The organism is Cupriavidus sp. GA3-3, assembly GCF_000389805.1.
Lineage (GTDB): Bacteria > Pseudomonadota > Gammaproteobacteria > Burkholderiales > Burkholderiaceae > Cupriavidus > Cupriavidus necator_D.
Genome location: NZ_KB944482.1, coordinates 432,867 through 488,699, shown reverse-complemented (window position 1 = coordinate 488,699; position 55,833 = coordinate 432,867). Strand labels below are relative to the sequence as shown.

54 protein-coding genes and 1 pseudogene (2 of these 55 running past the window's edge) are annotated in these 55,833 nt (G+C 67.7%); 26 read left to right on the top strand and 29 right to left on the bottom strand.

Annotated elements, in window-relative coordinates; translation table 11 throughout:
- The 11 genes in view from C265_RS20160 to C265_RS20110 are tightly spaced (at most 46 nt apart) and all read right to left on the bottom strand, a layout consistent with a single transcriptional unit that may run on beyond the window.
- On the bottom strand, positions 1–542 hold the 5' end (the start) of the coding sequence (locus tag C265_RS20160; RefSeq protein ID WP_010810795.1) for an MMPL family transporter. 1,858 nt of this gene lie to the left of the window's left edge; 542 of the gene's 2,400 nt are visible here — the first part of the coding sequence; the start codon lies at positions 540–542; its stop codon lies beyond the left edge, outside the window.
- Positions 535–1,155: an outer membrane lipoprotein carrier protein LolA gene (locus tag C265_RS20155; RefSeq protein WP_010810794.1), complete on the bottom strand. Its 621-nt coding sequence runs from the start codon at positions 1,153–1,155 to the stop codon at positions 535–537. Before C265_RS20155 ends, C265_RS20160 begins: the two co-directional genes overlap by 8 nt.
- Complete coding sequence (locus tag C265_RS20150; protein WP_010810793.1) at positions 1,152–1,568, bottom strand: thioesterase family protein; 417 nt, start codon at positions 1,566–1,568, stop codon at positions 1,152–1,154. The genes C265_RS20155 and C265_RS20150 overlap by 4 nt, the downstream gene beginning before the upstream one ends.
- Before the next feature lie 26 nt (positions 1,569–1,594).
- Complete coding sequence (locus C265_RS20145) at positions 1,595–2,578, bottom strand: lipid A biosynthesis acyltransferase (RefSeq protein WP_010810792.1); 984 nt, start codon at positions 2,576–2,578, stop codon at positions 1,595–1,597.
- The gene (locus C265_RS20140) at positions 2,575–3,333 is read right to left on the bottom strand and encodes a glycosyltransferase family 2 protein (RefSeq protein ID WP_010810791.1); all 759 of its coding nucleotides are present in this window, start codon (positions 3,331–3,333) and stop codon (positions 2,575–2,577) included. Before C265_RS20140 ends, C265_RS20145 begins: the two co-directional genes overlap by 4 nt.
- Entirely contained in the window at positions 3,326–5,017 is a 1,692-nt protein-coding gene (locus tag C265_RS20135; RefSeq protein ID WP_037024755.1) for an AMP-binding protein, read from the bottom strand. The genes C265_RS20140 and C265_RS20135 overlap by 8 nt, the downstream gene beginning before the upstream one ends.
- Entirely contained in the window at positions 5,010–5,558 is a 549-nt protein-coding gene (locus tag C265_RS20130) for a hypothetical protein (RefSeq protein ID WP_010810789.1), read from the bottom strand. Before C265_RS20130 ends, C265_RS20135 begins: the two co-directional genes overlap by 8 nt.
- A complete protein-coding gene (locus tag C265_RS20125; RefSeq protein WP_037024754.1) occupies positions 5,558–5,821 on the bottom strand; it encodes an acyl carrier protein in 264 nt (87 codons plus the stop codon). The genes C265_RS20130 and C265_RS20125 overlap by 1 nt, the downstream gene beginning before the upstream one ends.
- Before the next feature lie 46 nt (positions 5,822–5,867).
- Complete coding sequence (locus C265_RS20120; protein WP_010810787.1) at positions 5,868–6,137, bottom strand: phosphopantetheine-binding protein; 270 nt, start codon at positions 6,135–6,137, stop codon at positions 5,868–5,870.
- Positions 6,124–6,909: a 1-acyl-sn-glycerol-3-phosphate acyltransferase gene (locus C265_RS20115; protein ID WP_010810786.1), complete on the bottom strand. Its 786-nt coding sequence runs from the start codon at positions 6,907–6,909 to the stop codon at positions 6,124–6,126. Before C265_RS20115 ends, C265_RS20120 begins: the two co-directional genes overlap by 14 nt.
- On the bottom strand, positions 6,902–7,678 hold the full coding sequence (locus C265_RS20110) for a beta-ketoacyl synthase chain length factor (protein WP_010810785.1): 777 nt from the start codon (positions 7,676–7,678) through the stop codon (positions 6,902–6,904). Before C265_RS20110 ends, C265_RS20115 begins: the two co-directional genes overlap by 8 nt.
- A gap of 584 nt (positions 7,679–8,262) precedes the next feature.
- Here C265_RS20110 and C265_RS20105 point away from each other — a divergent pair.
- Together C265_RS20105 and C265_RS20100 are read left to right on the top strand one after the other, a co-directional pair.
- Complete coding sequence (locus C265_RS20105; protein ID WP_010810784.1) at positions 8,263–9,297, top strand: aldo/keto reductase; 1,035 nt, start codon at positions 8,263–8,265, stop codon at positions 9,295–9,297.
- Positions 9,298–9,520: 223 nt separating this feature from the next.
- The gene (locus C265_RS20100; RefSeq protein WP_037024749.1) at positions 9,521–12,805 is read left to right on the top strand and encodes a transglycosylase domain-containing protein; all 3,285 of its coding nucleotides are present in this window, start codon (positions 9,521–9,523) and stop codon (positions 12,803–12,805) included.
- On the opposite strand, the gene C265_RS20095 is transcribed toward C265_RS20100, so the two are convergent.
- Both C265_RS20095 and C265_RS20090 read right to left on the bottom strand, forming a co-directional pair.
- Positions 12,778–13,029, bottom strand: coding sequence for a GlsB/YeaQ/YmgE family stress response membrane protein (locus tag C265_RS20095; protein WP_011617924.1), 252 nt, complete (start codon positions 13,027–13,029; stop codon positions 12,778–12,780). The two genes, C265_RS20100 and C265_RS20095, sit on opposite strands and share 28 nt — an antisense overlap.
- Before the next feature lie 122 nt (positions 13,030–13,151).
- The gene (locus C265_RS20090) at positions 13,152–14,708 is read right to left on the bottom strand and encodes a methyl-accepting chemotaxis protein (RefSeq protein WP_010810781.1); all 1,557 of its coding nucleotides are present in this window, start codon (positions 14,706–14,708) and stop codon (positions 13,152–13,154) included.
- A gap of 460 nt (positions 14,709–15,168) precedes the next feature.
- Between C265_RS20090 and C265_RS20085 the strand changes: the two genes are divergently transcribed.
- The 6 genes from C265_RS20085 (at position 15,169) to C265_RS20060 (ending at position 22,438) form a co-directional block, all read left to right on the top strand.
- Positions 15,169–15,825, top strand: a complete 657-nt coding sequence (locus tag C265_RS20085) for a PepSY-associated TM helix domain-containing protein (RefSeq protein ID WP_010810780.1) — start codon at positions 15,169–15,171, stop codon at positions 15,823–15,825.
- A gap of 55 nt (positions 15,826–15,880) precedes the next feature.
- Positions 15,881–16,405: a DUF2271 domain-containing protein gene (locus C265_RS20080; RefSeq protein ID WP_010810779.1), complete on the top strand. Its 525-nt coding sequence runs from the start codon at positions 15,881–15,883 to the stop codon at positions 16,403–16,405.
- 18 nt (positions 16,406–16,423) lie between these two features.
- The gene (locus C265_RS20075; protein ID WP_037024746.1) at positions 16,424–17,263 is read left to right on the top strand and encodes a DUF4198 domain-containing protein; all 840 of its coding nucleotides are present in this window, start codon (positions 16,424–16,426) and stop codon (positions 17,261–17,263) included.
- 14 nt (positions 17,264–17,277) lie between these two features.
- Positions 17,278–18,285, top strand: coding sequence for an FAD:protein FMN transferase (locus C265_RS20070; RefSeq protein WP_210401225.1), 1,008 nt, complete (start codon positions 17,278–17,280; stop codon positions 18,283–18,285).
- Between the two features lie 11 nt (positions 18,286–18,296).
- A complete protein-coding gene (locus C265_RS20065; RefSeq protein ID WP_010810776.1) occupies positions 18,297–19,880 on the top strand; it encodes a sulfite reductase flavoprotein subunit alpha in 1,584 nt (527 codons plus the stop codon).
- Between the two features lie 125 nt (positions 19,881–20,005).
- Positions 20,006–22,438, top strand: coding sequence for a penicillin acylase family protein (locus C265_RS20060; RefSeq protein WP_010810775.1), 2,433 nt, complete (start codon positions 20,006–20,008; stop codon positions 22,436–22,438).
- A gap of 108 nt (positions 22,439–22,546) precedes the next feature.
- Here C265_RS20060 and C265_RS20055 read toward each other — a convergent pair whose 3' ends face one another.
- Positions 22,547–23,224 (bottom strand): type 1 glutamine amidotransferase domain-containing protein, encoded by a 678-nt coding sequence (locus C265_RS20055; protein WP_010810774.1) that lies wholly within the window; start codon positions 23,222–23,224, stop codon positions 22,547–22,549.
- A 119-nt stretch (positions 23,225–23,343) separates the two neighbouring features.
- Here C265_RS20055 and C265_RS20050 point away from each other — a divergent pair, with 119 nt between their 5' ends.
- A complete protein-coding gene (locus tag C265_RS20050; protein ID WP_010810773.1) occupies positions 23,344–24,300 on the top strand; it encodes a LysR family transcriptional regulator in 957 nt (318 codons plus the stop codon).
- On the opposite strand, the gene C265_RS20045 is transcribed toward C265_RS20050, so the two are convergent.
- Together C265_RS20045 and C265_RS20040 are read right to left on the bottom strand one after the other, a co-directional pair.
- Entirely contained in the window at positions 24,287–24,979 is a 693-nt protein-coding gene (locus tag C265_RS20045; protein WP_010810772.1) for an SDR family NAD(P)-dependent oxidoreductase, read from the bottom strand. The two genes, C265_RS20050 and C265_RS20045, sit on opposite strands and share 14 nt — an antisense overlap.
- 184 nt (positions 24,980–25,163) lie before the next feature.
- Positions 25,164–26,126 (bottom strand): LysR family transcriptional regulator, encoded by a 963-nt coding sequence (locus tag C265_RS20040; RefSeq protein ID WP_010810771.1) that lies wholly within the window; start codon positions 26,124–26,126, stop codon positions 25,164–25,166.
- 217 nt (positions 26,127–26,343) lie between these two features.
- On the opposite strand from C265_RS20040, the gene C265_RS20035 reads away from it, so the two are divergent.
- From C265_RS20035 to C265_RS20000, 8 genes are all read left to right on the top strand, one after another.
- Positions 26,344–27,291 carry a hydroxymethylglutaryl-CoA lyase gene (locus C265_RS20035; RefSeq protein ID WP_011617915.1) on the top strand — a complete coding sequence of 316 codons (948 nt, stop codon included), beginning with the start codon at positions 26,344–26,346 and terminating at the stop codon, positions 27,289–27,291.
- Positions 27,292–27,299: 8 nt separating this feature from the next.
- A complete protein-coding gene (locus tag C265_RS20030; RefSeq protein WP_010810769.1) occupies positions 27,300–28,457 on the top strand; it encodes a CaiB/BaiF CoA-transferase family protein in 1,158 nt (385 codons plus the stop codon).
- Positions 28,458–28,533: 76 nt separating this feature from the next.
- Positions 28,534–29,526, top strand: a complete 993-nt coding sequence (locus C265_RS20025; protein ID WP_010810768.1) for a tripartite tricarboxylate transporter substrate binding protein — start codon at positions 28,534–28,536, stop codon at positions 29,524–29,526.
- A gap of 101 nt (positions 29,527–29,627) precedes the next feature.
- On the top strand, positions 29,628–30,008 hold the full coding sequence (locus C265_RS20020; RefSeq protein WP_010810767.1) for a DUF427 domain-containing protein: 381 nt from the start codon (positions 29,628–29,630) through the stop codon (positions 30,006–30,008).
- Positions 30,009–30,115: 107 nt separating this feature from the next.
- The gene (locus C265_RS20015) at positions 30,116–30,940 is read left to right on the top strand and encodes an ABC transporter substrate-binding protein (RefSeq protein WP_010810766.1); all 825 of its coding nucleotides are present in this window, start codon (positions 30,116–30,118) and stop codon (positions 30,938–30,940) included.
- A gap of 29 nt (positions 30,941–30,969) precedes the next feature.
- On the top strand, positions 30,970–31,710 hold the full coding sequence (locus C265_RS20010) for an ABC transporter permease subunit (RefSeq protein ID WP_010810765.1): 741 nt from the start codon (positions 30,970–30,972) through the stop codon (positions 31,708–31,710).
- Positions 31,703–32,488 (top strand): amino acid ABC transporter permease, encoded by a 786-nt coding sequence (locus tag C265_RS20005; protein ID WP_246840230.1) that lies wholly within the window; start codon positions 31,703–31,705, stop codon positions 32,486–32,488. The genes C265_RS20010 and C265_RS20005 overlap by 8 nt, the downstream gene beginning before the upstream one ends.
- 171 nt (positions 32,489–32,659) lie before the next feature.
- Positions 32,660–33,175, top strand: coding sequence for a hypothetical protein (locus C265_RS20000; RefSeq protein ID WP_010810763.1), 516 nt, complete (start codon positions 32,660–32,662; stop codon positions 33,173–33,175).
- Between the two features lie 12 nt (positions 33,176–33,187).
- On the opposite strand, the gene C265_RS19995 is transcribed toward C265_RS20000, so the two are convergent.
- The 6 genes from C265_RS19995 to C265_RS19970 form a co-directional block, all read right to left on the bottom strand.
- Complete coding sequence (locus C265_RS19995; RefSeq protein ID WP_037024831.1) at positions 33,188–33,538, bottom strand: hypothetical protein; 351 nt, start codon at positions 33,536–33,538, stop codon at positions 33,188–33,190.
- 55 nt (positions 33,539–33,593) lie between these two features.
- Positions 33,594–34,013, bottom strand: coding sequence for a cupin (locus C265_RS19990; protein ID WP_010810761.1), 420 nt, complete (start codon positions 34,011–34,013; stop codon positions 33,594–33,596).
- 115 nt (positions 34,014–34,128) lie between these two features.
- Positions 34,129–34,947 carry a GntR family transcriptional regulator gene (locus C265_RS19985; protein ID WP_010810760.1) on the bottom strand — a complete coding sequence of 273 codons (819 nt, stop codon included), beginning with the start codon at positions 34,945–34,947 and terminating at the stop codon, positions 34,129–34,131.
- 90 nt (positions 34,948–35,037) lie between these two features.
- Positions 35,038–36,027 carry an allantoinase PuuE gene (puuE, locus tag C265_RS19980; RefSeq protein WP_052181658.1) on the bottom strand — a complete coding sequence of 330 codons (990 nt, stop codon included), beginning with the start codon at positions 36,025–36,027 and terminating at the stop codon, positions 35,038–35,040.
- A gap of 38 nt (positions 36,028–36,065) precedes the next feature.
- On the bottom strand, positions 36,066–36,800 hold the full coding sequence (locus C265_RS19975; RefSeq protein ID WP_010810757.1) for an aspartate/glutamate racemase family protein: 735 nt from the start codon (positions 36,798–36,800) through the stop codon (positions 36,066–36,068).
- A 58-nt stretch (positions 36,801–36,858) separates the two neighbouring features.
- A complete protein-coding gene (locus C265_RS19970; RefSeq protein WP_010810756.1) occupies positions 36,859–38,382 on the bottom strand; it encodes an NCS1 family nucleobase:cation symporter-1 in 1,524 nt (507 codons plus the stop codon).
- Positions 38,383–38,690: 308 nt separating this feature from the next.
- On the opposite strand from C265_RS19970, the gene C265_RS19965 reads away from it, so the two are divergent.
- The 4 genes from C265_RS19965 (at position 38,691) to C265_RS19950 (ending at position 42,554) form a co-directional block, all read left to right on the top strand.
- Positions 38,691–39,872, top strand: a complete 1,182-nt coding sequence (locus C265_RS19965) for a CaiB/BaiF CoA-transferase family protein (RefSeq protein WP_010810755.1) — start codon at positions 38,691–38,693, stop codon at positions 39,870–39,872.
- Positions 39,873–39,937: 65 nt separating this feature from the next.
- Complete coding sequence (locus C265_RS19960; protein ID WP_010810754.1) at positions 39,938–40,681, top strand: FadR/GntR family transcriptional regulator; 744 nt, start codon at positions 39,938–39,940, stop codon at positions 40,679–40,681.
- Positions 40,678–41,493: an enoyl-CoA hydratase gene (locus C265_RS19955; protein WP_010810753.1), complete on the top strand. Its 816-nt coding sequence runs from the start codon at positions 40,678–40,680 to the stop codon at positions 41,491–41,493. Before C265_RS19960 ends, C265_RS19955 begins: the two co-directional genes overlap by 4 nt.
- An 83-nt stretch (positions 41,494–41,576) precedes the next feature.
- Positions 41,577–42,554, top strand: a complete 978-nt coding sequence (locus C265_RS19950; RefSeq protein WP_010810752.1) for a tripartite tricarboxylate transporter substrate binding protein — start codon at positions 41,577–41,579, stop codon at positions 42,552–42,554.
- Positions 42,555–42,610: 56 nt separating this feature from the next.
- On the opposite strand, the gene C265_RS19945 is transcribed toward C265_RS19950, so the two are convergent.
- Positions 42,611–44,773 (bottom strand): TonB-dependent siderophore receptor, encoded by a 2,163-nt coding sequence (locus tag C265_RS19945; RefSeq protein WP_037024738.1) that lies wholly within the window; start codon positions 44,771–44,773, stop codon positions 42,611–42,613.
- Between the two features lie 281 nt (positions 44,774–45,054).
- Here C265_RS19945 and C265_RS19940 point away from each other — a divergent pair, with 281 nt between their 5' ends.
- A complete protein-coding gene (locus C265_RS19940) occupies positions 45,055–45,321 on the top strand; it encodes a type II toxin-antitoxin system RelB/DinJ family antitoxin (protein WP_010810750.1) in 267 nt (88 codons plus the stop codon).
- Positions 45,308–45,602, top strand: a pseudogene (locus C265_RS31670) (type II toxin-antitoxin system YafQ family toxin). The gene C265_RS19940 and the pseudogene C265_RS31670 overlap by 14 nt, the downstream one beginning before the upstream one ends.
- A gap of 111 nt (positions 45,603–45,713) precedes the next feature.
- Here the strand turns inward: C265_RS31670 and C265_RS19935 are convergent.
- Together C265_RS19935 and C265_RS19930 are read right to left on the bottom strand one after the other, a co-directional pair.
- A complete protein-coding gene (locus C265_RS19935) occupies positions 45,714–47,390 on the bottom strand; it encodes an amidohydrolase (protein WP_037024735.1) in 1,677 nt (558 codons plus the stop codon).
- An 80-nt stretch (positions 47,391–47,470) separates the two neighbouring features.
- Positions 47,471–49,006, bottom strand: a complete 1,536-nt coding sequence (locus C265_RS19930) for an amino acid permease (RefSeq protein WP_010810746.1) — start codon at positions 49,004–49,006, stop codon at positions 47,471–47,473.
- Positions 49,007–49,416: 410 nt separating this feature from the next.
- Here C265_RS19930 and C265_RS19925 point away from each other — a divergent pair, with 410 nt between their 5' ends.
- The 3 genes from C265_RS19925 to C265_RS19915 all read left to right on the top strand — a co-directional run bounded on the left by C265_RS19925 (position 49,417) and on the right by C265_RS19915 (position 53,265).
- Positions 49,417–51,087, top strand: coding sequence for a phospholipase D family protein (locus C265_RS19925; protein WP_010810745.1), 1,671 nt, complete (start codon positions 49,417–49,419; stop codon positions 51,085–51,087).
- An 88-nt stretch (positions 51,088–51,175) separates the two neighbouring features.
- On the top strand, positions 51,176–52,261 hold the full coding sequence (locus tag C265_RS19920; protein ID WP_010810744.1) for a Zn-dependent alcohol dehydrogenase: 1,086 nt from the start codon (positions 51,176–51,178) through the stop codon (positions 52,259–52,261).
- A 71-nt stretch (positions 52,262–52,332) separates the two neighbouring features.
- Positions 52,333–53,265: a LysR family transcriptional regulator gene (locus C265_RS19915; protein ID WP_010810743.1), complete on the top strand. Its 933-nt coding sequence runs from the start codon at positions 52,333–52,335 to the stop codon at positions 53,263–53,265.
- Between the two features lie 29 nt (positions 53,266–53,294).
- On the opposite strand, the gene C265_RS19910 is transcribed toward C265_RS19915, so the two are convergent.
- The 4 genes from C265_RS19910 to C265_RS19890 form a co-directional block, all read right to left on the bottom strand.
- Positions 53,295–53,801 (bottom strand): hypothetical protein, encoded by a 507-nt coding sequence (locus C265_RS19910; protein ID WP_010810742.1) that lies wholly within the window; start codon positions 53,799–53,801, stop codon positions 53,295–53,297.
- Positions 53,802–53,832: 31 nt separating this feature from the next.
- The gene (locus tag C265_RS19905) at positions 53,833–54,522 is read right to left on the bottom strand and encodes a helix-turn-helix transcriptional regulator (RefSeq protein ID WP_010810741.1); all 690 of its coding nucleotides are present in this window, start codon (positions 54,520–54,522) and stop codon (positions 53,833–53,835) included.
- A gap of 642 nt (positions 54,523–55,164) precedes the next feature.
- Complete coding sequence (locus tag C265_RS19895; protein ID WP_052181657.1) at positions 55,165–55,524, bottom strand: tetratricopeptide repeat protein; 360 nt, start codon at positions 55,522–55,524, stop codon at positions 55,165–55,167.
- Positions 55,525–55,764: 240 nt separating this feature from the next.
- Positions 55,765–55,833 carry the final stretch of a short chain dehydrogenase gene (locus tag C265_RS19890; protein WP_010810738.1) on the bottom strand. 528 nt of this gene lie beyond the right edge of the window, so only the last 69 of its 597 coding nucleotides appear in the window; its start codon lies beyond the right edge, outside the window; its stop codon occupies positions 55,765–55,767.

The following is a 55,833-nucleotide window of genomic DNA, read 5'->3' as shown; positions in this document are numbered from 1 at the left end:
CACAGCCCGAGCGGGTCGGTCGACCAGCCCGACAGGCTGGTGCCGGCAGTGAACTGGTACAGCCGCGCCAGCGCCTGCTGCGCCAGCGTATCCGCATCGGCGTGGCCAAGCATGGCGCGCTGGCTGTCGGTCAGCAGGTGGTCGCGCCACGGCCGGTAGAACGCCAGCGCGGCATCGAAGTCGAACGCGGCGATCCTGTCGACCGGGCGCAGCAGCTCGGGATGCGCGCCGGTGGCCTGGCCGAAGCGCTGTGCGGCGGTCCTGGCCTGCTGCCAGTCGGGCGCGCCGACCAGCACGATGATCTCGCGCGAGACCCCGTCGGCCAGCTGGCGCAGCACGCGGTCGGCGGTGGCGGTGCGCTCGCTGCCGGGCAACAGCGCCATCACATCGGTATCGATGCGCGCGCTGCGCCAGAAGCTGGCCTGGTGCAGCGCCAGCCCGACAACGATCACCAGCCAGCCCAGCGCCAGCACGCGCGCAAGCGGCGCCATGCCCGCCGCGGCGCGGGCCCCGTTGGCTGCGCGGTTGGCCGAATCACTCAAAGCGCTGGGCCTCCGCGGCGGAAAGGCGCGGCGCGGCCACCGGCTCGATCAACCGGATCCGGGTGGCATCGCCGCCGGCCTCTTCCAGCCGGATGCTGCGCACATAGCGGTCGCCGGTGAGTTCAATGCGCGCAAAGGCGCGGCGGATGCCGCTGTCGGTCGGCGTCAGCGTCAGCGCCCAACCGTCCTTGCCTGCCAGCCGCGCGTCGATCGCAAAGCGCGCCGACAGCGCCGACAGGTCGCCCCGCAGCACCGCGATCATCGATTCGCCGACCACGCGCATGGCCGGCTGCGCGTCTGCCGCCAGGCGCTGCTGCACCTGGCCATCGGCGCCGCGCACCACCAGCTGCGTGGGCGTGACCACCAGGCTCGACACGATCGGCTCGCGCGTGGTCCAGGCGAGGCCGCGTTCGCGCGCCAGCACGAAGTCGCCGCGCGACACCAGTGGATTGGTAAAGCCGGCCAGCTGGCGCTGCTGTTCGAAGCGGCCGCGGATCACCGGCGCATCAGCCAGCCGCGCCGCGATGGCGCCCAGCGTGTCGGCGCCTTGTGCCGGCAGCGCCGGCAGGCAGGCGGCCAGCGCAAGGGCGGCCAGCAAGGTGCGGCGCTTCATGGCTGCACCCCCAGGCGCTCCCACAGCACTGGCGGACACTCGTAGCACATCTCGCCGTTGCGCATATCCACTGCCACTTGCACCGAATAGCCCTTGGACAGGCGCTCGCCGGTCGCAGCATCGCGCAGCATGTAGTCGATCTTGAGGCGGTTCTCCCATTCGACGATGGTGGCGCGCACGGTCACGGTCTGGCCGTAGACCAGCGGGCGCACATAGCGCAGGCGCAGGTCGACCACCGGCCAGGCATAGCCGGAATCACGCATGGCGGGATAGTCGTAGCCAAAGCGCGCCAGCAGCGCGCAGCGCGCCTGCTCCAGGTAGCGCACATAGTTGCCGTGCCACACCACGTCCATCGGGTCGAGGTCGTGGAAGGCGGGGCTCAGTGTGATCTCGTGGCTGAGGTCTGGGGTCATGGCACGGTAGGTTTTCGATCAATGGCTCAGCGCGCCCGCCCGGCGGTGGCGTCGGGGTCGGCCCAGAAATCGTAGAAGTTGAACCAGTCATAGGGAGACAGCACCAGCAGTTCGGCCAGCCAGTCGGCATAGGCGCGGGCATAGCCGGCCAGCGCCTCGGCGCGGCCGGCGCGCGGCAGGCGCACGGTGCGCGCCAGTTCGGTAAAGCGCAGCAGGTGGCCGTCGCCGTGGCGGATGCAGCCCATCGCGAACAGCGGGCAGTCCATCAGCGCGGCCAGCACGTACGGGCCTACAGGGAAGCGCGCCGGCGCGCCCAGGAACGGGATTCTGACGGCGCGTCCGCCATGGGCGGGGGCGCGGTCGCCGGCAATGGCGACAAACTCGCCGGCGCGGATCTTGTCGGCCAGCTCCTGCGCAGTGGCCGGCGAGATCTCGTCGACCTGGTACAGCTGCAGCGTGGCGCCGGGATCGATGCGGGACAGGATGCGGTTGAAGCGCTGCGCATGCGCGGTATGCACCAGCACCGTCAGGCGCAGGCCGCGGCGATGGCGCGCCAGCACGCGGCACAGCTCCAGGCAGCCCATATGGGCAGTGACGATGATGCCGCCCTGGCCGCTTTCGATCTGGCGCAGCATCACCTCTGCGCCTTCGCGCGTGACGTTGCCGAAGGCATAGCGCCCGCCGATCGCCAGCAGCTTGTCGAGCAGCGTGTCGGCGAACGCATACAGGTGGCGTAGCGTACTGCGTGCGCCGGGCCCGGTGCCAGCCGCTCCGGTCACCCGGTGTACGCGGCGCAGGTAGTCGAGAGAGGCCCGGCGTGCGGCGCTATGCGTCAGCCAGTAGTAGGTGACCACGGGGTACAGCACTGCGCGGAACGCCAGGCGGCCGAACAGGCGATGGATCGCGTACAGGCACCAGACTCCCCACACGCAGGTGGCTTCGCCGATGCGGCTCCAGTGGCGCGCGGCAGTGGTGGTGGCCGGCGCCGCGCCAGGTGCGGTCATGCTCATGCCAGCTTGCGTCCTATCAGCGCCGGCAGGCGGCGCAGCATGCCGAAGAACAGGCGCGTGTGCATCCAGGAAATGCGCAGGTTGTCGCGCCAGACCCGGAAGTGCGAGACGCCATCGCTGGGGTAGGTCACGGGCGTTGGGATATTGATGATGCGCACCCCGCGCCAGACCAGCCGCACCAGGATCTCGATATCGAATTCCATGCGCGGGCCGATCCGCGCCGCGCGCGTCACTGGCACCACGTCAGCCAGCGGGTAGACCCGCAGCCCGCACATCGAATCGCGCACCGCGAACGACAGCGTGTGGATCCAGACCCATACATGGGTCAGATAGCGCCCGATCCGGCGCCCGCGCGGCACCGAGGCATCGTAGACCGGGTTGCCGCACACCATGGCCGCCGGATGCCGTTGTGCCATGTCGAGAAAGGCGGGAATGCAGCCGGCGTCGTGCTGGCCGTCCGCGTCGATCTGCAGTGCGTGGGTGTAGCCGGCGCGCCAGGCGGCCTCGAAACCGGCGGTCACGGCTGCGCCCTTGCCCTGGTTGTGTTCGAGCCTGACCAGCGTGACGCGGCCCGCGGTGCGGCCATCGTGGCGCGCGGCGAGCTCGCGCAGCACGGCTGCGCATGCGGGGCTGCTGCCGTCGTCGACGAGCAGGCACGGCACCGGATGGGATAGGATCGCATCGACCATGGCGCCGATGGCGCGCTCGTGGTTGTAGACCGGCACCAACACCACGGGCCGGAAGGCGTCAACCATGTTCGCTCCTGAAGACGATGCGGCCGCTGGCATGCGGACCCGATGCCGAGGTCAGGCGGAATGCCAGCGCCAGTCTGGCCGGCTGCCATTCCAGGTCCAGCCGCACCTGGCTGCCGGGCCGGATGATGCCCTGGAACTTGAGCACGTCCAGGCGCAGGAAACGCTCGCGCGGCGGCACCGGCAGTCGCTGCGGCGCCAGCGCCATGGCCCAGTCGACCTGCGCCACGCCGGGCACGATCGGCGTGCCGGGAAAATGTCCGTCGAAGACAGCCAGGTGCGCGCCGACATCGAGCATGGCCGCGGCGGCGTGCTCGCTGCTTTCGATCCAGATCGCGCGCGGCAGGGTCTGGCGGAACAGGTCTCGCAACAGAACTTCGGTGGTCTTGCCCTGCGCGTTGCACGGCAGCGCCTCGGTCGCCAGGTGCCAGCGCCGCGGGTGGGCCAGCGGATCCACGGAACCGGCCAGCGTTGCCCTCAATGTGACGACCAATGCCGCGCGGCCTGCATCGGCCAGCATGGCGGCGCCGCCCTCGTTCAGCACCACGGCAGCGGCCACGCGCGTGCCAACATCCAGGTCCACCAGCACCACGCGCGCCTCCTGCACCAGTGGTGATGCTGCCAGCGCCTGCTCGATGCGGGTCAGCGAGACGCGCTTTTCTTCAATCTTGGCCACGCGGTCGGCGCGGCCGGCCAGCACGAAGCCGTCTTCGCCGTCGGCCAGCGCCCGGTCCGCGCAGAGATGCCAGCCATCGTCGGGCAGGTGCGCGGAGCGCACCGCCAGGATGCCGTCCTGCAGGCGCCAGGCCACGCCGGGCAGGGGCGTCCAGCGCTCCTGCTGGTGCGCGCGCTGGCGCCAGGCGATGCCGCCGGTTTCGGAACTGCCGAATACTTCGATGGGCGATTGCCCGAGGTGGCGCAACGCGTCCTCGGCCGCGGACTGCGGCAACGGCCCACCCGAAGAGAACAGCGCGCACACTGCGGCCCGCGCCGCAGTCCAGTCCACGGATTCAGGCATGCGGCGCAGGTGTGCCGGGCTGCTGACCAGTACTACGGGAGCATCGCCGCAAGCCGCAACCACTTCCTCATGGAAGGCAAGCCGCGCGTGCGGCAGGGCGCGGCCGGCTGCCAGCGGCCAAAGCACGCAGAACAGCAGGCCGTAGATGTGCTGGTGCGAGACCGTGGTCAGCAGCCGCACATGGCGCGGTAGCTGCGTGCCGAATGCCATCTGCAGCGCGCGGGTTTCGGCATCGAGCTGTGCCAGCCGCTTGTGGATGGCCTCGGGCGTGCCGGTCGAGCCAGACGTGAACAGCGTGATGGAGGTGGCGGGCGGCAGCAGCGGCCAGTCGCCGGCCTCGCCGTCAGCGTCTTGCGGCGGCTGCAATCCTTGCGGCAACTCGCCGGCCCAGCCGTCGGTATGCGCGCGTAGCGCCTGCAACGTATCGGGGCGCATGTCGCCGGGCAGCACCACGTGCTTGCCCGCATGCCAGGCGCCGAGCAGCGCGGCAGCAAAGTCCGGGGTCGATTCGAGATAGATAGCCCAGCGCTCGCCGGGTGCCGCGGCAAAGGCCGCGCGCCATGCGGCCGCGCGCGCCAGCAGGCGCGCTGCATCGTCATCGGCCTCACCGCTTGCGTTGCGGCGGGCGAGCGCGGCCATCGCGCCACGGATTCCCGGCCACTCAGTCATGCCGGCCTCCCGCCATGACCTGCCGGCGCACCAGCCACTCGCCGGCGAACATGGCGCCGGTCAGCACGTAGGCAATGACGCCGTTGTATAGCGCCCAGACCCGGTCACTCGCAAACAGTGCCGTGCCGGTTGCCAGGGTGCCGTTGACGCTGAAGAACAGGCACCATGCGACAGTGACCTTGCGCGTGTAGGACACGCCCGACGGCGGCAGCGCCGGCTCGCGCAGCCGCGCGATGCGCTCCACCACGCTGGGCGGACGCCAAAGGCTCCAGCCGAACACGGCCAGCAGCACCGCATTGACCAGCGCCGGGTACAGCTTGAGCGGCATCGCCTCGCCGGAGGCGAACACCGCCAGCGCGAGCGCGGCCGCGGCCAGCGCCAGTGGCCGCCACCCCGCGTGCCGCACGGCGGCCAGGCGCAGTGCCAGCAGCGCGACCAGCAGCAGCGCCACCATGCGCGGCGGCCAGTATTGCAGGCCGACGTAGACTGCGACCGGGTAGCACAGCATCAGCGCGCCCAAGGCCCAGGAGCGCCACGCCATCAGGCCGTCGCAGCGGAATCGGAGTCGATCAGCAGCGCCAGTGCCTGTACCACATCCTGGATGGTACGCACGGACTTGAACTGCTCGGGCTTGAGGGGTTTGTCCAGCATCGGCTTGAGCTTGACCAGCAGGTCCACCGCGTCGATGCTGTCGATGTCCAGGTCCTCGTAAAGCCGGGCTTCCGGCCGGATGCGGTCCGCTTCGATTTCAAAGGAGTCCTGCAGGACTGCTGAAACGCGCGCAAAGATTTCGTCGTGGGTCATGGCCATGCCTACTAGCTTGAAGGGGTCAGGGTACTCGGTGGGCGCCTCAGGCGGCCTGTTCGGCGCGATGCGCGGTCACGAAGGCCGCCAGCGCCGCAACGCTGGCAAAGCGTCCGCGCACCACTTCCTTGTCGCCGCTCATGGAGACGCCGAAGCGCTTCTGCAGTGCCAGGCCGAGCTCGAGTGCATCGATCGAATCCAGGCCCAGGCCCTCGACGAACAACGGCGCATCGGTATCGATGTCGTCGGGCGCCATTTCCTCAAGCGACAGCGACGAGACGATCAGTTCTTTGATTTCTTGTTCAAGCGCCTTCACGGCGTATCTCCCTGGAAAAATAGTTGGTCAATGCCAGCGTGACTGCGCGTACAGCCATGGCGTCGTTGGTACCAGCGATGCCGGATCCAGCCAGTTGCCGGGGGTCGAGGTCTTCGCGCACCTCGATGACGTAGCGCGGCCGGCGTACCGGCACGCGGTACCACTTGTCGCCCTTGCGCAGCATGGGCGGCTCGCAGCGGATGATCACCGGCGTCAGCGCAATGCCGCCGCGCACCGCGATGTTGGCGGCGCCGCGCTGCAGCCGCAAGCTGCCATCGGCTGGCGTGCGCGTGCCCTCCGGAAAAATCACCAGGTTATTGCCCGCGCGCAGCGAAGTGATGCAGCCCTGCACCATGGCCGCACCGGAATCGTTCTGCACATAGCCGGTGGCCAGCACCGGCCCGCGCGTGAACGGGTTACGTGCCAGGCTGGCCTTGACCACGCAGTCGGCGCGGCGCGTCAGCGCGATCAGGAAGATCACGTCGATCAGCGACGGATGGTTGGCGACGATCAGCAGCCCCTGGCGCCGCAGCCGTTGCGCGTTTCGCACCTCATAGCGGATCACGCCCACGGTACACATCAGCCACAGGAAAAGCCGGAACGCGTAGTGAATCACATCCTTGCAGACGCGCTGGCGCCGCACCGCGCTCCAGAGCGCCAGCGTCAGCACCGGAAACACCAGCACGCGCAGCACCAGCCCGCCCAGCCCGAACCCGGAAAAGCACAGGCCGGTGGCGCAGACGCGCCAGGCGCGATTGAGGCGCTCAACCATGGCGCTGCCACTGCCAGGTTGCGCTCTCGCCCCGATGGCGCAGCTGGGCGTCGCCGGCCAGCACGAAGCGCAGCACCTCGAGGCCGTGGGGCAACCGTGGCGCCGGTGCAGCGGCGGGCTCGTCTGCCAGTGCAAGCGTGTACCAGGGCTCGTCCGCGCGCGGGGCGCCGATGCGCCAGCACCAGCTGTACAGGCAGCCGGGCTCGTCCTCGAACGCGGCATAGGGCGTTGCCACCGGCGCGTCGTAGTTGACCAGCATGACTTCGGGCGCACCGTCGGCCAGCAAGCTGCACGCTTCCAGCACGGCCGTCTCCACGGTGTCCCGTCCGGCGGACAGCGCTTGCAGGTTGCCCGTATCGGCCAGGTCTATCGAGCGCACTGCGCCAATAGCGTTGTGCACCGCCAAGCCGAACGCGGTCGGCGACAGCGGCTCGCCGGCTGCCAGTTCCGTGAGCATCGTCACCAGCCGGCCGGTATCTCCGTGGCGCGAGGCAAAGACCGCGGGGACCCTGCTATTCCCGACATCGCCTGGCGCGCAAGCATAGGCCGACGCCAACGCCACGCGACCCAGCAGGGGCAGGCGGCGGCGCAGCATCGCGGCCATTTCCGGCAAGGCCGGGGCCTGCGCCTGTGGCGCTGGCAGGTGCGGGGCGGCGCTCCACGTGCGCCAGTCAGCCGGCGTCTGCAGGCCGTCGGCCCAGGCCGACCAGGCACGAATGCCAAAGGCCAGCGCCGCGCTGCGGTTGTCCCCGGCGGTGCCCGCCTTCATGCCCGCCCGCCTTTTGCGCAAACCGGGCGCCCGAGCGCCGCCGACGCGCCGTGCTGGCGGTCTGGGGCGGAAAGGCAGGTATGGCGATTCATGATTCTGGCGGGAAAAATCAATGGTGAAAGAGTGGCATTTTGGCGGGCGTCATTTTACTCAGTTCGCTGCCGGCGGAATGTCAAAAATGTTGCTGTTGTGGCGAAAATGCTTATTTTCCGTTCCCTGGCCCTCAAATGGGCGACTCGCCTTGGCACATCTGGAATGTCTTAGTCATTTCGGTAAAAAATCCTTGCTAAGCTTGCCCAGTATCTTGCTCAGTACCGCTCCCAGGCATTGCAGCGAACGGAATAAGGTTGGCGGGTGTTCACAATTCCCCTGTCCGCATATATCCCAATCACGTTCGCCGATTCTTTCTGCAGATGGCCGGCAATAAATCGGGGAGTATCGGCGAATTTCCCCGGCTGTTCTCTGGCGGCGCCAGCATGCCAGACCCGGAAGCGGCAGAATGTGGGATTGTGATCACAACTGGCCAGTCCGTTCAGTCCGGCCTGACCACCGCGACGCCATCCCACCCCACCCAAGGAGCCACCATGCCCGCCACCACCATGCCCTACCGCCGCCTCGGCGCCAGCAACCTGCGCGTTTCGGCACTTTGCCTGGGCACCATGATGTTCGCCGACCAGACCGATGCGGCCGAAGCCGCCCGCATCGTCGCCAGCGCGCGCGACCACGGCGTGAACTTCATCGACACCGCCGACGTGTATACCAAGGGCGCGTCGGAGCAGATGGTCGGGCGCCTGCTGACCGCCAGCCGCCACGACTGGGTACTTGCCACCAAGCTGGGCAACGCGATGCAGGCGGCGCCCAATCACGGGCACTATTCGCGGACCTGGATCCTGCGCGCGGTGGAGGACAGCCTGCACCGGCTGGCGACGGACTACATCGACATTCTCTATCTGCACCGCGATTATCCCGGCGCGAACCTGGAAGAGGCGGTGCGGGCAATGGGCGACCTGGTGCGCAGCGGCAAGATCCGCTACTGGGCGGTGTCGAACTTCCGCGGCTGGCGCATCGCGGAGATCGCACGGCTGTGCGGCGAGCTGGGCGTGCCGCGCCCGGTGGCATGCCAGCCCTATTACAACCTGCTGAACCGGATGCCGGAGGTGGAGATCCTGCCGGCATGCGAGCACTACGGGCTGGGCGTGGTGCCCTACAGCCCGGTGGCGCGCGGCGTGCTGACCGGCAAGTACGCGCCCGGGCAGGCACCGGGCGAGGGTACGCGCGCCGGCCGCGCAGACCGCCGCATGATGGAAACCGAGTTCCGTGAAGAGTCGCTGCTGATTGCACAGCAGCTCAAGGCCCATGCCGAAGGGCGCGGGCTGACCCCGGGCCAGTTCGCCACGGCGTGGGTGCTGGCCAACCCGATTATCTCGTCGGTCATTGCCGGTCCGCGCACGCTCGCGCAATTCGAGGACTACCTGGGCGCGCCCGCTGCCGTCATCACGCCCGAGGAAGAATCGATGGTCGATGCGCTGGTGTCGCCGGGCCATGCCTCGACGCACGGCTACAACGACCCGGGCTATCCGTTCGGGGGGCGGCCCGTGGCACGCGCGCAGGCAGCCTGATGACCGTTTCGGACAGGGGCGCAATGTGGCTCAGGCGCTGCCTGGAGTGATGCCTGTATGCAACGGCACAATGCCCGCGCGTGCGCTTGCTGCAGGCTGCCTTTACTCCTACTAATATCAAGACAGGCGGCGCGCGGCGTGCGCGCGCCGCGAGAACATTGCGCTTCGAGCCGGTGCATGACAGCCCCTGCGCGCTGCATCGGCCCAACAGGGAAGCCCAAACGTGTCGCGTCGTGGCTGGATCTTCGCTGGCTTGGCGGTCGCCCTTGGTGGGGGCGCCTATGTTGTGTACAGCTTTGTCGCAAGCGAAGTGCACAACTCGCACTTGCAGGCGCGGCTGATCGGCAGCCTGGGGCAGCGGCTGACATTCGAGATCCTGCCGGGCGCCAGCGACAGCATCCGTTTCCCGCATTCCGGGCCCTATGACGCCCGCATGGGCTACGGCCAGGTGCCACTGTTCGCGCAGCGGCTGGAGCAGCGCGGCTACGTTCCCGCCGAACAGGCGCGCATGTCGCCCGAGATGGTGCGGCTGATCGACGAAGGCCTGTTCACGCCCTACCGCGAGAAGAACCAGGCGGGCCTGCTGCTGCGCGACTGCAACGGGCTGACGCTGGCGTTCGAGCGTTATCCGCAGCGCCAGTACGCGGACTTCGGCACGGTGCCGCCGCTGCTGGTGAGCGCCTTGCTCTATGTCGAGAACCAGGGCCTGCTCAACCCGGAATACCCCAATATGAACCCGGCGCTGGACTGGCGCCGGCTGTCGCGCGCGGTGCTCGACCAGGTGATCCGGCTTGCCGACAAGTCGCATGACGCGCCCGGCGGCAGCACGCTGGCCACGCAGATCGAGAAATACCGGCACTCGCCCGAAGGGCGCACCGCATCGATCCCGGAGAAATTCCGCCAGATGGCGTCGGCGTCGCTGCGTGCCTACCTGGACGGCCCCGACACCCAGCGCGCGCGCGAGCGCATCGTGGTCGACTACCTGAACACGGTGCCGCTGTCGGCGCGCGCCGGCTTCGGCGAGATCAACGGCATCGGCGATGGGCTCTGGGTCTGGTATGGCGAGGACTTCGGCGAGGTCAACCGGCTGCTCAAGGGACTGGACCAGCACGCGCCCGAGCCGCGCCAGGCGCAGGCCTTCAAGCGCGCACTGTCGCTGATCATCTCGCAGCGCCGCCCGTCCTACCACCTGCGCCGCGACGACACCAACCTGGATGCGCTGACCGGCAGCTACCTGCGCCTGCTGGCGGCCAACAACGTCATCACCGCCGAGCTGCGCGACGTAGCGCTGGCGCAGCCGCTGGACAAGGCCGCGCCACCCCAGAGCCCGCCGCAGGAGCCCTTTGTCACGCGCAAGGCCGTCAACCGGGTGCGTGCCGATATCACCCGGCTCACCGGGGTGGAGAGCCGCTACGACATGGACCGGCTCGACCTGACCGTGGACAGCACCGTCAACCGCGAGGCGCAGCGCATCGTCACCGAAACGCTGCAGCGCGTGAACAACAAGGCCGATGCGCGCGCCATGGGCCTGTACGGCCACAACCTGCTGCGCGACCACGACGACCCGTCGAAACTGATGACGAGCTTCACGCTGTATGAGCGCGTGGGCAATGCCAGCGTGGTGCGGATCCAGGCCGACAATATCGACCAGCCCTTTGATATCAACAGCGGCGCGCGCCTGAACCTGGGTTCCACGGCCAAGCTGCGCACGCTGGTGACCTACCTGGAGATCATCAGCGAGCTGCACGCGCGCTATGCCGGCATGACCAGCGCACAGCTGGCCGCGGTGCCGCTGGCACGCCAGGACGCGCTCAGCCACTGGGCGGTCGATTACTTGCTTAAGGCGCGCAAGCCCGCGGAGCGCGAGCTGATGGCCATGCTCGATGCCGCCATGGAGCGCAAGTACTCCGGCGGCGCCGGCGAAGCCTTCTACACCGGCGGCGGCCTGCAGAGCTTCAGCAATTTCGAGCGTGAATCGGGCATGCGCAACCTGACGGTGCGGACCGCATTCCAGCACTCGGTCAACCTGGTCTTCATCCGCATGATGCGCGACATCGTGCGCTACGAGACCTTCCACGCCAGCCCGGACATTGGCGAGCTCTTCGATGACCGCGACGCGCCCGGCCGGCGCGCCTACCTGGAGCGCTTTGCCGACCAGGAGGGCAGCGCCTACATGACGAACTTCTACCAGCGATACCGCGGCAAGAGTTCTGAGCTGCGCCTGGCCACGCTGCTGGGCCGCGTGCGCATGACTACGCCGCACCTGAATGCGGTGCGCATGTCGGTGACGCTGCTGAGCGCGCGGCCGCACCTGGACGAGGACAGCTACATCCGCATCATGCGCGCCCGCCTGGGCGACAAGCAGCTGGCCGGCGAAGACCTGAGCGCGCTGTACCGCAAGTACGGCAAGGACAAGTTCAACCTGAACGACCGGGGCTACCTGTCACGGGTGCATCCGCTGGAACTGTGGATGGTGGAGTACCTCGACCAGCACCCCGACGCGACGCTGGCAGAGATCCTGAAGGCCAGCACCGCCGAGCGCCAGGAAGTGTACAAATGGCTGTTCCGCACGCGCAGCAAGGCCGGCCAGGACAACCGCATCCGTACGCTGCTGGAGCAAGACGCCTTCACGCGGATTGCGCGGCGCTGGCAGCGGCTGGGCTATCCGTTCGATTCCCTGACGCCGTCGTACGGCAGCGCCATCGGTGCCGCGGGCGACCGGCCGGCCGCGCTGGCGGAGCTGGCCGGCATCCTGCTGGCGGGCGGCGTAGTCACGCAGAACACGGCGGTGCGCAGCCTGGCGTTTGCCGACGGCACGCCGTACGCCACGCGCTACGTGCTGCAGCCGGGTCCGGGCAAGCGGGTATTGCCGGCCGAAGTGGCCGAACTGGCGCGGCGCTCGATGCTGGATGTGGTGGAGCGCGGCACCGCCAGGTCGATCCGCGGCGCCTTCACGGTGCCCGGGCGCGACGGGGCCACGCTGGCGGTGGCGGGCAAGACCGGCACCGGCGACCAGCGCTACCAGGTCTATGGGCCGGGCGGGCGGCTGATTTCGTCGCGCTCGGTGAACCGCTCGGCCACCTTTGTGTTCACGCTGGGCGAGCGCTTCTTCGGCACCGTAGTGGTCAATGTGAGAGAACCCTATGCGGCGCGCTACAGCTTTACCAGCGCGCTGGCGGTGCGGGTCCTGCGGGCGGTCGCGCCGCAGGTGTCGGCGATGGCGCCGGGTGGCGACCGCCCGCTGCTGCGTTGCCATGATGCCGCGCCCGGCCTGCGTACGCCGCGCGTGCCCGCCATGGCCACGCCGGCCGACGCCGTGCCTGGCGCCACGCTGGCCCAGGGCCTCCAGAGCCTCCAGAGCCTCCAGGGGCCGGCGCGCAGCGGCACGCCCAATACTGCCGCGGTACCGCAGGCGCCTGCCGCGCCCGAGGTACCGGCCCTGGCCGACGCGCAGGACGCCGCCGGCGTGCGCCGCGCCAGTCAGCCCTTGCGCCGGACCATGCCGTAGATCACCAGCAGCACGATCGCGCCAATCACCGACGCAATCCAGCCGGCCGGCTGGCCCGGCAGGTACCAGCCCATGGCGCGGCCGACGTAGCCTGCAGCCAGCGAGCCCAGCACGCCCAGGACGATGGTCATGATCCAGCCCATCTTGTCGTCGCCGGGTTTGACCGCCCTGGCGATCAGGCCGACGATAAGGCCAACGAACACGGTGCCAATGAATGCCATCATGATGCGCTCTCCCGGTAGTGGTCTGAGTCCATGCCGGCCGCAAGGGGCGGCCGGTTGCGCTTCATGATACACGCAGCAGTCTGGTGCGTATGACGCTCAAGTGACAAGCGCAGGCGCTGCCGTCAGGCCCGCGCCAGCCGGAACTGGCCGACCGCGTGATGCAGCGCATCGGCCTGGTCTTCCAGCGAGGCGGCGGCGGCCGCGGCTTCTTCCACCAGCGCGGCGTTCTGCTGCGCCATCTGGTCCATCTGCGACACCGCCTGGTTGACCTGCTCGATGCCGCCGGTCTGCTCCTCGGTAGCCGCGCGCATCTCGGCCATCAGGTCGGTCACGCGCTTGACCGCGCCGACGATCTCGTCCATCGCCTTGCCCGCGCTTTCAACCAGCACCGCGCCGTCGTCCACGCGCTGCGCCGAGTTGCCGATCAGCGCCTTGATCTCCTTTGCAGCGGTGGCGCTGCGCTGCGCCAGCGTGCGCACCTCGCCGGCCACCACCGCGAAGCCGCGGCCCTGGTCGCCGGCACGTGCCGCTTCCACGGCCGCATTGAGCGCGAGGATGTTGGTCTGGAAGGCAATGCCCTCGATCACGCCGATGATGTCGACCACCTTGCCCGAGGCATTCTTGATCTCGCCCATGGTGTCCACCACCTGGCTGACGATGGTGCCGCCGCGCACCGCGATGTCCGATGCGCCTTCGGCCAGGTGGCTGGCCTGGCGCGCGTTCTCGGCGCTCTGGCGCACGGTGCTGGTGAGCTGCTCCATGCTGGCGGCGGTTTCCTGCAGCGACGCGGCCTGTTCTTCGCTGCGGCGCGACAGGTCGGCGTTGCCCGCGGCGATCTGCTTGGCCGCGCCCGCGATCGAATCGGCCGAGCCGCGGATGCTGCCGATTGCGCCGGTCAGGCGCGCCTGCATGCGATGCATCGCATAGAGGACGCTGTGCTCGTCGCCGGGGCGCACCTCTACCTGGCTGCCGAGGTCGCCTTCGGCAATGCGCCCGGCGATGTGCGCCGTGGTGGCAGGTTCGCCGCCCAGCTGGCGCTGCAGGCTGGCCGCCACGCGCACCATCACCAGCGACATCAGCAAGCCAACCCCCAGCAGGATGCCGAACGCCTTCATCAGTTCGGCGCGGAACGCCGCCTCGATGTCGTCCAGGTACAGGCCCGCGATGAAGTTCCAGTCCCACGGGCGGAAGTTGGCCACGTAGCTCAGCTTGGGCTGCGGCGCATCCGCGCCGGGCTTGGGCCACAGGTACTCGACGAAGCCCTTGCCAGGCCCTTTGCCGATCCCGGCGATTTCGCGGAAGAGGTAGACGCCGTTGGGGTCCTTGGTGCCTTCCATGGCCTTGCCGTTCATCTCCGGCTTGAACGGGTGCATCAATACCACGGTGTCCGAGCGCATCAGCGTGAAATAGCCATCGCTGCCGAAGCGCATCGCGCGCACGCGCTCGATGGCCTGATTCCTGGCCTCGTCCTGCGTCAGCTTGCCGGCCTTGGCCAGCGCCTCGTACTCGGCCACCACCGAGAATGCGGTGTCGGTGACGTGGGCCAGGTCCAGGCGCCGCTCTTCCATGCGTAGCGAGCGGATCTGCCACGCGTTCCACAGCGTGATGCCGAGCAGGCAGATCCAGCTCAGCACCAGCGGCAATAACAGCTTCTTCTTCAGGCTCAGGTTGTGCAGCATTGCTTCCACTCCTCCATATTCCGCGCTCTGCGCGTTTTCTTGTCGGCGACACGCCGGCGGCGTCATGCATCGGTGGCGCCTGTCGCATGCGTGTGAGTCATCGCCTTAACGGCGCAGGAGGCAACTAACTTGACTGGGGTAATTTCACCCCTTCGGGTGATGTGGTTGATTGGCTTACATGTGCCGTCTTGCTTGTGCGTTGCACATCTCTTCCAGCGAACCAGAGCGCCGCGGACAAGTGATCCGTCCCGCTGCTTCACGTTGTAATGCGCTGTAATCCAGCGCCGTCCCGGACCGTTTGCGATTTCAAATGCGAACGATTATCCTTCTCTCTTCCGCCAACCATTGTGCAGACAATGGCACGCCTGAGCCCGTGTGATGCGCGCAAGGGACGCTCCAGCTATCCGTACACAAGGCAAGACCGGGCCGCCACTTGGGCCGCGCCCGCCGACCAACCGCAATGACCGAAACCCAGCCGGCCTCCGGCCAACAGCGCCGTGCCTTCTGGCTCAAGCATCTCCACCAGTGGCACTGGATCAGTTCCGCGATCTGCCTGATCGGGATGCTGATGTTTGCCGTTACCGGCTTCACGCTCAACCACGCCGCACAGATCGAGGCCAGTCCCGCGGTCGAGACACGCCACGCCACCATGCCCACGCGCGTGCTCGACAAGGTGCGGGCCGAAGCGCCGGCGGGCGATGCCCAGGCGCGTGAAAAGAAGGCGCCGGTGCCGCCGGTGCTGGCCGACTGGCTGGCGCAGGCGCTGGACATCGACGCCAGCGGGCGCGAGGCCGAATGGTCCGCCGACGAGATCTACGTGGCGCTGCCGCGTCCGGGCGGCGACGCCTGGGTCAGCCTGGAACTCGACAGCGGCGAAGCCCAGTACGAGAAAACCACGCGCGGCGCCATCTCCTACCTGAACGACCTGCACAAGGGCCGCAACACCGGCGCCGCGTGGAGCCTGTTCCTGGATGTGTTCGCGCTGGCATGCCTGGTCTTCAGCGTGACCGGCCTGTTCCTGCTCAAGCTGCATGCGGCCGGGCGCGTGGGGACCTGGCCGCTGGTGGGGCTGGGGCTGGTGGTCCCGGTGCTGCTGGCGCTCCTGTTTATCCATTGAGTCAACCGCTCCAACCGTTTTCCTTCCTGCATCCCACTGACGAGGTTTCTCCGATATGCGCCGACTGCTCACCGTCACCCTGACCGGCATGGCCGCGGTTCCCCTGGCCGGCCCCGCGCTGGCCGCGGACCTGAACGTCAAGGTCGAAATCCCGCGCCTGACCGTGGCCGAGTACCACCGCCCCTATGTGGCGATGTGGGTCGAGCGCGCCGACCAGAGCCCGGTGCAGACCCTGGCGGTCTGGTACGACGGCAAGCTCAGGGACGGCGAAGGCACCAAGTGGCTCAAGGACATGCGCCAGTGGTGGCGCAAGGCCGGCCGCGACCTGCACATGCCGGCCGACGGCATCTCCGGCGCCACGCGCGCGCCGGGCGAGCACGGCGTGAGCTTCAGCGACGACAAGGCGCCGCTGGGCAAGCTGCCCGCCGGCAACTACCAGCTGGTGGTGGAAGCCGCGCGTGAAGTGGGCGGGCGCGAGCTGCTGCGCGTGCCGTTCACGTGGCCGCCGCAAGCCGCACAGACCGCCCGCGCCAAGGGCGAACACGAACTCGGCGGCGTGACCGTCGAACTGAAGCCGTAATCCTTCCGGAGCCAGACGATGAAACCTTCCCTTATGTCCGCCGCATCTACCCGCATCGCCACCCGCGTGGCCGTGCTCGCCCTGGCCGCCCTGGCGCCGCTGGCCGCGCACGCTCACCGCCAGTGGCTGCTGCCGTCGGCTACCGTGCTGTCAGGCAGCGATCCGTGGGTGACCGTGGACGCCGCTGTCTCCAACGACCTGTTCTATTTCGAGCACGTGCCGATGCGGCTCGACAACCTGCAGGTGACCGCGCCCGATGGCAGCGCCGTCAAGGCCGAGAACGCTGCCACCGGCAAGTACCGCAGCACCTTCGACCTGCACCTGACCCAGCCCGGCACGTACCGCGTGGCGGTGGTCAACAACGGCCTGTTCGCCAGCTACAAGGTCGACGGCCAGGCCAAGCGCTGGCGGGGTTCGGCCGAGAACTTCGCCAAGGAAGTCCCGGCCAATGCGCAGGACCTGCAGGTCACCCAGGCCGAAGGCCGCATCGAATCCTTCATCACCGCCGGCAAGCCCAGCGACAAGGGCCTGCGCACCGCCGGCCGCGGCCTGGAACTGGCCCCGATCACGCACCCGAACGACCTGGTCGCGGGCGACACCGCCAGCTTCCGCATGCTGCTCGACGGCAAGCCCGCCAGCAACCTGAAGGTCTCGGTGGTGCCGGGCGGCATCCGCTACCGCGACCAGCTGCAGGAGTTCAGCGCCACCACCGACGCCGACGGCAAGTTCAGCGTCAAGTGGCCGGCCCCAGGCATGTACTGGATGGAAGCCGAGGTGAAGGATGACAAGACCACCTTCAAGCAGGCCAAATCGCGCCGTGCCGTCTATGCGGTGACGGTCGAGGTGCTGCCGCAATAAGCCGGTTGCCGGGTTTGAACCGCGTCCTGGTACCTGTTGCGCTGACCGCGCCCCCACAGCCGCCCGCAGCCGATATGCGGCTGCAGCGCTGGGGCGGCGCGACCATGGGCACGACCTGGTCGGTGGCGGCACTGCTGCCGCCGGCCACGGATGCGGACGCCATCGCCGCCGGCATCCAGGCCGTTCTAGATGGCGTGATCGCGCAGATGAGCAACTGGGAAGCGGATTCCGATCTGAGCCGTTTCAACGGCGCGGCACCCGGCAGCTGGCACGCGCTGCCTGAAGACTGCTTCATGGTGCTGCAATGCGCGCTGCTGGTGGCGCGCGACAGCGGTGGCGCCTATGACCCGAGCGCCGGTCCGCTGGTCGACCTGTGGGGCTTCGGCCCAGCACCGGCGCGCACCGCGCCGCCGTCGCCAGACGCGGTGCAGGCCACGCGCGGCCGCTGCGGCTGGGCCCGCATCGAAGTCGATGCCACGGGCCGGCGCGCCTGGCAGCCGGGCGGCGTGTCGCTGGACTTCTGCGCCATCGCCAAGGGCTTTGCCGTCGACGCGGTGGCAGGCTACCTGTGTGAGCAGGGCCTTGACCACCACTTGACGGAGATCGGCGGCGAACTGCGCGGCCATGGCGTCAAGCCCGACGGCATGCCGTGGTGGGTCGCGCTGGAGGCCCCGCCGGGGCTGGGCAGCGATGCCGCGGGGCAGACGCTGGTGGCACTGCACAGCCTGTCCGTCGCCACTTCCGGCGACTATCGCCGCTATTTCGACAGTGACGGTCGCCGCTACGCCCATACCATCGATCCGCGCACCGGCTATCCGGCCAGCCACGCGCTGGCCTCGGTCACGGTCATCCACGCGCAGTGCATGCTGGCCGATGCGCTGTCCACCGCGCTGACCGTGCTGGGCCCGCAGGCAGGCATGGCGCACGCGCGCCGCCACGGCATTGCCGCGCGCTTCCTGGTGCGCACGCCGGGCGGCTTCGACGAACAGCTGTCCCCGGCCTTTGCCGCGATGCTGGCATGAGCGCGAAGGCCATGCCGTCCGCCATCGCCGGCGCAAGCTGGCTTGCCGTTGCCGGCGGCGTCGCGCTGTCCGTGCTGGGGCCGTCGCGCATGGCCATGGCGGCCGGCGTGGTGGCCGCCTATGCGGGCTTCTGCAGCGCGGTGCTTGCCCACCATCGCCAGCGGCGCGTGCGCGTGGTGGCACTGGCTGGCACGGAAGAGGGCGCGACGCTGGTTGCCTACGCCTCGCAGACCGGGTTTGCCGAACAACTGGCGTTGCAGACCGCCAACGCGCTGCACGGCGCGGGGGTGCCGGTGCAACTGCTGTCGCTGGCCGATGTCGATGCGCGGCGCCTGCAGGCATGCCGCCAGGCGCTGTTTCTGGTCAGCACCACCGGCGAGGGCGACGCCCCCGACAGCGCGTCCGGTTTTGCGCGCCGCTTGCTGGCCGGCGCGGATGGCCTGCAGTCCTTGCGCTACGGCATCCTCGCGCTCGGCGACAGCAGCTACGCGCGCTTCTGCGCCTTCGGCCACGCGCTCGACGGCTGGCTGCAGCGCCACCATGCGCAGCCGCTGTTTGACCTGGTCGAAGTCGACAACGGCGATGCCGGCGCGCTGCGCTACTGGCAGAACCACCTGTCGGCCCTGAGCGGCGGCGCGGAGATTGCCGACTGGGAACGCCCGCGCTATGACAGCTGGCGGCTCGCGCAACGCCACCATCTGAACCCCGGCAGCCAGGGTGCGCCGGCATTCCACCTGTCGCTGGCGCCGCAGGGCGATGCGGCAATGGACTGGCAAGCCGGCGACATCGCCGAGATCGGCCCGTGCCACGCACCGGCCGAGGTTGAACGGCTGCTGGCGCGGCTTGGCCTCGACGGCGCCACACCGGTGCGCTGCGACGGCCGCGACGCCACGCTCGCCGATGCGCTGGGCACACGCATGCCGCTGCCTGAGGCGCACTTCGCGGCGATGCAGGGCCTGCCGCCGCAGCAACTGGTGGACACGCTGCCGCCGCTGCCGCACCGCGAATATTCGATCGCCTCGCTGCCGCGGGACGGGCAACTCGAACTGCTGGTGCGGCAGACCCGCTACGACGACGGCCGCCTGGGCCTGGCCTCCGGCTGGCTGACCGAACACGCGGCCGTGGGCACCCGCATCGCGCTGCGCATCCGCACCAACCGCAGCTTCCACCCGCCGGCCGATGACCGGCCCCTGATCCTGGTCGGCAACGGCACCGGGCTGGCCGGGCTGCGCGCCCAGCTCAAGGCCCGCGCCGCGGCCGGGCGGCGCCGCAACTGGCTGCTGTTCGGCGAGCGCTCGGCGCAGCATGATGCGTTCTTTGCCGGGGACCTGGCCGCATGGCAGGCCGACGGCACGCTGCAGCGCGTGGACCATGCCTGGTCGCGTGACGGCGGCGCGCCGCGCTACGTGCAGGACGCCTTGCGCGCGCAGGGCGATACGGTGCGCCAATGGGTGGCGGACGGCGCCGCCATCTATGTCTGCGGCAGCCTGCAGGGCATGGCCGGCGGCGTCCATGACGCACTGGCCGGGATCCTCGGCGCAGACGCGCTGCGCCGGCTTGCCGACGACGGCCGCTACCGGCGCGACGTCTACTGAGCGAACCCGCAGCGGCACACGCCGTGCGGAGATCGGCCGCGCGGCTCGCGCGCTGGCCGGCGATGCACTATCTTCGGTGTGAACTGCAAGACATCTGCAGCCAATCACAACACCGAGGAGACCTGATGTTACGCACCCCCCGCCGCCTGGCCGCTGCGCTGGCCCTGCTCGCCACCACCATCCCGGCCGCCATGGCCGAAGCCCCCGTCCGCAACAACGTGCTGGCCGTGCCCGGCCTGGAAAAGCCCGCCAGCGTGCTGGTCGACCGCTGGGGCGTGCCGCATATCTATGCCGGCACGCTCTACGACGCCTTTTTCGTGCAGGGCTTCATGGCCGCGCGCGACCGCCTGTGGCAGATCGACCTGTGGCGCAAGCGCGGACTCGGCGAAATGGCCAGGGACTTCGGCCCGGCCTATGCCGATGGCGACCGCATGGCGCGCGCGGTGCTGTTCCGCGGCGACATGTACCGCGAATGGCTGGCCTATGGCTCCGACGCCAAGCGCGTGGCCGAGGCCTTCGTGGCCGGGGTGAACGCCTATGTGGCGCTGACCGAGCAGAAGCCCGAGCTGCTGCCGCCGGAATTTCGCAAGCTCAACTACAAGCCTGCGCGCTGGCGCGCCGACGATATCGTGCGCATCCGCCACCACGGCCTGACGCTCAACTTCACCGGCGAAGTCGAACGCGCCCAGCTCTATTGCCAGGCCAAACAGGACGCCCCGCGTGCCGACTGGCTGCGCCGCGAACTCGACCCGCAGATCGAGCCCAGGCTCAGCCCCGGCATCGACCCCTGCACGGTTCCCGCCGCCGAACTGCGCCGCGCCTACGAACTGGCCACCGCCGCAGCGCGCTTCCCGAAAGAGGCGTGGGGCAATGCGCAGGCCGCCAGCATCCCGCTCGACCAGCTCTACGCACTGGTGGACCCCAACAGCGACGCCGGCCGCAGCCTCGGATCGAACAACTGGGTCATCGGCGGCAAGCGCACCACCACCGGCCGCCAGATCCTGGCCAACGACCCGCACCGCTCGCACGGCGCGCCCAGCCTGCGCTATATCAGCCACCTGAACGCGCCGGGGATGTCGGTGATCGGCGCGGGCGAGCCGTTCCTGCCCGGCATCTCGATCGGGCACAACGGCACCATTGCCTTTGGCCTGACGCGCTTCTACATGGACCAGGAAGACCTGTACGGCTACGAGCTCAATCCGGCCAACCCGCATGAGTACAAGTACAAGGGCCGCTGGGAACCGATGGAGAGCATCACCGAAGAGATCGTGGTCAAGGGCGAGTCCGCGCCGCGCAAGGTCACCATCGACTTCACGCGCCACGGCCCGGTGCTGGTTGCCGATGCCGGCCGCGCGCAGGCGTGGGCGCTGCGCGCCGCGTGGCTCGACTACGGCATGGCGCCGTACTTCGGTTCGATGGACTATATGCGCGCGCGCAACTGGGACCAGTTCCGCGCCGCCATGAACCGCTGGGGCGCGCCCGGCGAGAACCAGGTCTATGCCGATAGCAGCGGCAATATCGGCTGGATCCCGGGCGGGCTGACCGTCAAGCGGCCCAACTGGGACGGCCTCACGCCGGTGGCGGGCGATGGCCGCTACGAGTGGGCCGGCTACCGCAACATGGACGAGCTGCCGTGGGCCTACAACCCCGCGCCAGGCTACATCGTCACCGCCAACGAGAACAACATCCCGCCCGAGCACCCGGCCGCGAAACTTGGCGTGGGCTATGAATGGAGCGACAGCTCGCGCGCGCGCCGGCTCAAGGCCGTGGTGGGCGCCAATGCGCGCAGCTCGGTGCAGGACTCGATGGCGTGGCAGAACGACACCGTTTCGCTGCCGGCCCAGCGCGTGGTGGCGCTGCTGAGGGATGTGCGCAGCGACGACCCGCAACTGGCCCGCGGCCTGGACCTGCTGCGCGGGTGGGACGGCAACGAGCGTGCCGACAGCGCCGCTGCGGCATTGTTCGAAGTCTGGTTCAGCAAACACCTGCGCCAGGCCGTGGTGCGCGCCGCGCTGACGCCCGAAGCCGCACGCCTGGTCGGTGCCGGCGATGCCGCGCGCGTGGTGGCGGTGCTGGAGCAGCCCGGTCCGTGGATGCCGGTGGAGCGCCGCAATGCGGTGATGCTTGAATCGCTGAAGGCCGCCATGGCGGAAGCGGAAGGCAAGCTCGGCCCCGACCCGCGCGCATGGCGATGGGGCAAGCTCCACACCGCCGTGTTCACGCATCCGATGGACCCGATCCTGAGCGACGCGGAACGCCAGCAGTTCAACGTCAACGCCGGTCCGATCGGCGGCTCGGCCTTCACGCCGATGAACACCAGCTACCGCAATACCGACTTCCGGCTGACCGCGGGCGCGTCGTTCCGCATGGTGCTGGATGTGGGCAACTGGGATGCCTCGCGCGTGATCAACACGCCGGGGCAATCGGGCAATCCCGCCAGCCCGCATTACCGCGACCTGGCGCCGTTGTGGGCCAAGGGGGAGTATTTCCCGCTGGTGTATACGCGCAAGGCGGTGGAGAAGGCCAGCCGGGAGCGGTTGGAGTTGGTGCCGCAGTAAGTGGGGCAACCCATGCGTTTGAAGTAGCCATCAAGCTTGGCGTACGCACCCCTCTCCCGCAAGCGGGCGAGGGGTGCAAACCGGCGGCGGCGCGTTTGCCGCCTTCCCTTACTTCAACATCTTCAACAGCGCCTGCGCCGCAGCATCAGACGATGCCGGATTCTGCCCCGTCACCAGCCGCCCCGCGATCACGACATGGCTGGCCCAATCCTCGCCACGCGTGAAGCGCCCGCCATTGGCCTTGAGCATATCCTCCACCAGGAACGGGACCACCTTGGTCAGCTGCACGGCTTCTTCCTCGCTGTTGGTGAAGCCGGTCACTTCCTTGCCCTTGACCAGCGGTTCCCCGTCCGCCCCCCTGGTATGGCGGAACACCGCCGGTGCGTGGCATACCGCTCCCACCGGCTTGCCGGCGCGGTCGAACTGCTCGATCAGCGCGGCCGAGCGCTTGTCTTCGGCCAGGTCCCACAGCGGGCCGTGGCCGCCCGGGTAGAAGATGGCGTCGAAGTCTTCCGCCTTCACCTGGTCCAGCGTCAGCGTGCTGGCCAGTGCGGCCCTGGCGGCCGGGTCACCCTGGAAGCGCCGGGTGGCGTCGGTCTGGGCGCCCGGATCGTCGCTTTTCGGGTCGATCGGCGGTTGGCCGCCCTTGGGCGAGGCCAGCGTGATGTCGGCGCCGGCGTCCTTGAAGACGTAGTAGGGCGCTGCGAATTCCTCCAGCCAGAAGCCGGTCTTCTTGCCGGTATTGCCCAGCTGGTCGTGCGATGTCAGCACCATCAGGATTTTCATTGTTCCGCTCCATGTCGGTTCACAGGCAGCCGGGCGAGAAATGCCTCGGCACTGGCACCATCCTAGGCAGCGGACTATGATTCGAAAACTTCTATTATTCGATCCCTGCTATCCAAAAAATGAATATCGGCAGCAAGGACCTGAACCTGCTGTACGTGTTCCACGTGCTGTATCAGGAGGGCAATGCCTCGCGCGCGGCCGCGCGCATGGCGCTGAGCCAGCCGGCGCTGAGCCACAAGCTCAACCGCCTGCGCGACGAGCTCGGCGATCCGCTGTTCGTGCGTGCGCCGCGCGGCCTGACGCCGACGCCGCGTGCGCACGCGCTGGCGCCACAGGTGCAGCGGCTGGTCGGGGATCTCGACGCGTTCTATGATGCCTGTGCCGGCCACGACTACCTGGCGCGCAGCGAGCACCTGCACATCTACACCACCGACTACATGGAGCAGCTGCTGCTGCCCGCCCTGCTGCCGCGGCTGCGCAGCCAGGCGCCGGGCGTGGTGCTGGTCACGCACAACACGCGCGGCGAGCTGCCGCGCGAGGAACTGGAGAAGGGCACCTGCGACCTGGCGATCGCGGGTTTCTATGAGAACCTGCCCGATACCTTCCACCAGCAGCGGCTGTGCAGCGAGGACTTCGTGGTGCTGGCCTCGCGCGCCAATCCGCGCATCGCCGATGGCCTGGATCTCGACGCCTTCCTGGCGTGCGAACACCTGCTGACCACGCTGACCGGCGACCTCAACGGCGTGGTTGACCGTGCGCTTGCCCGGCAGGGGCACAAGCGCAGGGTGGTGGCGGGATTGTCGAGCTTCCTTGCGCCGAGCCGGCTGGTGCGCGGCACGGAACTGCTGCTGACCTGCCTGCGCTCGGTCGCGGAAGAGGCCGTGGCGCGCGACCCTGATCTGGTGCTGCTGCCGGTGCCGTTCGCGCTGCCCCACGTCGACATGATGCAGATCTGGCACGCGCGCACCGATGCCGACCGGCTGCGGCGCTGGCTGCGCCAGCAGATCCAGGAGGCGGCCAGCGCCATCAGCGCGGCCGAGCCGGCCGCGCGCAAGCCCCGCGTCAGGCGCGGTTGACCACCGGCAGCAGCGCGCCCTGCACCGCGCGCGCCGCATCCGAGGCCAGGAACAGGATCACGTCGGCCAGCGCATCCAGGCTGACCCAGCGCGCGGCATCGGCATCCGGCATGGCCTGGCGGTTCTCGGGCGTATCCAGCACGCTGGGCAGCACCGCGTTGACGCGGATGCCCTGGTCGCGCAGCTCTGCCGACATCGATTCGGTCACACGCGCCAGCGCGTCCTTCGAGGCGCAATAAGCGCTCATCTGCGCCAGCCCGCGCGCCGCCGAGTTGGCACCCACGTTGACGATGGCGCCGCCGCCGGCGGCCAGCATGTGCGGCACCACCGCGCGCGCCATGTTCAGCACCGTGCCCACGTTCATGTCGAACACGTGGTTCCAGGCCTCGGCGCTGGTTTCATGCACGCTTGGGCCCATGGCGAAGCCGCCGGCCAGGTTGCACACCACGTCGATGCGGCCGCATGCCTGAACCGCTTGCGCGACGGCCTCGCTCAGCTTGGCGGCATCCAGCAGGTCCGCCTGCAGCGTGAGGTGGCCGGTGCCCGCTTCGGGCAGCGGCGCTGCATGCCGGTCCAGCAGCACCACGCGCGCGCCTGCCTGCGCGAAGGCCTGTGCCACGGCGCGGCCCAGGTTGCCGCGTGCGCCGGTGATCAATACGTTCTTGCCGTTGAAGTTCATTTGCGTGCTCCTGCGCCGTCGTGGCGCGCATGGTCGGGGTCAGCATCGCCCGGGGGCCGGCTTTTACCATCGTGGGCCGGGGCGAAAAACGCAAGCCAGTCTACGCACCGCTCCCCAACATTTGCTTGCGAAATTGCCTCGGGCTAACCCTTGAACGGCACAGGAAGTTGCGCGCCACGCCGCGTCATTGCCGATTGCGCCGTGGCTTGCGCGCTGGCGTGGTGTCCGCGGGGGCGGCCGCCGCTTCCGCCGCCGCGGTCTGTTCAAGGAAGGCCACCAGCAGCCGCGCCGCCGGCGACAGCAGTTCCAGGTCGCGGAAGCAGATCGCAAAGCGCCGCCGCGCCCAGTCGTTGCGCAGCGGGATCACGCGCAGGCCGAAGGTAGGCGCGATCGGCGCGGCGATCTCGGCCGGGATGATGGTGATGCCCAGGTCGGCACGCACACAGCGCAGCGCAGCGTCGAAGGTCGAGACCACCGCGCGGTAGCCAATGCCGCGCCCGAGGATGGCCGCATAGCGCGTCAGCATGGTCTGCACCGCGGTCTGGGCGGGCATGCCGATATGGTCGTAGTCCAGCGTGTCCTCGAAGCGGCAGTCCTCGGCCTGCGCCAGCGGATGCGAGGCGTGGACCACCGCCGCGAGCTGGTCGGTGCGGTAGGGCCGGGTCTGGAAGCCTTCCAGGTCGGCCGCGTCCCAGCAGATGCCCAGCGGCGCCGAGCCCTCGCGCAGCGCTCGCACCACGTCACTGCTCAGGCTTTCCTCGATGGTCACGCGCACATCGCGGTTGGCCGGCTGCTGCAGGAAGGCGGCAATGTCGTCCGGCAGCGATTCCGCCATTGAGGACACCGTCGCCAGCAGCCGCACCTGCCCGCGTATGCCTGCGCCGTAGTCGGCCATGTCGCGCGCGACGCGGTCCGCCGCCGCCAGCATGGCGCGCGCATGCGCCAGCACCATTTCGCCCGCGGGCGTCGGGATCACGCCGCGGCGGCGCCGTTCCAGCAGGGTTGCGCCAACCGTCCCTTCCAGTTGCGCCAGCCGCTTGCTGATGGCCGATGCCACGATGTGCTCCTGCTCGCCCGCACGCGCCATGTTGCGGGTTTCGCAGACGGCGACGAACAGGCGCAGGGTGGTGAGGTCGAGGTCTCGCATGGTAAGGGGCTGCGTGTTTCCGGAATGGAATGTTAAGCCCCTTTGGTTGCCGGTAATCATTCATCCGGGAATTTCTGGATGTAGTTGTGCGGCGCCCGGCAGACATTCCGGTTCGGAATGTTATCGTGCGCGAATCACCGCTTCAGCTCTTGGGCAGAAACTCATAGAGTTCTTCCGTCGCCCCCACTGCGGGGCGCAAACCGGAAGCCCCTGAATCATGTCTGTTCCCTTTCCCCGCCACGCCGTTATCCGCGAAGTCGGATTGCGCGATGGCCTGCAGAGCATCCGCACCATCCTGCCCACGGCCAGCAAGGAAGCGTGGATCCGCGGCGCGTACGCGGCCGGTCTGCGCGAGCTGGAGGTGGGCTCGTTCGTGCCCGCGCACCTGCTGCCGCAACTGGCCGATACCGCGCAGCTGGTCGCGTTCGCGCGCACGCTGCCGGGTTTGTTCGTCTCGGTGCTGGTGCCGAACCTGCGCGGCGCGCAGGATGCGCTGGCCAGCGGCGCGGACCTGATGCTCGTGCCGCTGTCGGCCAGCCATGCGCACAGCCTGGCCAACCTGCGCAAGACGCCGGATGAAGTGGTGGCTGAAGTGGCGCGCATCCGCGCCGCGCGCGATGCCAGCGGCGCGAAGACGCTGATCGAAGGCGGTGTCGGCACCGCGTTCGGCTGCACGCTGCAGGGCCATGTCGATCCCGATGAAGTGCTGCGCCTGATGCAGGCGCTGCTCGATGCCGGCGCCGACCGCGTCAGCCTGGCCGATACCGTCGGCTATGCCGACCCGCACATGGTGCGCGAGCTGTTTGCGCGCGCCGTCGATATCGCCGGCGATCGGTTCTGGTGCGGCCATTTCCACGATACCCGCGGGCTTGGCCTGGCCAACGTCCACGCGGCGCTGGAAACCGGCGTGACCCGCTTTGACGCCTGCCTGGCCGGCATCGGCGGCTGCCCGCACGCGCCCGGCGCCAGCGGCAATGTCACGACCGAAGACCTGGCCTACATGCTCGGCAGCATGGGCATCGACACCGGCATCGATATCGGCCGCTTGCTGGCGCTGCGTGAAGACGTGGCTGGCTGGCTCAAGGACGAAACCCTGCACGGCACGCTGTGGCGCGCCGGCCTGCCCAAGACCTTCCCGGCCCAGCCTGCTGGCGCCGCTGCCTGAGACGCAAGATGACCCAAGACAACAGCAACTCCCTGCCGCTGGCCGGCATCCGCGTGGTCGAATTCACGCATATGGTGATGGGCCCCACCTGCGGCATGATCCTGGCCGACCTGGGCGCCGAGGTGATCAAGGTAGAGCCGCCCGGCGGCGACAAGACGCGCAACCTGCCGGGCCTGGGCATCGGCTTCTTCCGCGCCTTCAACCGCAACAAGAAGAGCGTGGTGCTGGACATCACCACCGAGGAAGGGCGTGCCACCGCGGCCGAGCTGGCGGGCCAGAGCGACGTGCTGCTGGAGAACTTCCGGCCCGGCCTGATGCAGAAGCTGGGGCTGGACTACGCCACACTGTCGCGCGACTACCCGCACCTGATCTACGTCTCGCACAAGGGCTTCCTGCCCGGCCCGTACGAGAACCGGCTGGCGCTCGACGAGGTGGTGCAGATGATGGGCGGGCTGTCCTACATGACCGGCCCAAGCGGGCGGCCGCTGCGCGCGGGCACCTCGGTCAACGACATCATGGGCGGCATGTTCGGCGCCATCGGCGTGCTGGCCGCGCTGCGCGAGCGCGACCGCACCGGGCGCGGCCAGGAGATCCAGAGCGCGCTGTTCGAGAACTGCGTATTCCTGGCTTCGCAGCATATGCAGCAGTTTGCGATGACCGGCGAGGCGCCGCCGCCGATGCCGTCGCGCGTGTCGGCGTGGAGCGTGTATGACGTCTTTACGCTGGCCGGCGACGAGCAGCTGTTTATCGGCGCGGTCAGCGACAAGCAGTTCGCGACGCTGTGCCAGGTGCTGGAGCATCCGGAGCTTCTCGGCAAGCCCGAGTACGCCAGCAATGCCTCGCGCGTGGCGGTGCGTCCGCAACTGCTCGATGAGCTGGGCGCGATCCTGCGCCACCACCGCAGCGCAGAACTGGCGCCCAGGCTCGAAGCCGCCGGCATCCCCTATGCGCCGATCGTGCGCCCGGACCAGCTGCTCGACGATCCGCACCTGCTTGCCAGCGGCGGGCTGGTGCCGATGCAGGCCGACGACGGCTCGACCACGCCCACGGTGCTGCTGCCGCTGCTGATGGGCGGGCGCCGCCCGGGCGTGCGCCGGCCGCTGCCCAGGGCCGGCGAGCACAACGAAGAGATCCTGTCGCAGCTCGGCCAGGGCCGCGCCGGCTGACCGGTACCACGACGGGCATGCCGCGGCACAGCGGCAGCCCGCAAAGATCCTACGATAACGATACGGAGACAACCTCATGCACCCCCGTCGCATCCTTCTCAAGTCAGCGCTGGCGCTGGCCGCCACCGTGGCCGCCGCGCTGGCCGCGCCCGGCATCGGCGCGCTCGCGCAGGGCAATACCGGCAAACCGGTGCGCCTGATCCTGCCGATCAGCGCCGGTTCCGGCGTGGACACCATCGCGCGCGCGGCCGGTCCGGCCCTGGGCAAGGCCTTTGGCCAGCCGGTGGTGATCGAGAACCTGCCCGGCGCCGGCGGTATCACCGGGGCCGCGGCCGTGGTCAAGGCGCAGCCGGATGGCAGCACGCTCGGGCTGGTCTCGAACAACCATGTCATCAACCCGAGCGTGTTCCGCACCATGCCGTTCGATGCCATCAAGGACATCACCCCGATCAGCGTGATCGGCACCACGCCGCTGGTGCTTGTCGTGAATCCCAAGGTGCCGGCAAGGAACGTGAAGGAACTGGTGGCGCTGCTCAAGGCCAGGCCCGACGGCTACAACTACGGCTCGTCCGGCAACGGCACCATCATCCACCTGGCCGGGGAGATGTTCCTGGACGAGGCCGGCGTGAGTGCGCGCCACGTTCCGTACAAGGGCACGGGCCCGATGATGAACGACCTGATCGCCGGACAGGTGGAACTGGGCGTGGTTGCGCTCAACGCGGTGGCGCCGCACCTGAAGGCCGGCACACTGCGCGCGATCGGCGTGTGCGGCGACAAGCGCTCGTCCGCCGCGCCGGAGATCCCCACCATCGCCGAACAAGGCTTGCCCCACTACAACGTCGCCGGCTGGTTTGCCGTGGTCGGCCCCGCCGGCATGCCGCCGGCAGAGGTAAAGCGCGTGCATTACGCATTTGCCAGGGCCTTCACCTCGCCCGAAGTGCTGGAGGCCATGAAGAAGCAGGCCACCGTGATCGAGCCCGGCACACCCGAGGCGGCCGCCAGCTTCTTCCGCAGCGAGGCCACGCGCTACGCCGCACTGGTGAAGAAGGCCAACGTCAAGGTCGAATAGCGGCGGCTGGGCTGAACCATCGGGCGCGGCCTGCAGGCCGCGCGGCGAACGCCTAGAATGCAGCATCGCCCCCGTGACGATGCCCTGCAGGAGGACGCGCCATGACCGACAAGCCAGTCAGGATCCCCGGCCCCGACCACCCGATCACCATCAAGCCGACGGCCGGCAGGGTGGTGGTCAGGGTGGCGGGCATTGCCATTGCAGACAGCGACGCGGCGCTGACCCTGCAAGAGGCGACCTACCCGCCGGTGCAGTACATCCCGCGCGAGCATGTCGACATGGCGCAGCTGGAGCGTACCGCGCACACAACGTACTGCCCATACAAGGGCGATTGCAGCTACTTCTCCATCCCCGCCGGCGGCGAGCGCGCGCGCAATGCGGTGTGGAGCTACGAGACGCCTTACCCCGCGGTGGCGGCGATCGCCTCGCACCTGGCCTTCTACCCGGACCGCGTCGACAGCATCGAGATTCTCGGCGCCTGAGCGCGCGCCGCCCGGCATGGCGGCATATCCATCTGCGAAACCATTCGTTCCTGATCGGGGCGCGCACCGCTATCGTCTGCCCATCCAGACTTCAGTGAGTGCCTTCCATGTCCTTCCGTTCCTTCCTGCTGCGCGGCGCCATCGTCGCCGGCGTTGCCGTCATGGCCTCCGGTACCGCGCTGGCGGATCGCCTCGACGATATCCGCAAGGCCGGCGTGCTGCACGTGGGCGTGTTCGATGCCAACCCGCCGTTCGGCTTTGTCGATCCGAAGACGCATGCGCCAGCGGGCCTGGATGTCGACTATGCCAACGAGATTGCCAGCCGCCTTGGCGTCAAGGCGGAGTTCCGCGCCACCAACCCCGCCAACCGCATTCCGCTGCTGGCCTCGCAGAAGGTGGATATCGTCGCGGCCAACTTCACCATCACCGATGAACGCCGCCAGCAGATCGGCTTCTCCACGCCTTACTTTGCCAGCGGGCTGCAGTTCATCGCAAGGAAGGGGGCGCTGCGCCAGCCCGATGAACTGAAGGCCTGGCGCCTGGGCGTGGACAAGGGCACCACGCAGGAAACCACGCTGCGCCAGCGCTACCCCGACGCGCGCGTGATCGCCTATGACGATTCGCCGCTGGCGCTGCAGGCGCTGCGCACCGGCGCGATCCAGGCCTTTGCGCAGGACGGCGCCAAGCTCGGCGCGCTGCTGGCCACGCTGCCCAACCGCGACCAGTTCGAGATCTCGCCCTTCACGCTGACGCGCGAATACATGGGCGTGGGCGTGCCCAAGGGCGAGGAGCGTCTGCAGGCCGCCATCGACCAGATCCTGCTGGAGCTGGAGAAGAGCGGCACGGCGGCGCGCATCTACGACAAGTACTTCGGGCCGAAGAGCCAGGCGCCGCTGGCACGCGACTTCACCATCGGCAGCACGGTCAAGTAAGCACGCCACAGCCTGATCGCCCCTGACCCATGGTTTCCATTCTCTGGCAGTCGTTGCCGGCCAAATACCTGCACTGGCTGCTCGGCGGCTTTGCCATGACGGTGGCGCTGTCGCTGGCGGTGTTCCTGCTCGGCTGCGCGCTGGCCGCAGCCTGGCTGGCGCTGCGCAGGGTGCCGTGGCGCCCCGTGGCCATCGCGGCCAATGCGGTGATCGGGCTGCTGCGCAAGACGCCGCTGCTGGTGCAGCTGTTCTTCTGGTACTTCGGTGCCGCGCAATTGCTGGGCGATGCGGCCATCGGCGCGATCTCGGACTGGCGCGGCCTCCAGATGTGTGCCGTGGCCATTCCCGCGCCGTCGCTGGAAGCGCTGGCCAGCGTATTCGGCATCGCCCTGTATGCCAGCGCCTTCTATGCGCAGGAACTCGAAGCCGGAATCGCCGCGGTGCCGCGCGGGCAGTTCGCCGCGGCGCTGGCGCTGGGCTTCGCGCCGCGTGCCGCGTGGTGGCGCATCGTGCTGCCGCAGGCGCTGCGGATTGCGGCGTGGCCGATGGTGGGGCAGTTTTGCCAGACCATCAAGAACACCTCGCTGGCCATGGCGATCGGCTTTGCCGAACTCTCTTACACCGCGCGCCAGGTCGAGACCGATACGCTGATGGCCTTCCAGGCTTTCGGCATTGCCACGCTGCTCTATGCGGCGTTGATCCTGTCGCTGCAGGCGGCGGCGCCGGCCTTGCTCAGGCGCCTCGGCTGGACCGGAGCACGTCATGCCTGATGGGATGGCAAGCCTGCCGGCGGGCCTGGCGCTGGTATGGGGCCAGCTGCCCTACTTGCTCAAAGGCGCTTTCCCCGAGGGCCCGCTGGCCGGCGCGGCGCTGACGCTGTGGATAGCGGCGCTCGCCTGCGCCGGCGCCACGGTGCTGGGCATTGCGCTGGCGCTGCTGCTGGAGCTTGCGCCGTCCAGCGTCACGCGCGTGCTGCGCGCCGTGCTGGCGTTGCTGCGCGCGGTGCCGGTGCTGATGCTGATCTTCTGGACTTACTTCTTGCTGCCGATGCTGGCCGGCGTGCAGGTCAGCGAAGTGCTGACCGTGGTGCTGGCGCTGGCACTGGTGGGCGCCGCGTTTATCGCGCAGAGCCTGCACGCGGGAATTGGCGCGATCGGCGCGGGCCAGCGCCAGGCGGCGCTGGCGCTGGGCATGTCGCGCACGCAGGCACTCTGGCATGTGGTGCTGCCGCAGGCGCTGCGCGCCATGCTGCCGTCCCTGGCCAACACCTGGGTGGCGCTGACCAAGGATACGTCGCTGGCTTATATCGTCGGCGTCAGTGAGCTGTCGACACTGGCCACGCAGGTCAATGGCCGCAGCATGGGCTATGCGGCGGAAGTGTTCGCAGCGGTTGCGCTGCTCTACTTCGTGCTGTGCGTGATGATCGAGGCGGGTGCCGCTGCGGCGCTGCGCCGCCTGCAGGGATCGCACCGGCGCGGCAGGGCCGAGGTCGCGGTGGCGCGCCAGGCCATGGCGCAGTCTGCAAGGGCCGGTGCCCCGATGCTCTGACATCGGCAAAGGCGGGTGCCCCGCGGCTGCCGCCATCCTTGCAATCCCCGCAAGCTTCGCCTTACATGAAGGCTTGCTGTTGCGGCCCGCCCCCACGCAACTCGCCTTGTCTTGCGCGCCGCCACGCCTGTCCAGATCCATTGCGGCACCCACCCGGCTGGAGGCACCATCATGCTCGGACTCACGCAGCTTGGCATCATCCATACCCTGATCAGTCTGGCGGGACTGGCCTGCGGCCTGGTGGCGCTCTCGAGCACCGGCATGGTGCGCCTGCATACCCGGCTCGGACTGGCCTATGTCATCGGCACCGTGCTGAGTTGCCTGACCGGGTTTGGCATCTTCCAGCACGGCGGATTCGGCAAGCCCCATGTGCTGGGCATCGTCACGCTGCTGGTGCTGGCGGTCGCGGTCTGCGCGGCACGCGGTGCATTCGGGCGCATGAGCCGCTACGTGGAGGTGGTGTCGCTGTCGCTGACGGTGTTCTTCCACTTCATCCCGGGCCTGACCGAGACCGGCACGCGCCTGCCGGTGGGCAATCCGGTCTTTGCCAATGCGGAAGCGCCGGAACTGAAGGGGATCGTCGGCGTGCTGTTCCTGGTATTCCTGGCGGGGGCGGTGCTGCAGGTGCGCTATCTGCGACGCCAGCCAGGAGCAGGCGCAGGTTCGTTCCCGGGCCGGATAGCGTGACTGCCGGGCGGCCTAGGGGCCGAGTGCCGCGTCTATCATGGCCACGGCCAGCCCGACCAGCAGCGCAAGCGCCGACGCGATGAACCATCGCACGGTCTTGCGGTATTCATCCACTGCATCGTCCTCGATGCGCAGCGCGCGGTAGAGCGCCACGATCTGCAGCGACACCGCGGCCAGTAGCGAGACCGCGGCGAACAGCGCGCGCAGGTTCCAGTGGCCGGGACTCTCGAAGCCCCAGAACCGCCAGAACGCCAGCGAGAAGCCGAGCAGCACCGTGATCGCGGTGATGATGCCCTGGCGGTAGCCGTTGGGCACCAGTTGCGGCGCGGGCTTGGGCGGAGCCGCTGGCTCGGGAGCAATCATCATGGGGCTCCGTGATCGTGTTGCGTGGCCACAGCCCTGCCGGCACGCCGCGGGCTCAGCTTCGGTTCTCCGGCAACTGCACCACGGCCAGCGTGGCATCGGCAGTACCGACGACCCTGCTGACATGCCCCTTGCCCGTGGTGTCTTCCAGCAATAGCGCACTGCCCGCCGACAGCGGCCGGCGCTCGCCATCGCTGGCTTCGAACTCCATCGCACCAGCCAGCACGAAAATCCACATGCGCAGCGGCGACGGGTGCAGTGCGCCCACCCAGCCGGCCGGCACCAGCAGGAAGCCCTGCCGCGCGGCTTCGTCCAGCGGCGACACCCAGAAGGCGCGCGCGGGCGGCGCGAACAGGCGCTCGGTGATGGCAACGGAAATGGGGCCGAAGTGGGATTCGCCGGCGGCATCCGCGTAAAGCCGTTCGAAGGCCAGCGGTGGACGGGCGGTTGTGACGGGTTCTGCAGCGACAGCCATGGCGCACCTCCCTGCGGCGCATTGCGCGCGGCATTGTTATGCAGCCAGTCTAGGTTGCCGGGCGCGGAGTGCAATGCCGGCCATGAGGCGCGCGCTGGCGCCCCCGCACCGTGCTTCAACCCTTGCTGAAGATGCTGTAGAAGTCCGGCGCGCCGCTGTCGGGCACGCTCAGGTCGAGCGAACCCTCGATGTGTTCCAGGTGTTCCGCCATCAACGCGCTGGCGCGCGCGGCGTCGCGCTGCTCGATGGCGTCGATCAGCTGGCGGTGCTCATGCTCGGCGCAGGCCGGTGCGCCGGGGCGGTCATACAGCGTGATGATCAGGCAGGTCAGTGACACCATCTCGCGGATCAGCTTTTCGAGGATGGCATTGCCGGCCATCTCCGCCAGCAGGATATGGAATTCCCCCGACAGGCGGATCATCGCGGCGCGGTCGCCGCGCGCGCGCGCGTTGTCTTCTTCCATGGCATGGCGGCGCAGGCTGCGGACTTTGGCCGGCGTGGCACGCTGGGCCAGTTCGGCCGCCAGCGCGGGCTCGACCACGCGGCGCGCCTGGAACACCTCGCGCGCCTCGTCCACCGTGGGGCTGGAGACAAAGGCGCCGCGATTGGGCACCAGCGTGACCAGCTTCTCATGCGCCAGGCGCGCGAAGACCTGGCGGATGCGGGCCCGGCTGGCGCCGGTCACTTCGCACAGCCGTTCCTCGACCAGCTTGGTGCCGGCCAGCAGGCGATGCTCCATGATCGCGGTCAGCAGGCTGAGGTAGATGGCCTCGGTGGCGGAAGCTTCGCTGGCGGCGGCCTCCGGGCCGGCGCTTTCCTCCGGTGCGGCATTGGCGGCGGCCTTGGGTGCCGTTTTCAGGGTTGCCTTGGACGCGGGTCGGCGCGGCGTTTTTGCTGCCGCGCCGGGCGCCGCCTTCTTCGATGTGGTTGCCATATCAGGGGACGGACATTTCAGCCTGTCGCCGGAACTGGCGACGAAAGACGGCTATATCGTACACAAATATGGCGACACGGACGGCATTTGTCAGGCCGGGGCAACTTCCTCGGGCATCGTGCCCACGGCTGCGGCATCGCCCGCGGCTTGGAACGGGTGCACCTGCGCCCAGTGGCGGGCGATATCGACACGGCGGCAGATCCACACCTTGTCGTGTCCCTGCACATAGTCGAGAAAGCGCTGCAGCGCGCGGAAGCGGCCCGGGCGGCCGAGCAGGCGGCAGTGCATGCCGATCGACAGCATCTTGGGGCTGTCCTGGCCGCTCGGGTCGCCTTCCTCATACAAGACGTCGAACGCATCCTTCAGGTACTGGAAGAACTGTTCGCCGGTATTGAAGCCCTGCGGCGTGGCAAAGCGCATGTCGTTGGAGTCGAGCGTGTACGGCACCACCAGGTGCGGCTTCTTCTCGCCGCCGGTGACTTCCACCTCGGTCCAGAAGGGCAGGTCGTCGCCGTAGTAGTCCGAGTCGTACAGGAGGCCGCCGTGCTCCACCACCAGGCGGCGCGTGTTGGGGCTGTCGCGGCCGGTGTACCAGCCCAGCGGCAGTTCGCCGGTCAGGTCCTTGATGATCTGCATGCCGATGCGCATGTGCTCGCGCTCGGTGGCTTCGTCGAAGCCCTGGTAGTGGATCCAGCGCCAGCCGTGGCAGGCGATCTCGTGGCCCAGTTCGACAAAAGCGCGGGTCAGTTCAGGATGGCGTTGCAGCGCCATCGACACGCCGAAGATGGTCAGCGGCAGGCCGCGCTTCTCGAACTCGCGCAGCAGGCGCCAGACGCCGGCGCGCGAGCCGTATTCGTAGATGCCCTCCATGCTCATGTGGCGGTCGGGGTAGGCCGCGGCGCCGACGATCTCGGAGAGGAACTGCTCGGAGGCGGCGTCGCCGTGCAGCACGCAGTTTTCGCCGCCTTCTTCGTAGTTGAGGACGAACTGCAGCGCAACGCGCGCACCGCCCGGCCAGCGGGCGTGCGGCGGCCGGGCGCCGTAACCGATGAGATCGCGTGGATAGCGGGACTGGAGCATGGTGGTGGAGTCGGAATTGGATCGGGAAGTCATACGGTTCAGTTCAACGCATAAGGGGCCAGCATGCCCGCATACGCCTTGGGCAGCGGCCGCGCCCAGTCGCCGCGCTTGCTGGTGCCCAGGCGCACCGAGACCAGCGCCTCGGCCATCTTGACCGCGCACACCACGCCGTCGATCACCGGTGCGCCGATGGCGTCGGCGATCTCGTCGCACAGGTCGGTCATGCCGGCGCACCCCAGCACGATGCATTCGCTGCGGTCTTCAACCAGCGCCTGGCGGCAGGCCTCGGTGATGATGCGGCGCGCGTCCGAGCCCGGGCGCTCCAGTTCCAGCACGGGCAGGTCGCAGGCGCGCACGTTGTTGCAGAAGCGCTTCATGCCGTAGCGCTCGGCCAGGTGCCAGGCGATATTGCAGGTGCGCGCCAGCGTGGTCACCACGCTGAAGCTGCTGCCGACCACGCTGGCCATATGCATGGCGGCCTCGGCGATGCCGATCACCGGCCCGCGTGCCACCTCGCGCGCGGCGTACAGGCCGGGGTCGCCGAAGCAGGCGATCACGTAGCCGTCCACGCCCTCCTGCTCGCCGGCCAGGATCTCGTCGAGGATGCCGGGCACGGACAGGGCTTCGTCATAGTGGCTTTCGATGGAAGCCGGTCCCATGCGCGGGCTGACCGCGCTGATGCGCGTTCCCGGTGCCGCCACGGCGACGGCGCACTGCCCGATCTTGTCGGTCATGCTCTGGGTGGTATTGGGGTTGATGATCTTCAGCTTCATAGACGCGGCTCTGCTAAGTGCGGTCGAAATCGTGCAGTCGAAAGAATGGTTCCGGGGCTCAGGCCTGGCTGGCGGCACGGCTGCCGAAGTGGCCGGGCATCATGCGCGGCGCCAGTTGCCGGTACAGCACCAGCGCAATGCCCATGCCGATAAACCAGCTGTAGTTGGCCGCGGACTGCCAGGCCGGCACCACCACGCACAGGATCGGGATGATGGCCGCCGGGATCATGGTGGCCACCGCCGCCGGGTTGAAGCCGTTGCGGTACCAGTAGCGGCCGCGCGGGTTCAGCGTGTACAGGTCGTCGACGTCGACATGCTGGCGCCGCACCAGGTAGTAGTCCGCAATCAGGATGCCGAACAGCGGGCCGATGAAGGCGCCCAGCACGTCCAGCGTGTAGTGGATCACCGCCGGGTTGTTGTACAGGTTCCACGGCGTGATGAAGATCGAAGCCACGGCCGCGATCATGCCGCCGGTGCGCCAGCTGATGTGCTTGGGCGAGACGTTGGAGAAGTCGAATGCCGGCGAAACGAAGTTGGCGACGATATTGATGCCGATGGTCGCGGTCATGAAGGTGAAAGCGCCCAGCAGCATGGCGAAGGTGCTGTCGATATGGCTGACGGTCTCCACCGGGTCGGTGATCAGCTTGCCGAACACCGGCAGCGTGGCCGAGGTCGTGATCACGGTCAGCAGCGAGAAGCCCAGGAAGTTGACCGGCAGGCCCCAGAAGTTGCCGCGCTTGACCGACTTGAAGTCCTTGGCATAGCGCGAGAAGTCGCCGAAGTTCAGCATCGGGCCGGAGAAATACGACACCACCAGCGCGATCGCGCTCAGCATCACCGGCACCGCTTCCCAGCCGGTGTACTTGACGAAGCTCAGCGTGAAATTGACGTTCTCCCAGCCGGCCTTGTTCACCAGCCAGATCGCCAGCGCGATCATAACCACGTACACCGCCGGGCCGGCCCAGTCGATGAACTTGCGGATGGTCTCCATGCCGGTCCAGAACACCAGCGCCTGCAACACCCACAGCACCATGAATGCGGCCCAGCCCAGCGTGGAGAGTCCGGCAAAGCCGTGCAGCTTCACGTCGGCATAGGGCGCCAGCGCGGGGAAAAAGTGCAGCGCCAGCACCAGGAAGGCGCTGGAAGCCAGGTAGGTCTGGATGCCGTACCACGCCACTGCGATGAGCCCGCGGATCACCGCCGGGATATTGGCGCCGAGCACGCCGAACGAGGCCCGGCAGATCACCGGATAAGGCGTGCCGGTCACCTGGCTGGGCTTGGCCACCAGGTTGCAGAAGTACTGCACGATCAGGATGCCGACCAGCAGCGACACCAGCACCTGCCAGCTGGTCAGCCCCAGCGCGAACAGACTGCCGGCGGTGATATAGCCGCCCACGCTGTGCACGTCCGACATCCAGAAGGCAAAGATGTTGTAGGTGCCCCAGGTCTGCTTGCGCAGCGGCGCCAGGTCCTCATTGGTCAGGCGTTCGTCATACCCCGGCTTGATCAGGGCGTTGCCGTGTGCGGCATGCCCGGCCTGCACCTGCGGTGCGTCGGCGGGGGTTGCGGTGGCTTGCATCATCTGAGTCTCCTGGCAGATGTGTGTCTTGACGATAGGCGACATGCGGCCGTTGGGCTCTTTGGTGTGCGCCGGTGGAAAACTGCTTTTTATTGACTACAAAATTGTCTACAAAATTGATTGAGTGTGTAGACGATGTTGTAGATCACGGATTCGTGATTGTCAACATTCGCTTTCCCTGAAGTCTTCTCGCCCAATCCGGAATGTCCTCAGGGGTTTACCCCCGGCTTGATTCGTGCGAATCCTGAATATAGGATGTCCAACATCCCATCTGTAGATGGCCTGGCAAAGAGACAAAATTGGAGACAACTGTGGGGCATGGTCCGCTTTCCCGATTCACCGTACTCGACCTCACGCGCGTGCGCTCCGGTCCGGCCGCCGTGCGCCAGTTCGCCGACTGGGGGGCGACCGTCATCAAGATCGAAGAGCCGGGCCAGGCGCCCGATGACAAGCCGGGCGGTTCGGCGCAGTTTGCCGACTACCAGAACACCCATCGCAACAAGCAGAGCATTACGCTCAACCTCAAGCATCCGGAGGGGCGCGCGCTGTTCCTGGAGCTGGTGCGCAAGGCCGATGTGGTGGTGGAGAACTACCGGCCCAACGTGAAGTTCAAGCTGGGCATCGACTATGAGTCGCTGCGCAAGGTCAATCCGCGCATCGTCTATGGCAGCGTATCGGGGTTCGGGCAGGATGGTCCGTACCACGAGCGCCCGGGTCTGGACCAGATCGCGCAAGGGATCTCCGGCATGATGTCGGTCACGGGCGAACCCGGGCGCGGACCGATGCGCGCGGGGATTCCCGTTGCGGACCTGACCGCCGGTCTGTTCTGCGCGATCGGCCTGATGGTGGCGCTGCTGGAACGCGAAGTGTCCGGCCAGGGCCAGTGGGTGCAGACCTCCCTGCTGCAATCGCAGCTGTGGATGATGGACTTCCAGGCCATGCGCTGGCTGATGAATGGCGAGGTGCCGGGCCAGAGCGGCAACGATCATCCCACCAGCAGCCCGACCGGCGTGTTCCCGACGCAGGATGGCTACATGAATATTGCCGCCATGGGCAACGACATCTTCGCGCGGCTGTGCAAGGTGCTTGAGGTGCCTGAACTCATCGCGGACGAGCGCTTCCTGACGGTGCCGTTGCGTGCCCGCAATCGGCCGGCGCTGAACGCCGCGATCGCCGGGCGCACGCGCACCCGCACCACCGAGGAATGGATCGCCCGCATGAATCGCGAAGGGGTGCCGTGCGGCCCCATCCTCAGCATGAACGAGGCCTTCGCCGATCCGCAGGTCGAACATCTGCGCATGAGCCAGCCCATCGAGCACCCCAGGCTGGGCACGATCTCCGTCGTCGGCCAGCCGGTGATCCTGAGCCGGACCTCGCTGGGCGAACTGGCGCCGGCACCGGAGAGCGGTGAGCACAACCACGACGTGTACCGCTCGCTGCTCGGCCTGGATTCCGCGCGGATCGAAGCGCTTGCAGCGCAGGGGGTCATCTGATTGGGCGCTACCATATCCGCCATGATTGCCCCGCTTCCGGGGCCACGGACATGACGGAGATTCTGATGAAGGCCCAACTTGGCATGGAGATTCGCGGATTCACGAGCCTGCGCCGGCCGGACAACCTGCCCGACGAGATCGCGCACCAGATCCGCCAGCGCATCCTGGACGGCACCCTGGCCCACGGGCAGCAGCTGCCCACGGAGAACGAGCTGGCCACCGCGTTCGACGTGAGCCGCAATGTCGTGCGCGAGGCCATCGCGCGCCTGAAGCTGGCCGGCTACGTTGAAACCCGGCGCGGCACCGGCACGTTCGTGGCGCAGGGCATCGGGCAGCGCAACTTCGAGATCGTCACCGACGAGCTGCTGCATGAGGATGCGCTCGAGCATGTCTTCCAGCTGCGCGTCGAGATCGAATCGGGCGCGGCCGCGCTGGCGGCGCGGTTCCGCACGCCCGCGCAGCTGGAGGCGCTGCGACTGGCGCTGGCGAAGGTCGATGAAGCGGGCGCAGACTGGGAAAAGGGCGCGGACACCGCACTCGATTTTCACCTCGCTGTGGGCAATGCGACCAACAACCCGTACTTCATCCGCTTGATGGCCCATCTGAGCCATGTGCTCCACGACTCCGTGCGCACGCTGCGCTCCACCTCGACCGGGACCACGCGCATCGCGGAAGTCGAGCAGGAGCACCACGCGATCTTCGACGCCATTGCCGCGGGGAACGCCGACCAGGCGCGCGCCGCCATGCGCTACCACTTGACCAACGGTATTGAAAGACATAAGGCCCGAGCGCCTGGAAAGACAACATGACCACGACACGCATACTGCAAGGCGAGATTACCGATACCCTGCTGGTGGAAAAACGCGGCCGCACCGGCTGGATTACCTTCAACGACCCTGGCCGCCACAACGCCGTCTCGTTCGACATGTGGGCGGCACTGCCCCAGGCGCTCGCAGCGTTCGAGCAGGACGACGAAGTGCGCTCGGTAGTGCTGACTGGCGCCGGAGAGCGCGCCTTCGTGAGCGGGGCGAACATCGCGCAGTTCGACAACCTGCGCTCCGGCGAAGAGGCCGTCGCGGCCTATGAGCAAGTGGCAGAGGCCGCCCAGCTGGCTCTCTACGACCACGCCAAGCCGACCCTCGCCAGGATCAAGGGCTATTGCATCGGCGGCGGCCTGAATATCGCGCTGTGCTGTGACATCCGGATCGCGTCGTCCGACAGCACCTTTGCCATTCCGGCCGGCAAGCTCGGCCTGGGCTACCGGCTCACCGCAATCCGGAATCTGGTCAGCACGGTCGGCGCCGCCAATGCGCTCGAAATCTTCCTGACCGCCAACCGCTATGCGGCGGCGGACGCCAAGGCCCTTGGCCTGGTCCACCACGTGACCGATGCGGCCGACCTCGACACGACGCTGCAGACACGCCTGGACCAGATTGCCGCCAATGCGCCCCTCACGCTGCGCGCCGGCAAACGCATGATTCGTCAATTGCAGCAGCTGGGCCCGCAGGTCGATATCGCGGGCATGCAGCAGCTCGTCATGCAGTGCTTCGCCAGCGACGATTACCGCGAGGGCAAGCGCGCCTTCGCCGAAAAGCGCAGCCCCGTCTTCAAGGGCCAATAAGCGTTACATCCCGGCGATCCGGGAATATCGGCAATACCGCCACGCATGACGTGGGGACACATACAAAAGAGAGGAGATATGGCATGAACACGAAGCAGAGGCTTGTCCTCGCGATGGCCGTGGCCGGCCTGGGCCTGGCAGGGCACGCGGCGGCCCAATATCCGCAACAGCCCATCCGTATCGTGGTGGGCTATGCGGCCGGGGGCACCACCGACATCCTGGCGCGGGCGCTGGCCGAACAACTGGCCAGCGAGCTGAAGCAGTCGGTGATCATCGAGAACAAGCCCGGCGCGGCCGGCAACTCGGCCGCCGCCTATGTGCAGCAGTCGGCGCCGGATGGCTATACGCTGTTCATGGCAACCGTGTCGAGCCACGGCATCAACCCAGCCTTGTACAAGAAAACGCTGGGCTACGAGCCGGTCAGCGGCTTTGCGCCCGTCAGCATGGTCGCCTCGATCCCGCTCGTGCTGATCACGACCCCGAACCTGCCCGCCAGGAACGTGCCTGACCTGGTGACGCTGGCCCGGAAGAAGTCGGGAGAGCTGAACTACGCATCCAGCGGCAACGGTTCGCCGGTCCACCTGGCCGGTGCGATGTTTGCCCAGAGCGCCAATGCCAAGCTGGTGCATGTGCCGTATCGGGGCGGAGCGCTTGCCAATACTTCGGTGATCGCCGGCGAGACGCAACTGAGCTTCGCCACGCTGCCTGGCGCCCTGCCGCAGGTGAAGGCCGGCAGGCTGCGCGCCATCGCCGTGACCACCAGGGAGCGGTCGCCGCAGCTGCCGGATGTTCCCGCCATGCGTGAAGTGCCGGGCTTCGGCAGCTTCGAGATCAATACCTGGAATGCATTGCTGGCACCGAAAAATACGCCCCAGCCGGTGATCGATGCGCTGAACCGGGCCGTCGCCAGGTCACTGGCATCGCCGAAGCTTATTCAGCGCTTCAACGGGGAGGGGGCGACGCCGGCCAGCAGCACCCCGGCCGAGCTCAGCCGCTTCGTCAACGCCGAGCTGGCCAAATGGGCTGGCGTCGTGAAAGACCTGGACGTCAAGGTCGACTGAAGGCAGGCGTCCGCAGAAGCGGGGCTTCTGCGGGCGGCCTTGCAGTCCGGCCAATCTCAATACGCAATCTTCGCCGTCAGGCTCACGCTGCGCGGATCCGCGGGCTGGATGTAGTTCTCGTACTGGAAGCCCCAGTAGCGCTTGTTGGTCACGTTATTCAGCGCGGCGCGCAGCGTCAGGTCCTTGCCGGCGACGCGGGTGTTGTAGCTCGCGCCGAGATTGAACACCGTGTAGCCGCCGGCCTCCAGCGTATTGCCCGCGTTCAGCTTGGTATTGCCGGTGTACTTGCCATCGACGCCAAGGCGCAGGCCGGGCACGAACGGCACGCGGTAGCTGATGCGTCCGGCCAGCACCAGGTCAGGCGCACCGGCGACGCGCTTGCCGTTGTTCGCCAGGCCCTTGTCGTAGTACGAGTCCAGGTACATCGCGCTCGCGCCGAATTCCCACTGCGGGCCCAGCCGGTACACGCCGGCCAGCTCCAGCCCCTGGTAGATCGAGGTGCCGTCCTGCTGGCGCGTCGGCACGCCGCCGTTGATGCTGTCGTACTCGGCGCCGCGCTCGATGCGGAAGGCGGCGGCGGTGGCGCTCCAGGCGGCCTGGTCGGCCTTGACGCCGACTTCATACTGCTTGCTGCGGATCGGGCTGAGCAGCTGGCGAGCGTTGGTGTAGCCATCCGGCACGATCGAGCCGGGCTCCAGCGCTTCCACGTAGCTGGCGTAGACCGTGGCCGTGGGCACGGGCTTGAACATCAGCGCCAGCGTGGGCGTGACCACGCCGTTCTTGCTGTAGCTGGAGCTCACCGGCACGTAGCCGTTCTGCTCGAAGTTGGTCACGCGCAGGCCGGCCAGCACCGACCAGCGCTCGCTCAGCTGGACGGTGTCGCTGGCGAACACCGACTTCTGCGTGATGTCGCTGTTGCGCACCTTGTTGAAGGCGGTCGAGCTGAAGTACGTGTTGGTGTTGGGCTCGAAGATATTGCCGGCGCCGATGACGGCGCCGAAGCCGTTGTTGTCATAGCGGTCGATCTGCTTCTGCCACGACAGGCCCGCCACCAGCTGGTGCCCGAACGGCCCGGTGCGGAACTTGCCTTCCAGCATCGCCTGCCATTGGCCCACCTGCTGGTTCTGCGCGGTGTCGTAGCGCTGGTCGCTGTAGTCGCCGGCCTGGTTCAGCAGGTTGTAGGTGCTTTCGTTGCGGCTGCGGTTGACCTTGGTGAAGCTGTAGTTGGTGCTCACCGCCCAGTCCGGATTGATCTGGTAGCGCAGGCCGGTGCTGTACAGCTGCAGGTTGGTGTTCAGGTGCTGGTCGGCACCGGCGAAGTTGCGGATGCGGCCGGACACCGCGGCCGGCAGGGCCGTGTCGCCGTAGCTCCACAGACTGAACGACGGCATCTGGCCAGCGGCGCGACGGTCCTGGTAGATCGAGTCGAAGGTCCAGGTCAGGTCCCTGGTCAGGCGCGCATCCAGGCCCAGCGAGACGCTGTCGCGGTTGATATTGCGCGCGTTGTAGGGCGTGCCTTCCTCGTGCGTCACGTTCAGGCGGTAGCCGAACATATTGTTCGGGCCGGCGCGCCCGCCCAGGTCGACGTGCTCGCTCCAGACATTGGCGGCGCGGTAGCCCAGTTCGAACGAGGCGGAGAAGGTGTCGGTCGGCTTCTTGGTGACGTAGTTGACGATGCCGCCCGGGGTGGCGAAGCCGTACATGAAGCCCGGCAGCCCCTTGAGCAGTTCCACTTGCTCCATGTGCTCGTAGGGCAGCGTGATGCCGTAGGCCACGAACGGCAGCCCGTTGATCTTGAAGCCGTTCTGCCAGTCGATCTGCAGGCCGCGCACGCTCAGGTAGCTGGACCAGCTGTTGTAGCCGTTGCCGTTGTCGCTGACCGACGCATCCATCGCAAACACATCGCCCAGCTTGGCCACCTGGCGCTCAGCAAGGTCTTCGCCGGTGACGATGGTGGTGGAGTACGGGGTGTCGAGCTGCGTGCGCGAGCCCAGCGCGCCGGTGCTGGCCTTTTTCTCAAGCTGCAGGCCGGAATCGTCGACCGCCGAGGCGCTGACGGTCACCGCGGGCAGCGACTGCGCATCCGCCGGCGCCGCGGCTTGCTGTGCCAGCGCGGCGGTTGCCGGAAAGCCGACCACGACAGCCAGTTGTGCCAGCACGGCGAGATGGCGGGGCATGGGTGCGCGCAGGCGCGCGGCGCGAATGACTTGACGATTCATGAGGGGACCCGCAGGGGCAGGAGACAGGCAAACCTGTATGTAAATGTAGATACAAATGCGAATAATTCGCATTTATGAAAAGGCCGAATGATGCTAGCGTTGGGATAGGGCGTCAAGACGCCACATGAGCCTTGTGGTTGAAAACAACGGGGCGGCATCAAACTGGGCGACGTAGCTCATATGAGCTACAACGTGAATACAATTGGCGTGGATAAATCTCAAACTGGTCGAGATGTCCACTTATCCGTTCTCCACTTCGCTATTGTTCGCAGGAGCCTGTCATGTCCGCTTCGACCTTTGTCCGAGCCCGTATCGACGTTGAAATCAAGGAAGAGGCCGCGATCGTTCTGGAAGCGATGGGACTGACGGTTTCAGACGCCGTGCGCATGCTTTTGACGCGCGTGGCACGTGAAAAGGCATTGCCTGTGGAACTGATGACTCCCAATCCAGCAACCATTGCGTCGCTAAAAGAGGCGCGGGCCGGTGGCCTCCGCAAGTTCGGGTCGGTGAGCGACCTGATGGCGGATCTCAATGATGAGGACGATTGAACGGACGACCCAATTCAAGCGCGATTACAAGCGCGAACTCAAAGGGCCGTTCAAGGCGCTGCTGCAAAGCCCGGCTGGTGACTGGTTTGCAATCCTGACTGCCTTGGCGAGTGACATGTCGCTGCCGGACAAATTTCGCGACCATGCGCTTGGCGGCCAGTGGAAGGACGGACTTCCGGGATTGCCATGTTCGGCCAGACCTTTTGCTGATCTATCGGAAGCCAGACCCTTGGACACTGCAACTTGTCCGGCTTGGGTCGCATAGCGAGCTGGCCATGTAACGCGCAGTCCAGACCGCCAGCAAATGAAAAGCGCGCGGCACGATCAGTGCCGCGCGCTTTTTTTCAAGGACAGCAAGCCGCCGCGAATGGCGGCATGCCGTGGATGGCGACTTAACGCTTGCCGTCCTTCGCGTACACCCGCTCACCCGCCACCCAGGTCTCCAGCACCTGGGTCTTCCAGATGTCTGCCGGCTTGGCCTTGAACAGGTCCTGGTCGACCAGGATGAAGTCGGCCCACTTGCCGGCTTCGAGCGAGCCCAGCGTCTTCTCCTGGTGCTCGGCATAGGCCGCGTCCAGGGTGAAGGCGCGGAATGCCTGCGGCAGGGTCATGGCCTCTTCCGGATGCCAGCCGCGGATCGGGCGGCCTTCATGGTCAGTGCGGGTGACCGCGGCGTGCAGGCCGTAGAACGGGTTGGCCGATTCCACCGGGAAGTCCGAGCCGCCCGCGATCACGGTGCCTTGCTTGAGCAGCGTCTGCCAGGCATAGGCGCCCTTGATGCGATCCTTGCCGACACGGTCTTCGGCCATGTTCATGTCGCTGGTGGCGTGCGTGGGCTGCATCGAGGCGATCAGGTCCAGCGTCTTGAAGCGCGGGATGTCCGACAGCGCGATCACCTGCGCGTGCTCGACGCGGTTACGCAACTGGCGCCCGCCCACGTCCTTGTAGGCCGTTTCCATGGCATCCAGCACCTGGTGGTTGGTGGCATCGCCGATGGCGTGGATGTTGACCTGGTAGCCGGCCTTGATCGCGGTCTTGATCGCGGTCTGCATGGCGGCATCGCTCATGAAGAGCAGGCCGCTGTGCACGTGGTCGTCCGAGTACGGTGCCATCAGCGCGGCGCCGCGGCTGCCCAGTGCGCCGTCGCCATACAGCTTGACCGCGCGCAGGTAGTAGCGGTCGTTGCCATAGCCCACCAGCGGCCCCTTGGCCGACAGCGCCTTGAAGTCGTCGCCGGTGTCGCGGATCATGCCGTAGATGCGCGTGGTCAGCTTGCCCTGGTCGGCGAACTCGCGGTAAATCTTGTCTTCGGCAACGGTCACCCCGGCGTCGCCCGCTGCGGTCAGGCCGAGCGCGTTCATGTGCGCCAGCGAGGCGGCCAGCGCGGCGCGGCGGTCATCGTCGCTGTACGGCGGGATCACGCTGTTGACCAGCGCCATGGCCTTGTCGACCAGCACGCCGGTGGGGTTGCCGTTGGCATCGCGCTCGATGCGTCCGCCGGCCGGGTCCTTGGTGTCGCGCGTGATGCCGGCGGCCTGCAGCGCCTTGGTGTTGAGCCACGCGGCGTGGCCGTCCACGCGCACCAGCCGCACCGGGCGGTCCGACACCGCCGCGTCCAGCTCGGCCGCGGTCGGGAAGCGGCCCAGCTTCCAGTTCACCTGGTTCCAGCCATAGCCCAGCAGCCACTTGCGCTGCGGGTTCTTGTCGCCATAGGCGCGGATCATGCCTTGCGCCTCGGCCAGCGTCCTGGTGCCGGACAGCGAGATCTCGGTGGTCTTGAAGCCCAGGCGGAACACGTGGCCGTGGGCGTCGATCAGGCCCGGCAGCAGGGTCTTGCCCTGGCCGTCGATGCGTTTGGCATCGGGGTACTGCGCGCGCAGTGCGGCGGCGTCGCCGGTGGCCAGCACCTTGCCCTGGTCGAACACCAGGCCGGTGAAGCTGGTGATCTTGTCCTGCTTCAGGGTGTAGCCCTGCACCGATTCCACCAGCGTCGGCGCGGCGTGCGCGGACAGGCTCAGTGCCATGCCGGCGCCAAGCGCCAGCATGCTCATGCGGATTGCTCTCTTCAAAGCGATGCTCCTTGTTGTTGTTGTGCTTGTGCTTTCTTGCTCTTGTGTACTGCTGGTTGTGAAGCGCGCGGGAATGGCGCTTATTCACCGATTGCCGGCACGGCGGCGCGCGCCGGGGCGGCATCGCGTCTGGCCGGCAGGGCGGGGAATTGCATCTCGGCATAGGACACGAAGCGCGTCTTGCGCGCAATGCGATAGCCCAGCCAGATCAGGAGGAAGATCGGGATGCCGATATAGGTGGCGGCCACGCTGACCCAGTCGATCTTGCCGCTGGTGAAAGCCTGGTAGTTCTGCCCAAGCGTCACGATCAGGCACAGCGCAAAGGCGAAGATCGGCCCGTAGGGGAAGAACGGCGAGCGGTAAGGCAGCCGGTCCAGGTCCAGCCCTTGCGCGACAAAGCCCTTGCGGAAGCGGTAATGGCTGACCGCAATGCCCAGCCACGCGATAAATCCGGTCATGCCGGACAGGTTCAGCAGCCACAGGTAGACCGACCTGCTTTCGAACAACGAGGTGAGAAAGCACAGCGCGCCCACCGCGGTAGTGGCCAGCAGCGCCATCAGCGGCACGCCGTTGCGCGTGAGCTGCGCAAAGATGCGCGGCGCGCGGCCTTCGGTGGCCAGGTTGTACAGCATGCGGGTGGAGGCATACATGCCAGAATTGCCGGCCGACAGCACCGCGGTCAGGATCACCGCGTTCATCACGCCTGCCGCAAAGGCCAGGCCCGCATGGCGGAACACCAGCGTGAACGGGCTGACGCCCACGGTCTGCACGTCGTTCTTGAGCAGGTTCGGGTCGGTGTAGGGGATCAGGATGCCGATGATCAGGATCGCCAGCACATAGAACAGCAGGATGCGCCAGAACACCTGGCGCACCGCGCGCGGGATGTTCTTGGCCGGATCGGCCGATTCGCCGGCGGCGACGCCGATCAGCTCGGTGCCCTGGAACGAGAAGCCGGCGATCATGGCCACGCCGATCAGCGCCGGCAGGCCGCCGACGAAGGGCGCGTCGCCGGTGGTCAGGTTGGCCAGTCCGTGGGAGGCCGACACGTCGCCGCGCAGGATGCCGAAGATCATCAGCGTGCCGATGCCGATAAAGGCGATCACCGTCACCACCTTGACCAGCGCGCACCAGTACTCGGCCTCGCCGAAGCCGCGCACCGAGATCGCGTTGAGCAGGAACATCAGGCCCAGGAACAGCGCGCTCCACAGCACGCCCGGCGTGTCGGGGAACCAGTACTGCATCACCAGCTGGGCCGCGGCCAGTTCCACCGCGATGGTCACCGCCCAGTTGTACCAGTAGTTCCAGCCGAGCGCGAAGCCGAAGCCTTCATCGACATAGCGCGCGCCATAGGTGGCGAACGAGCCCGACACCGGCATATAGGCCGCCAGCTCGCCCAGGCTGGTCATCAGGAAATAGACCATCGCCCCGATCAGGATATAGGCGGCCAGCGCGCCGCCGGGGCCGGCCTGTGCGATGGTGGCACCCGAGGCCACGAACAGCCCCGTGCCGATCGAGCCGCCGATGGCGATCATGGTGAGATGGCGTGCCCGCAGGGTGCGGCGCAGCGTCGGCGCGGGGGCGCCGGAAGAGGTGGGCTGGGAAGGTTGGCTTGACATCAGGATCCGGTCTGGGCGCGCGCCAGGACAAAAGGTCGCGAAGGCGCGCAACTATGCCGGCATCGCCGAGAGGCGGCAAGCTGCGCCGAAGCGCCAGCCGCACGGGTCGCGGCGGCCCGCCGCCAGTGCCTCCTCCCGGTTCTACCGGCCGGTATATTGGGCGGCATCATAAGAGAAATCGTTGTGCAGGGAAAGCCGCTGCGCGAGCCGCGCGCCGCCCGGTGTGCCGCATTGGCCGCGTGACCGCATTACCTGTGCATGCGATGTAGGACAAACACCCGACGCGGAACAGGAATGGCACCGCTGCCACGGCAGCGGCGCGCGGTATATCGTGCGAGGTAGCAGGCGCTGCATGCCGGCCGGCGCGCGGGGCCAGCCCCATCCCATCCCGCCGCAGGGAGACCTCACGGATGTTCCAGACGCTCTGTCATGTTCCGTTCGATACCCGGCCAAGCCGTGCCGCGAGGCACGCGGGCGCCAGCCGGGGCCTGCGCCGGCTGACGGCGGCGATGCTCGGGTCGGCGCTGGCGGCCGGGTTGCTGGCAGGGTGCGCCAGCCTGCCAGCCTCGGCGCAGCGCACCCCCTCGAGCGCCCCGGTCAGTACCGCCGACACCCCGCTGGGCAAGGTGCTGGCGCCGCGCCTGGCGCAGCACCCAGGCGAGTCGCTGTTCTATCCGCTGCAGTCCGGGCCCGACGCGCTCGCTGCGCGGCTGGCGATGGCGCGTGCGGCGCAACGCAGCCTGGACCTGCAGACCTATATCTTCGAGACCACCGGCACCGGCGCCGCCGTGCTGGGCGACATCATCGACGCGGCCGACCGCGGCGTGCGCGTGCGCATGCTGCTCGACGACCTGCATACCGGTGGCATGGACAAGATCCTGTCGGCCATCGATTCGCATCCCAATATCGAGGTGCGACTGTTCAATCCGTTTGCCAACCGCAGCGTGCGCTGGCTGGAAATGCTGGCCGGCTTCAAGCGGCTGGACCGGCGCATGCACAACAAGTCGATGACGGTGGACAACCAGATGACCCTGCTGGGCGGGCGCAATGTCGGCGATGCCTACTTCTCCGCGCGCGCCGACATGGACTTCAGCGACCTCGATGTGCTGATTGCCGGACCGGCGGTGCCGCAGGTATCGGCGGTGTTCGACGAATACTGGAACGACCAGTCCTCATACCCGGTGGTGGCGTTGATCCCCGCAGGCAAGGAAGCGCCGGTTGAGATGCGCAGCCTGCGCAAGGGCCTGGAAGCACGCGGCGACCAGGCCGTCGCCAGCCCCTACGTGAAGGAATTGCTGGAGTCCGGCCTGGCCAAGGGCATCGAGAGCGGCCGCATGCCTGCCTACAGCGGCAAGGCTGTCGTGGTCTCCGACAAGGCCGCCAAGATTACGCACCAGACCGACGACGACCCCGGGCACGCCACCGCCCGGCTCGAGAAAATGATCAACGGCGCGCAGAAGGAAGTGCTGCTGATCTCGCCGTACTTCGTGCCGGACGACGATGGCGAGGCCTGGCTGATCGCCCTGGCAAAGCGCGGCATCCGCGTGCGCATCCTGACCAACTCGTTTGCCGCCACCGATGTCAGCCCGGTGCATGCCGGCTACGCCCCGCACCGGCTGGCGCTGGTGGCCGCGGGCGTCGAGCTGTACGAGCTCAAGCCCAGCGCCTACGCCGAACTGGCAAGCAGCGGCAAGGCCGCGCGCGGTTCGCGCTCGCGCTCATGGCTGTCGTCCAGCCGCGCCAGCCTGCATGCCAAGAACTACATCGTCGACCGGCACCTGGTATTCATCGGCTCGCTCAACATGGACCCGCGCTCGGCCAAGCTCAATACCGAGATGGGCGTCGTGCTGGACAGCCCGGCGCTGGCCGAGCGCATGATCAAGTCCACCGAGCACGGGCTGCTCGACATGGCCTATCGCGTCGGCATGCAGACCGATGGCGACGGCGGCAACCGGCGTCTGACCTGGACCACGCGCGAGAAGGGGCAGCTCATGGTCTATGACAGCGAACCCGGCATGGGTCCGCTGCAGCATCTGGGCATCGGCGTGCTGCGCGTGCTCCCGATCAAGGAAGAGCTATAAGCCTGGCTGCGGTGCTGCACCGCGCCTTTCCTGAACCCGGGTTTGGGCGTATGGTTTTCCGCTTCGTTGCCTGCCGCAAAGGAGCTTCATGAAGGCCGCTGTCCTGTATCAACCCAAGACCCCGCTGATTATCGAAGACGTTGCCATCGGCAAGCCCGGCCCGCGCGAGGTGCTGGTGCGCACCGCCGCCGTGGGCGTGTGCCACTCGGACCTGCATTTCCTGGACGGTGCCTACCCGTACCCGATGCCGGCAATCCTGGGCCACGAGGCCGCGGGTGTGGTCGAGCAGGTCGGCGCCGAAGTGCGCACGGTCAAGCCCGGTGACCACGTGATCACCTGCCTGTCGGCCTACTGCGGCCATTGCGAACACTGCCTGACCGGCCGCCTGTCGCTGTGCATTGAGCCCGATACCCGCCGCCGCGAAGGCGAAGAGCCGCGCCTGATGGCCCGCCAGGGCGGGCCCATGAACCAGTTCCTGAACCTGTCGGCGTTCGCCGAGCAGATGCTGATCCATGAGCACGCGCTGGTGGCAATACGGCGCGACATGCCGCTGGACCGCGCCGCGCTGATCGGCTGCGCGGTCACCACCGGCATGGGCGCGGTGATCCATACCGCGAAGGTGCAGCCGGGCGAGACCGTTGCCGTGATCGGCTGCGGCGGCATCGGGCTGGCCACGGTCAACAGCGCCGCCATCGCCGGTGCCGGGCGCATCATCGCCATCGACCGCGTGCCGGCCAAGCTGGAGCTGGCGCGCAGGTTCGGCGCGACCGACGTGATCGACGCCGGCAATGCCGATGTGCTGGATGCCGTGCGCACCCTCACCGGCGGCGGCGTGCACCATGCCTTCGAGGCCATCGGCCTGAAGCAGACCACCGAGCAGGCCTTTGCCATGCTGCGCCGGGGCGGCACCGCCACGGTCATCGGCATGATCGCGCCGGGCGTCAAGATTGAACTGAAGGGCAGCGATTTCCTGGGCGAGAAGCGCATCCAGGGCTCGCTGATGGGCTCCAACCGCTTCCCGGTGGACATGCCGCGCATGGTGGACTTCTATATGGCCGGCCGCCTGCACCTGGACGAACTGATCGCGCAGCGCCTGCCGCTGGAGCGCATCAACGATGCCTTCGACCAACTGCGCCGCGGCGAGCTGGCGCGCTCGGTGATCCTGTTCGATTAAGGGCCGCCGCCCACAGCGCCATGGTTCGCGCTGTGGGACAATCGCGGCGCACCGCAATGACGAGGCGCCGCATGAAGACAATCGAATGGAAGGACTGGGAGATTTTTTGCCGCGTGGTGGAAGGCGGCGGCTTCACCCAGGGGGCCGAGCTGGCAGAGGTACCCAAATCTTCCGCCAGCGCCGCGGTGGCACGGCTGGAAAGCCAGCTAGGCATCCGCCTGTTCGAGCGCACCACGCGCCGCGTGCGCGTGACCGAACGCGGCCAGCGCCTGTATGAGCGCGTGGCGCCGCTGTTCGCCGAACTCCATGAAATCAGTGCCGAGGCTACCTCGGACAGCGCCGAAGTCAGCGGCCTGCTGCGCATCTCCACCCCCTATGAAGTCGGCTCCCAGCATCTGTCCGAAAGCCTGACGCGCGTGCTGCGCGCCCACCCCGGCCTGCGCGTGCAGGTCGATGTCAGCTGGGACCAGCCCGACCTGATCCGCCACGGCTACGACCTCGCGTTCGTGATGACCGACACCGCGCTGCACGACACCTCGTTCGCCAGCAAGCGCGTGGTGCTGGTTGAGCGCGCCTTCTATGCCGCGCCGGCACTGATCAAGACGCGCGGGCTGCCGCGCACGCCGCAGGACCTGCAGGGGTGGCCCACGCTGGGCAATGCCGACGACCGCCACTGGGAGTTCCTGCGCGACGGCGTGGAGATTGCACGCCTGGATGTCGAGCCGCGCATCTGCACCCATAACGCCGAGCTGCGGCTCAAGGCGGCGCTCGACGGGCTGGGCGTGACGCGGCTGTCGCCGCGCTTCGTGCAGGATGCGGTCGGTCAGGGGCAACTGGTGCGGGTGCTGCCGGGCTATGCCTCATCGCCGCTGAAGGTCTACGTGCTGATGCCGGCGCGCAAGCTGATGCCGGCCAGCGTGCGGGTGCTGCTGGACATGCTGGAGCAGACGCTGGGGGTGCCGGAGGCGCGGCGCCCGTACGGCAAGCGGAGGGAGAACGCTTAGCTGCCGCGGCCTCCGCTTGCGGGCATCGGTCAATAAGGCTGCTCGGCCGGCCGCACGTCAAAGTGCAGCACTTCGGCAAGATCCAGCATCTCCTCGTCGTCCTCGCTGCGCGTGATCCAGCCGCCGTAGGCGTCGCCGCCGGTATCCCAGTTCCACAGCGTATAGCCGGCCACGCGCAATTGGTTGTGCGCCAGCTCCATCAGTTCCGGCACGCTGGTGGTCTCCAGGAAGGCTTCTTCCTCGGGGTCGTCGCTGCCCCAGTCGATCTCCAGGTCGATCCGTTCGCACAACTGGTTCAGGCAGCCGATAAAGGACTGGGCATCCTTCCAGTCGACAAAGAACCCGGACTGCCAGTCGATGACCTCACGGATCACCCACAGCAGTTCCTGGCCATCGGTGTCATCGTCCTCGGCATCGAGCAGGGCATCTTCAAACATCGACAGCTGCGCCGAGGTCTGCGCGCTGTCGCCAAGGTTGATCAGGGCGAAGAAACGCGCAATCGCGTCCTGCGTGTCGTCGTCCAGGGGTGTGGCCATCTTGTTTTCTCCTGTTGCTTGCTGCGGTCTCCTAGGCCGCGATGCGAATGATCTCGCGTTGGCCCGCCGGTGTCACGCGCAACGCGCGCGAGGTGCGCGTAGGCTCGACCCAGCCGCGCGACAGCAGGCTGCCCAACAGCGCCGCGCCAAGCGCGCCGCCCAGGTGCGGCTTGCGCTCGCTCCAGTCCGGGCAGGTGCAGGCAAACTGGCGCCGCTTGCGCCGCGCCGCCTCCACGTCGACACCCAGCCCCGCCAGCGCCTGCGCGCCGTCGCCGCTCAGGTCTACGCGCTGTCCGTCCAGCATCAGCCAGCCTGAATGCGTCATCCGCTCGAACAGGCCCACGGCCAGCTCGCCCGCCAGGTGGTCATAGCAGGTGCGCGCCTGGCGCAGCGCCGGTGGCGCGGTGCGCGATACCGGCACGTCGCGCAGCCGCGGCGGCTGGCTGGCCAGCGACGCCGACGCCAGCGCCTCGATCGCCACGCCGATCTCCGGCGCGGCCAGGCGGTAGTAGCGGTTGCGCCCGCGCGTCTCCGCCACCAGCAGCCCGCCTTCGGTCAAGCGGGCCAGGTGGCCGCTGGTGGAGGAGGCCGACAGCCCGGCGATCAGCGCCAGCTCGCCGGCGGGCCGGGCGCTGCCGTCCATCAGCGCCCACAGCATGGCCGCGCGGCCGGGATCGGCGAGCAGGGCGGCGAGGTGGCTGATGCCCGGGGTGTAATCCATGGTTTGGCTCCGGATGAAAGGTGGCATGCGGAGTATAGGAGATGGGCCGGTCGTTGTGACCTCGGGGAATAAAGTCCTACCGAAATGTATGGTTCAGCCATCCCTAGCAGCGTGAAGCGGCAGTCCTTTGTCGCCTCGCGCTGCCGCTCTGCAGCAGCGCCTACATTCCCGTTGTCTCCCCACCTCCCGCCAGGCCGCACCCAGCAAGGGCCAATCCGAAACTAACCGGTTTGCCTCTCGGCATGGCAGCTCCGGTAGACATCGGCAAATCTTGGCACGGCGAGGATTTGCTGCACGAGTTCCCAGAAGCACGCGAAGTCCTCTTTTCGCTTCGTGAGGTTGGCCAGTGCGCGATGGAGGGAATCCGGCTCGGCCGTTAGCGCCGACACTCGCTTGCCAAGTCGGACAAAAGCGTCCGCAATATCATGCGTCGGCCCCAGCAGGGTCAGCGATGCGATGCGCTCTGGTATCCGCATGGCCAAGTTTAAAGCTAGCCGCCCAGCTCCAGCGCTCGCCCATGCTCGCCGAGTAGCCACTTCGGACGCACCGTTGGAAAAGGCGCAGAGAAAAGATGGACGAAAATCGCCCGGCAGCGCCTCTCGCTCAATGCCGCGCCGGCCGGCAGACTGTTCCCATGCACGACTACGTCTTGGCCTCCCCTGACTGACCGCCAGCATCGCCCGATTGCCGGTCCAAACGTCGAAGACGCACAATCATTTCCTTCTCGGCTTGTTTGTCGCCGTGGGCCTTCGCGGCTTCAATTCCCTTCTGAAAGGCTACACGCGCCTTCGCATCTTGGCCGAGGTCCACATAGAGAACTCCGAGGGCTCGCCAAGCACCCGAATAGTGCGGGTCCAACTCGGTGGCTTTGACCAGATGAGGGACAGCAGCGGCCAACTCTCCTTGTTGCTGGTACGCCATTGCAAGCGTGACCCTGAGCAGAACGGAGTCCTGGCCAGCGGCGAGTCGTCGCTCCAGCGGTGCTATCGAGAACTTTGGCATGGTCATAGCCCTCCTCTGTCTCCTCACGCGTGTACAGCGGACCTACAAGCCGGGCCAGTGTGTGACTTCGCTTCAAAACCAACGCGCAAATGAAGGGAACGTGCTCGGCGAGAACGCAAGTGGCACAACCATGAACTCGACGAGAGGGCCGCCACGGGCACGACGACGATTGTTGCCGGTTGGCCGACCGCCGACTTCGTACCAACCACGCTTTGCGGAGCGGCGCGTGGACAATGCGATTCAATGGGTGACCGACACTACCTGCCCGGAAATGTCTTCCAGAATACATTTCTGGTAGACCTGTGCGAC

What these genes read in the sequence shown, in the direction of transcription:
- C265_RS20155 (WP_010810794.1), bottom strand. Translation starts at nt 1,155, where the DNA reads ATGAAGCGCCGCACCTTGCTGGCCGCCCTTGCGCTGGCCGCCTGCCTG.
- C265_RS20150 (WP_010810793.1), bottom strand. Translation starts at nt 1,568, where the DNA reads ATGACCCCAGACCTCAGCCACGAGATCACACTGAGCCCCGCCTTCCAC.
- C265_RS20145 (WP_010810792.1), bottom strand. Translation starts at nt 2,578, where the DNA reads ATGAGCATGACCGCACCTGGCGCGGCGCCGGCCACCACCACTGCCGCG.
- C265_RS20140 (WP_010810791.1), bottom strand. Translation starts at nt 3,333, where the DNA reads ATGGTTGACGCCTTCCGGCCCGTGGTGTTGGTGCCGGTCTACAACCAC.
- C265_RS20135 (WP_037024755.1), bottom strand. Translation starts at nt 5,017, where the DNA reads ATGACTGAGTGGCCGGGAATCCGTGGCGCGATGGCCGCGCTCGCCCGC.
- C265_RS20130 (WP_010810789.1), bottom strand. Translation starts at nt 5,558, where the DNA reads ATGGCGTGGCGCTCCTGGGCCTTGGGCGCGCTGATGCTGTGCTACCCG.
- C265_RS20125 (WP_037024754.1), bottom strand. Translation starts at nt 5,821, where the DNA reads ATGACCCACGACGAAATCTTTGCGCGCGTTTCAGCAGTCCTGCAGGAC.
- C265_RS20115 (WP_010810786.1), bottom strand. Translation starts at nt 6,909, where the DNA reads ATGGTTGAGCGCCTCAATCGCGCCTGGCGCGTCTGCGCCACCGGCCTG.
- C265_RS20110 (WP_010810785.1), bottom strand. Translation starts at nt 7,678, where the DNA reads ATGAAGGCGGGCACCGCCGGGGACAACCGCAGCGCGGCGCTGGCCTTT.
- C265_RS20105 (WP_010810784.1), top strand. Translation starts at nt 8,263, where the DNA reads ATGCCCGCCACCACCATGCCCTACCGCCGCCTCGGCGCCAGCAACCTG.
- C265_RS20095 (WP_011617924.1), bottom strand. Translation starts at nt 13,029, where the DNA reads ATGATGGCATTCATTGGCACCGTGTTCGTTGGCCTTATCGTCGGCCTG.
- C265_RS20090 (WP_010810781.1), bottom strand. Translation starts at nt 14,708, where the DNA reads ATGCTGCACAACCTGAGCCTGAAGAAGAAGCTGTTATTGCCGCTGGTG.
- C265_RS20085 (WP_010810780.1), top strand. Translation starts at nt 15,169, where the DNA reads ATGACCGAAACCCAGCCGGCCTCCGGCCAACAGCGCCGTGCCTTCTGG.
- C265_RS20080 (WP_010810779.1), top strand. Translation starts at nt 15,881, where the DNA reads ATGCGCCGACTGCTCACCGTCACCCTGACCGGCATGGCCGCGGTTCCC.
- C265_RS20075 (WP_037024746.1), top strand. Translation starts at nt 16,424, where the DNA reads ATGAAACCTTCCCTTATGTCCGCCGCATCTACCCGCATCGCCACCCGC.
- C265_RS20065 (WP_010810776.1), top strand. Translation starts at nt 18,297, where the DNA reads ATGCCGTCCGCCATCGCCGGCGCAAGCTGGCTTGCCGTTGCCGGCGGC.
- C265_RS20060 (WP_010810775.1), top strand. Translation starts at nt 20,006, where the DNA reads ATGTTACGCACCCCCCGCCGCCTGGCCGCTGCGCTGGCCCTGCTCGCC.
- C265_RS20055 (WP_010810774.1), bottom strand. Translation starts at nt 23,224, where the DNA reads ATGAAAATCCTGATGGTGCTGACATCGCACGACCAGCTGGGCAATACC.
- C265_RS20050 (WP_010810773.1), top strand. Translation starts at nt 23,344, where the DNA reads ATGAATATCGGCAGCAAGGACCTGAACCTGCTGTACGTGTTCCACGTG.
- C265_RS20045 (WP_010810772.1), bottom strand. Translation starts at nt 24,979, where the DNA reads ATGAACTTCAACGGCAAGAACGTATTGATCACCGGCGCACGCGGCAAC.
- C265_RS20040 (WP_010810771.1), bottom strand. Translation starts at nt 26,126, where the DNA reads ATGCGAGACCTCGACCTCACCACCCTGCGCCTGTTCGTCGCCGTCTGC.
- C265_RS20035 (WP_011617915.1), top strand. Translation starts at nt 26,344, where the DNA reads ATGTCTGTTCCCTTTCCCCGCCACGCCGTTATCCGCGAAGTCGGATTG.
- C265_RS20030 (WP_010810769.1), top strand. Translation starts at nt 27,300, where the DNA reads ATGACCCAAGACAACAGCAACTCCCTGCCGCTGGCCGGCATCCGCGTG.
- C265_RS20025 (WP_010810768.1), top strand. Translation starts at nt 28,534, where the DNA reads ATGCACCCCCGTCGCATCCTTCTCAAGTCAGCGCTGGCGCTGGCCGCC.
- C265_RS20020 (WP_010810767.1), top strand. Translation starts at nt 29,628, where the DNA reads ATGACCGACAAGCCAGTCAGGATCCCCGGCCCCGACCACCCGATCACC.
- C265_RS20015 (WP_010810766.1), top strand. Translation starts at nt 30,116, where the DNA reads ATGTCCTTCCGTTCCTTCCTGCTGCGCGGCGCCATCGTCGCCGGCGTT.
- C265_RS20010 (WP_010810765.1), top strand. Translation starts at nt 30,970, where the DNA reads ATGGTTTCCATTCTCTGGCAGTCGTTGCCGGCCAAATACCTGCACTGG.
- C265_RS20005 (WP_246840230.1), top strand. Translation starts at nt 31,703, where the DNA reads ATGCCTGATGGGATGGCAAGCCTGCCGGCGGGCCTGGCGCTGGTATGG.
- C265_RS20000 (WP_010810763.1), top strand. Translation starts at nt 32,660, where the DNA reads ATGCTCGGACTCACGCAGCTTGGCATCATCCATACCCTGATCAGTCTG.
- C265_RS19995 (WP_037024831.1), bottom strand. Translation starts at nt 33,538, where the DNA reads ATGATTGCTCCCGAGCCAGCGGCTCCGCCCAAGCCCGCGCCGCAACTG.
- C265_RS19990 (WP_010810761.1), bottom strand. Translation starts at nt 34,013, where the DNA reads ATGGCTGTCGCTGCAGAACCCGTCACAACCGCCCGTCCACCGCTGGCC.
- C265_RS19985 (WP_010810760.1), bottom strand. Translation starts at nt 34,947, where the DNA reads ATGGCAACCACATCGAAGAAGGCGGCGCCCGGCGCGGCAGCAAAAACG.
- puuE (WP_052181658.1), bottom strand. Translation starts at nt 36,027, where the DNA reads ATGCTCCAGTCCCGCTATCCACGCGATCTCATCGGTTACGGCGCCCGG.
- C265_RS19975 (WP_010810757.1), bottom strand. Translation starts at nt 36,800, where the DNA reads ATGAAGCTGAAGATCATCAACCCCAATACCACCCAGAGCATGACCGAC.
- C265_RS19970 (WP_010810756.1), bottom strand. Translation starts at nt 38,382, where the DNA reads ATGATGCAAGCCACCGCAACCCCCGCCGACGCACCGCAGGTGCAGGCC.
- C265_RS19960 (WP_010810754.1), top strand. Translation starts at nt 39,938, where the DNA reads ATGAAGGCCCAACTTGGCATGGAGATTCGCGGATTCACGAGCCTGCGC.
- C265_RS19955 (WP_010810753.1), top strand. Translation starts at nt 40,678, where the DNA reads ATGACCACGACACGCATACTGCAAGGCGAGATTACCGATACCCTGCTG.
- C265_RS19950 (WP_010810752.1), top strand. Translation starts at nt 41,577, where the DNA reads ATGAACACGAAGCAGAGGCTTGTCCTCGCGATGGCCGTGGCCGGCCTG.
- C265_RS19945 (WP_037024738.1), bottom strand. Translation starts at nt 44,773, where the DNA reads ATGAATCGTCAAGTCATTCGCGCCGCGCGCCTGCGCGCACCCATGCCC.
- C265_RS19940 (WP_010810750.1), top strand. Translation starts at nt 45,055, where the DNA reads ATGTCCGCTTCGACCTTTGTCCGAGCCCGTATCGACGTTGAAATCAAG.
- C265_RS19930 (WP_010810746.1), bottom strand. Translation starts at nt 49,006, where the DNA reads ATGTCAAGCCAACCTTCCCAGCCCACCTCTTCCGGCGCCCCCGCGCCG.
- C265_RS19925 (WP_010810745.1), top strand. Translation starts at nt 49,417, where the DNA reads ATGTTCCAGACGCTCTGTCATGTTCCGTTCGATACCCGGCCAAGCCGT.
- C265_RS19920 (WP_010810744.1), top strand. Translation starts at nt 51,176, where the DNA reads ATGAAGGCCGCTGTCCTGTATCAACCCAAGACCCCGCTGATTATCGAA.
- C265_RS19915 (WP_010810743.1), top strand. Translation starts at nt 52,333, where the DNA reads ATGAAGACAATCGAATGGAAGGACTGGGAGATTTTTTGCCGCGTGGTG.
- C265_RS19910 (WP_010810742.1), bottom strand. Translation starts at nt 53,801, where the DNA reads ATGGCCACACCCCTGGACGACGACACGCAGGACGCGATTGCGCGTTTC.
- C265_RS19905 (WP_010810741.1), bottom strand. Translation starts at nt 54,522, where the DNA reads ATGGATTACACCCCGGGCATCAGCCACCTCGCCGCCCTGCTCGCCGAT.
- C265_RS19895 (WP_052181657.1), bottom strand. Translation starts at nt 55,524, where the DNA reads ATGCCAAAGTTCTCGATAGCACCGCTGGAGCGACGACTCGCCGCTGGC.